This is a genomic window from Thiocapsa roseopersicina, from assembly GCF_900106925.1.
Taxonomy (GTDB): Bacteria; Pseudomonadota; Gammaproteobacteria; order Chromatiales; family Chromatiaceae; genus Thiocapsa; species Thiocapsa roseopersicina.
In genome coordinates this window covers 227338-284010 of sequence record NZ_FNNZ01000002.1, presented here as the reverse complement: position 1 = coordinate 284010, position 56673 = coordinate 227338, and the positions used below count along the sequence as shown (strand labels likewise).

Sequence of the window (56673 nt, the reverse complement as noted above, 5' to 3'; positions counted from 1 at the left end):
TCCGCCCGGGTGCGCACATGCTCCAGGAGACCTTCCCCGAGCTGCCCGAAGAGGGCCTGACTCTCACCTTCGATCGGGCCACCGCGCTCTCGCACGAGCACTGGGATTTCATGACCCGCGAGCACCCGATGGTGCGTGCGGCGATGGAGCTTCTGAGCGCCTCGGACCTCGGTACCTCGGCTCTGACGATCGTCCGCGACGCACGCTTCAAACGCGCGAGCCTGCTGCTGGAAGCACTCTATGTCGCCGAGTGTCAGGCACCAGCCCATCTGGAGGCGGGCCGGTTCCTGCCGCCGACCTTGCTGCGGCTCTTGATCGACGAGTCCGGCGCGGATCTGGCCGAGACCATCCCGCATGAGGACCTGCAGGGCCATTGCCTGAACCACAACCACAAGCTCGCTCGCACCCTGTTGGAGTCACGGGGCGAACGGCTGGTGTCCATGATCGAGACCGGCGAGCGCTTGGCGCGCGCAGCCGTGGGCGACCTGCGGCAGGATGCGACCGCGCGGATGCAGCGCCTCCTCGGCGAGGAGCTGGATCGTCTGCGCGCATTGGCGCTGATCAATCCGAACGTGCGCGAGGACGAGATCGGCGCGCTCGAGGGCCGACGCGACCAGCTCGGCCAGGCGCTGGCGAAGACACACCTGAGACTGGACGCGCTACGTCTCGTCGTGACCGGTTGAACCGCGTCCGGTGCGATATGGAATTTCGGCACAGGTCGACGGAGGTGTCGGGCTCTCGCAAACGTCGGAGTCGACGCGGTTCAAGAATTTAAAGACTATTTTTGTTCAACTTTTCTGAATCGCGTCCAGCGAGGATCTCTCGGGCACACGACGGCCGTCGCTACACGACAAACCGCTATTGACCGCTCGTGACGCGATTCAGAAGCCTAGGCCGATGCCCCCGCCGATGCCCCCGAAGCCTCCGCTGCCGAACCCGATTCCGAGGTAGGGCATCAGGCGGGGCGTCCATCCGCCTTGATCTTCCGGGACCTCGTCGGGCCAGAGGCGTACCACGGCGTCGTCCAGGACCGGAAAACGGTAGCTGGCCTCGCCGACCTGACCGTCGCGCACGTCTGCGATGCGGCCGGTGACCGTGATGCGACGGCCCGCGCGATAGTCCGATGGCTCGAGGAAGCCCGATTGGCGGACAATGAACCGACCGATGGGTTGCCCGCTCGTCGTCGGTTTTCCGCAGCGATCGAGCCGGTAGCCGATCGTCTCGATCTCGGTCTCTCGGGGGAGGTTGCGGGTGGCGGCGATCACGCCTCCCCAGGTGACAGCGGCGCCTTCGCCTTGGCCGAGCGCGCCGACGCTCTCGGGCGTCAGCCCCGAGGCGCCGACCGGTTCAACGCAGCCTTGCCGGCTTGCACAGCCGGTGAGCACTGCGAGCATGAGGAGAAGCCCTGCGAGCATCCATGTCGTCCGCCCGGCGCCGCTTCCGAGCGCGGACAGGCGTCTCCTCGGCCGGGATCGCTTCGGCCAAGCCGGCCTAAATCGTGGGTGTGTGCTCATCTGCGCGTCGCCTCTAAACCCCGCCCAGCGCGGTATGCGATGTTTTTTGTATGGGAGCGGCTCCGGCAGACGTGACGATCGTTGGAGCCGGCGCGTTTGAAAATATTAAGAAATATAGATCTTAAACCGCGTCCCCACTAAGGGTTGTGGATGCACCAAACGTCGAATGCACTCGAAAATGAGCATCTCGCTCTGGCCGCGGTTTAATACCAGGGGCCGTACCAAGGACCCGACCAAGGCCCGTACCAGGGACCATACCAAGGGCGATACCAGGGATAGTCGTAAGGCGATACAGGGGCGACGGGCGGCGGGTTCGGCCAGAGATACCAGGCATCGGCAGTGATGACCGGATAGGGATAGGGGTAGTCACCGACGTCGCGTGTCTCCATCCGAGCCAGCGGGCCGACGACAGTCAAGCGACGTTGCTTCGGATACTCCGCCGGGTCCTTGAAGCCGGGCAGCTCGACGATGAAGCGACCCAGGCCGCGGGAGGTGTCGTCGGGCTCGCCGCTGCTGTTCAGGGGTTTGGCAAGGATCTCGATCCGAGTCGTCTCCCGGGCGTTGTGCACGTCCAGGATGCTTCCGCCCCAGCGCACGCGCTGCCCGATGAAGGTCTCGGGCCGTTGCTGGACCTCGGTCACGGCGGGCGAGGGCAGCGCCGGGTCGCGGATCGCCTCGGGCACGCGGCTGGTGGCGCATCCGCCGAGCACCAGCAGGGCGATGATCGGGAGCCGGAGCGAACGGAGTCGGTGCATCAGGGCGCCGGTCGAAACGCGGTCCGCCATCCGACCCGGAGCCGCATCAGGTGCTCCGGCGGAGTCGACCGCGCCTCCGGCGTCACGGATGGCTGTGCTTGCCGGAGCGGCGCTCACGGTAGACCTCGAGCTCGTCGGCGGAGAGTGGTCGAGCCTCTTCCTCCAGCATCACCGGGATATCGTCGCGAATCGGATAGGCGAGCTGCGCCGAGATCGAGATCAGCTCTCCACGCGCCTTGTCGAAGATCAGCGGACCCTTGGTGACGGGGCAGACGAGGATGTCGAGCAGTTGTTTGTCCAGCATGGGTGATCTCCGCGAAGCTGTGGTGATGGGTCGCATCCCGGGGTGCCGGTTCGCACGCGGCCGAGGCACGACCCGAGGATGACCTGTGGGTGCGGACCGATCGCACGTCGGTCCGGGCCCGAACGGCCATCCAAAAGTCGGTACCCGATTCTACCGCCCCGGGACGAGACACAACCAGCCGAGGTTGGTCGGGAGGAGCGAAGTCATGGCTTGAAAACCCGACCGCTTCCCTACATCTGCTCCCGGGCAAGACTGGTCGCCGAATTCAGCGCTCCCCCGACCGTCCGCCAGGCCACCTGCGGAACGGATCATGTCGTCCCTCAGCCCGAGATCCGATGCATCCCTCAGACACAACCCCTGTCGGGCTGAAGCGCGCCGGCGTCATCGGTGCGGTGATCGTTCCCGTCATTGTAGCCGTCATTGCGGTCTGCCTGTTGGCGGCCGGACTTCTGAAGCTCGAATCCGCCACCCGAGGGCTGTCGATCGCCCAGGTGCGCGAGGCCGGTGTGCCCATGACCCTGTATCGCCCCGCGGGCGATGCGCCTGCCCCGGTCGTGGTCATCGCGCACGGGTTCGCGGGGTCTCGTCAGATGATGCAGGCGTACGCGGTCACCCTGGCACGCAACGGCTATATCGCCGTCACCTTCGATTTTCCGGGGCACGGGCGAAATTCCACGCCATTTGTTGCCGACCTGGAGGATCAGGCGACCCGGTTGCGCCTCCTGACGGATGCACTCATGCCCGCGGTGGCTCTGGGCTTGCGGCAATCCGGAGCGGACGGCCGACTCGCCCTGCTCGGTCACTCGATGGCGGGCGATGTCCTGCTGCGCTTTGCCGAGTCCGCGCAGATGCCGGTCGCGGCCTCCGTGCTTGTCTCGCCCTATCTCTCGGAGGATACGCACACCGCGTCCTCGCGCAATCTGCTCTTCGTATACGGTGGCTTGGAGCCCGATATGCTCCACGGGCAAGGGCGCGCAGCTATCGCTGAGGCGACGGGAGGCGAGGTCGAGGCGGGGCGGACTTACGGCGACCCGAATGACGGCAGTGCGCGGCGTTTGGTGCTCGCGCCCGGCGTCGAGCACATCGGGGTGCTTTATGCGGAGAGTGCTTTGGCCGAGTCGCTGGCTTGGCTCGACGCGACCTTCGATCGCACCGGCAGCGGTTTTGTCGACCGACGCGGCGCGGGTTTGGGGCTTCTCTTCCTCGGCATCCTCGCCCTCGCTTGGCCCTTGTCCCGACTCCTGCCGCGGGTGGCCGACCGACCCCGCGGTGCGGGTCTGAGCTGGCGGCGGTTGCTGCCGGTCGCCATCGCGCCGGCCGTGCTGACACCGCTCATCCTTTGGCGCGCCCCGAGCGATTTCCTCTCGATCATGCTCGGGGACTACCTGGCGTTGCATTTCGCCGTCTACGGCATCCTGACTGCAATCGGTGTGTGGGTCATGCGCCCCGCGGTAGCGGCTCGGCACGGCCCGGTGAGCCGATCGGCGATGGCGATCGCGATCCTCGCCGCTTCGGTCTATGCGACACTGGCCTTTGCCGTGCCGACGGATCGGTTCGTGACCGCCCTGCTTCCTGGTGTGGAGCGCCTGCACCTGGTGCTTGCGATCCTTGCCGGAACACTCGTCTATTGTCTCGCCGACGAGTGGGCGACCCGTGGGCCAGGGGCTGCGCGGGGCGGATATTGGTTGACCAAGGCCCTCTTTTTATTCTCGTTGCTCGCCGCGGTGGCGCTGAACCTGGACGAGCTATTCTTTCTGGTCATCATCGTGCCGGCGATACTGGTGCTGTTCTTGATCTACGGTCTCATGAGCGGTTGGGTTTACCGCAGCACCCGTCACCCGGCCGTCGCTGCCGTTGCGAATGCGATTGCATTCGCTTGCGCCGTCGCCGTGACCTTTCCGATCGTCTCGGTTTGATGGCCCCAATAACCCTATTTATGCCGAGGATTCGGGCCATGTCGACGGGTCGTTGCCCGATGTTTTTTGATCCTGCGCAGGCTACTCTTGGATTGTGCTTTCGCGTAAACTACCAGAAGCGCTGGGGTTTACTGGAGCTGCGACATCGACCGCAGCCTGTGCCTTAAGTCACCACAAGAAACCCGGCCGCCCGGCCGAATTGCCTTGAACCACCAAGTCTATTACCTATCGACCGGAGGAGCCTTACCATGGTCGCATTCGCCGAATTACACGCGCAGAACCACAAAATTACGGAGCTCTCGAACGTGTTTCTCTATTTGGTTCGAGATCGCGCCATGTGCGATACGGATGTCACCTGCGACGTCTTCTTCGATCTGACCAATCGAGTCAAGGAGCACATGGAGCTTGTGGATCGGGAGATCTGCAGTCAGCTCATTTCCAATCCGGATCAAAAGGTCAAGAATACCGCGAATCGTTTTCTCTCCGGCTCGACCGAGATCAAACGCATCTTCAATTCCTATGTGAAGCAGTGGTGCTCGCAGAAGCGTCGTTCCCTGACCATTGACGATCATCCGTCGTTTTTGCAGGATACCGAGCAGATGTTTGCGCTGGTGATGGACCGGATTCAGCGTGAGACGGAGCATCTCTATCCGCTGATTCGTAAGCTCGAAGGGACCGATAAGCAGGTGGCGTAGTGCGGGTGATTCGATGGCCTGCGGGCCGCGTCCGGCCTCGCTCGTAGCCGGCGCCGAGCCTGCGGGTTGCCCGAGGCAGGGAGGGGTACAAGGATCGGTCCAACAAGGTCCAACAATGAGCAAAACCGATCCCTCAAAGCATCTTGCCTTGATTTCGTTGTCGTAATCGTCGTCTCTGTCGAGACGATCCGAGGCCCCCAAATTCTCTCGCACGCCTTCGGCGATTTTCAACAGGGACCGAGAGGCGCGAAGCCGTTGGTCTTGCGTGTGGATTCCTCGAGCGCTTGGCGGTTTGGTACGGCTAAGCCGCGTCACGGATCGAAATCCGGTAAACATCGAGTTGCTGATGGGCGAATTGTATTGCTTGTACGACAACGACAACGATTGCGTCAATGGCAATGGCAACGACAACGATTTGAGGAATAATGCCGCTATCGGTTATCTCTGCCGCAACGACGATATCCAATCCTTTTGAGCCTCGCGCCGGCGCCGTTGCTCGAGTGCCGATCGGATCCTCGCCCGAGCCTGCTCGAAGTCTACCGATCTTGCCGGCTCGATGCGCTCGCAGAGCAGCAGATGAAAACCGAGGTCGGACTCCAAGGGTCCGCCGATGTCCCCCGCCTTTAACCCGAACAAGCCTTTGTCCAACGCAGGGAAGAGTTGTCCGGGCGTTACGAGCCCGAGGTTCCCTTCTTCCGTCGCCGTCGGGCATTCGGAATGCCGGCGGGCCATCGCGCCGAATCGCTCGATGTGACCCTTCAAGTCGGCCGCGATCCGGTCGATCCGCGCCAGCGCCGCGTCACGAGCGTTCTCGGGATAGTCGTCGTTCACGGTGATGAGGATGTGGCGTGCGGCGCGGCGCTCCGGGGTCTGGAAACGCTCGCGATGCAGCTCGTAGAAGAGTCGCTCTTCGATCTCCGTAATCGGTTCGGCGTAGGCGCCCACCCGTTGCATGACGGCGTCGAAGGTCAGCTCGCGTTGAAGGGCGCGGCGCATGACGTCCTCGTCCAGACCGTTGCGCGCCATGTCTTCCTCGAAGGCGTCCTTGTCGGGATAACGGCCCTGCAGCTCCTTGAACGCGTCCTCGATCCGCTGCTCCGGCACGACTGCATCGAGTGCCTCGCACGAGGAAAGCACCAGGCTTTCCAGATCGAAGGTTCTGCGTGCCTGGCTCTCGACTTCGACCATCCGGTGGGCATCCAAGCCGACCAGATCGCATTGAAACCGCTCGATCGCTGCGCGCAGCAGGTGATAGCGATATTCGCCGCCCAGCGACTCGGTCGGCGGTTGATGTAGGAATGTCGTCGTCACGGCTCCTCGACCTCCGGTCCCGGCGTGCTCGGGGTATCGCTTGCGATCAACGCGGATTCGGGCACCTGAAGCGTCGGCCGATCCGCGAAATGAACCTCGTAGGCGACACCGGCCGGATGATCGCGCAGCACACGCATCACCTCGCCGAGCTCTCCGGCCTCGACCAAGACCTTGCCCTGAATCCCGAGCGGCACGCGGCTCGCGACCTTCTCGCGCGCCTCGAAGCGGCTCGGCGTCCAGGGTGCCGCGGCGGCCTGGAGCTCTTCTTCGCGGCAGCCCACGACCAGGTCATGCTCTAGGAAATGGACCGAATAGATGATCTGGTCTTGGAGAAAGGTCCCGATGTCGCGGACGAAGCCGGTACTGCCGCGTCGGATCAATAGGGTGCCGGTCGTGCGTCCCGGAAAGGTGCCGTCGTTGCGCACATTGCGCACGACACGCACCTCGTCGCCATACTCAAAGCCGGGCCGCATGGGGCATCTGCTCCGCCAGGTCGCTGAGCGCGACCCGCACGCTCTTGGGCTCGTTCATTCGAAAGACGCGGAAAACCTTCTCGGTCGCGGCATCGGAGACCACGAAATCGCGATAGGCCGACTTGAGGAGCTCCGCATACAAGGCCCGACGGGCAATCCCCGAATCGGGCATCTCGTCGACCTGTTGCAGGTAATCGTGGAAGCGCTGAAGGATATGCAGGCGGTTGACATGGACGACTGACGGATCGAAGTCGATCTCGAAATAGGTCAGAAAGTCTTCGGCGCTGGAGAGTTCCTCGAGGTCGAGGTCGAATTCATCGTCGGTCATGATCGTCTCCTTCATTTCAGTATTGGTGGCATGATTGAGTCGCTTCGATTCCTGAACCGCGTCCGGCACGAACCGTCCGGTTTGCACCGGGCGTCCCAGCAGGCGCGGTATCTCCTGTCGCACGGGACGCGGTTCAACGCTTGAAGAAACGGACATTGCCGCCCGCGCCCTCGAGCGCGGATCGCGTCACCGCGGAACGCGCCATTGCATGCAGCTCGCCCACACCGAGCCGATCGCTGGTGTCGACCTCCGCGATCTTCTCGAACCGCTTCAGTGCGCCCGCTGCATCGCCGAGGCGAAACAACAGATAGCCGGAGCCTTTGAGCGCCAACAGGAGAAAGCGGGTCAGACTCATCGAGATCAGCACGGATTCGCCGAGGTCGGACTCGCGCAGCTCCCTCCAGTCGGCCGGCAGGTCGAGCCTGGCCGCGGTAAGCGCGATCGCGCGATCGGCGGTGATCAGGGCCTCGCGATACCGATGCCGATAGTAGAAATAGCGATAGAGCGCGACCAAGACCGTCAGATGCTCGGGCTGGAGAAAATAGGCTTGCAGCAGGCGATCCTCGGCGGTGTCGTCGCCGTAGCCCTCCGCCGCCTCGTCGAGGAGACGCTCGACCTCCGGGGAGACGGGCTCGTCGAAGTACATGGGCTCGCCGTCGAAATCCAAGAGATCCATAACGCGCGTGTCCTCTTGTGCCTATTGAACCCGGACGGACCGGGGATCACCGATCTCGGCCAGGAAGCGCACCAACTCCGGGGCCTCGGGCGGGCGCTTGCTCTGGGTCGCGAAGCGCCGGACCAAGGGGAGCAGCCGGTCGGCCTCGTCGAGATCCAGATCGCAGCATAAGAGGTCGGCGTAGGCTCGGCGCACAGCGTGTCGGCCGGAATGCTTGCCCAGCACCAGGTGATGACTGCGCCCGACCTCGGCCGGATCGATACCTTGGTAGTTGAGCGGATCCTTCAAAAGACCGTCGACATGGATACCGGATTCATGCGTGAAGGCCCCGCCTCCGACCAGGCTCTTATGCCAGGCGACCGGTTTTCCGGAGGCCCGGGCGACCAGACCCGAGAGCTCGCCGAAGCTCTTCAGATCGATGCCGCTGTCGATCCCGTGGATGTGCCGAAGCCCCATCACAACCTCTTCCAGCGCGGCGTTGCCGGCCCGCTCGCCGAGCCCGTGGACCGTGGTGTTGAGATGGGTCGCCCCCCCGCGCACCGCCGCCAGGCTGTTGGCGGTGGCGAGTCCCAGATCGTCGTGCGCGTGCATCTCGATCTCAAGGTCCAGGATGGCACGCAGGTCGCGCATGCGCTCGCAAACGCCGAAGGGGTCCATCAGGCCGACGGTGTCGGCGAAGCGGAAGCGTCGGGCGCCGGCGGCTTGGGCGGTCTCCGCGGCAAGCCAAAGGAACTCGGGGTCCGCGCGCGAGGCGTCCTCGGCACCGACACAGACCTCGAGCCCCATGTCCAGCGCGTCGGCGACCCGTCGGCGGATCTGCTTCAGCACCCACTCCCGGTCGCGCCCGAGCTTGTGTGCGATCTGCTGATCCGAGACCGGGATGGACAGATCCACCATGTCGACGCCCAGGTCGCGACACTGCGCGATGTCGACTGAGCGCATCCGGGTCCAGACCATCAGGCGTGCTGAGAGCCCGAGCGCGGCGACGGCGCGGATCGACTCGCGCTCATCTTCGCCCATGGCCGGGATGCCGACCTCGAGCTCGGGCACCCCGAGCGCATCGAGACCGCGTGCAATGGCAAGCTTCTCCTCGATCGAGAAGGCGACGCCGGCGGATTGCTCGCCGTCGCGCAGGGTGGTGTCGTTGATCGTGACCTGTTGCGGTTCCATGCCCGGTTCCTCGAAGAGCGTTGACTTTGGTGTAAGCAAACGCCGGGCCATTCAATATTGATGTCTTGGAACAGAGCCTTGGATGCATCCGAGTCGCTGATTGGAGCCTTTGCGACAGCGCCTTGCCGGGGCGCTGTCGCAGACTCAACGGCGATGCCGCAGCCCGAGCCGCGAAAGCCTTTGCGCCTGTCGCACCTTTGCGGTTCCAATAGTCCGAGCGATTTCAACGAGTGGAGCGCGGATGACCGAACGATCGACCCTCGCCGGGGGCGCCGCCCTCGCCATCACCGGTTCCGGCGGCAGCGGGGCGGTCACGGCGGGTCTTATCCTGCTCGCCGCCGTCGGCCGCGCCGGCTACTACGGTCTGCTCGGCCGCTCGGCGGGTCCGCAGATTCGCGGCGGCGAGTCCGCGGCCATGCTGCGCTTCGGGCCGCGACCGATCGAGTGCATGGACGATCGCTTCGACCTGCTCATCGGTCTGGACTGGGAGAACGTCGCCCGCTTCGCCGACGAGCTGCCGCTCGATCGCAGCAGTCTCATCCTGACCGACGCGCAGGCCGGGCCGATCCCCGAGATCCTCGTCCGCTCGGGCGCGCAGGTGCGAAGCCTGCCTTGGAAGGCGCTCGCCGATGCACAGCCCGAAGGCAGGATGAACATGGTCGCGCTCGGCATGGTCGGCGCGATGCTCGGCCTGCCGCTGGATGCGCTCGAAGCAGGCGCCCGGGCGACGCTCGGCGGCAAGGGCGGCCGGGTCTTGACCCCGGCACTTGATTGCATTCGCTCGGGTTATTCGGCGGCCGATACGGCGCATGTGCCTCCTTCGGCGCTCGCCCCGCCTGTCGCGGGTTGGAACATCAGCGGCAACGAGGCCGCCGGACTGGGTGCCGTTCGCGGCGGGGTACGATTCGTCGCCGCTTATCCCATCACCCCGGCCAGCGAGGTGTTGGAATGGCTCGCACCCCGTTTGGAGCTGCTCGGCGGCTCCTTGCTCCAGGCCGAGGACGAGCTGGCCTCGATCAACATGATCATCGGCAGCTCGTTCGGCGGCGTGCCCTCGCTGACCGCGACCTCCGGCCCCGGCCTCAGCCTGATGGTCGAAGGCTTGGGTCTGGCCGTGGCGAGCGAGACCCCGGTCGTCGTGGTCAATGTGCAGCGCGGCGGTCCATCGACGGGCATCCCGACCAAGTCCGAGCAGTCCGATCTCAACATCGCACTCTACGGTCTGCACGGCGACGCCCCGCATCTGGTTCTGGCTGCTCTGGGCATCCGCGATTGCGTCTATACGGTCGAGTGGGCAGTCGGTCTGGCCGAGCATCTGCAAACGGTCGCGATCGTGCTGTCGGATCAGATGCTGGGTCAGTCGCGTGCGATCGTCGACCCGCCTGGCGATTTGCCGTTCGGGGCAGGGCAGCGCACGCCTTTGCAACGCCTGATCGGCAACGACGCGGATACGGATCATCGCCGCTATAGGCCGTCGCCCGACGGGGTCTCGCCGATGGCCTTACCCGGTCTGCCCGGCGGCATGTATACCGCAGAGGGTCTGGAGCACGGTCCGGGCGGTGCGCCCTCGAGCCGCGCGATCGACCACGCCGAGCAGCTCGACAAACGGCTGCACAAGCTGACCGGGTTCGACTACGGCCTCGGTTGGGCCGAGATCCGCGGCGAGGGCGACCATCTGCTCCTGACCTGGGGCTCCTCGGCAGGCCCGGTCTTCGAGGCCGCGCAGCGTCTGCGTGACTCGGGCACTCCGACACGCGCGATCGCCCTGCGCCTGCTCGCGCCACTGCAACGCGATGCGCTGCTCGAGGCCATCGGCTCGGCCGGCTCGATCCTGGTGGTCGAGCAAAACCAGACCGCACAGTGCTTCGCCTATCTCCATTCACAACGCGCGCTCCCGTTGCACGCGCGGTCCTATGCACGACCCGGCCCCTTGCCGTTGCGGCCCGCCGAGATCATGCGCGCGCTGACCGATCGCGACGAGCGCGAGGAGACTTGAGATGGATACCGCCATTGTCACCCCGACCCTTCGAGCCAAGGACTACAAGTCCGAGGTCGCACCCGTCTGGTGTCCCGGCTGCGGAGACTTCGCCGTGCTCTCCGCCGTGACCAAGGCCCTGGCGCATCTGAAGCTTGCCAAGGAGCGTGTCGCCATGATCTCCGGCATCGGCTGCTCTTCCCGATTGCCGGCCTATGTCGACGCCTACGGTTTCCACGGCATTCACGGCCGCGCGTTGCCGCTCGCCTCCGGGCTCAAGGCGGCCCGACCGGACCTGACCGTGATCGTGGCCGGCGGTGACGGCGACGGCTTCTCGATCGGAGGCAACCACTTCCTGCACGCCTGTCGGCGCAACATGGACCTGACCTACATCGTTATGGACAACGAGGTCTACGGCATGACCAAGGGCCAGGCGTCGCCGACCACCCAGCCGGATTGGGCCAAGAGCAAGCTCACGCCGCACGGCACCGGCATGCGGCCCTTCCTGCCCACGGCGATTGCCCTTGCGGCCGGCGCGAGCTTCATCGCCCGCGGTTTCGCGGGTGACCCCAACGGTTTGACCAAGCTGCTGGTGGAGGCGATCGAGCATCCGGGATTCGCCTTTCTTCAGGTCTTGAGTCCCTGCCAGACCTTCCGCCCGGAGCAGAAGGAATGGAAGCACCTGGTCCATCCGGTCGATACCGCACCCACGGACGATCCGGTCGAGGCCGCCCGCTTTATCCAGGCCGACGACGGCATGGCGCTCGGCCTCTTCTATGTCCGGCGGCTCCCGATCTGGCAGCCGCAGAACCAGCCGACCGCGACACCCGCGGATCTGGAACGGGAGTTCGCGCTATGAGCACCCTCGCGAGTCAGCGCATCGAGTCCGTCGCCGAGTTTTTGGTACACGCCCTCGAGCTCGAGCACGAATCGGCCGAGCGTTATCGTCAGCTCGCCGAGACCATGACCCTGCACCACAACCACACGGTCGCCGCCGTCTTTCGACTCCTCGCCGACATGAGCGCAGCACACGCCTCCGAGGTGACCGCCCGCGCCGAGGGCATCCGGCTCCCCGAGATCGCACCCTGGGACTTCAAGTGGGCCTGCCCCGGCAGCCCCGAGGTCGATTGCGACGACATCGATGTCAGCTATCTGATGACGTCGCTCCAAGCCTTCGAGCTGGCCCTTTTCAACGAGATCCGCGGTCGTGACTTCTACGCCTTCGTCGCGACCGATTCACCGCAGCCGCAGGTCCGCGCGCTCGCCGCCGAGATGGCCGCGGAGGAGAACGAGCACGTCGAGCTGGTCAGCGCGTGGGTCGAGCGCGAGCGCCTGGTCGCAACCCGCATCCCCGAGGATCTGGATCCGCCGAATCTGCAGGGGTGAAGCCCGACCCTCGGAACTGCGACGACCCCGTCCTTTGGCCGAGCGCGCCGAGCGCCTCGCTCCGCATTGATCGTCACCCGGCGTGACACCGCGAGGAGGAAGAACGATGGGCATGTTCGATTCGCTCCATATCGAGCTCGATGGCCGGGATCTGGAGATCCAGACCAAGCGCTTCGATTGCATCCTTGGCAACTACCACCCCGGCGACTGGATCGGCGGGGTTCCGTCGGGGATCCGCGTCTACTTCGACGTCCTGAAGCTCGATGCGAGCGGCGCGCTGGTTTACGGCACGCATGCCGAGCACGCGCGGACCCTGACGCTGTTCGTTGTCTTCGCCCAAGGCGTCTTCGTGGAGTATCAGGTTCGTGACGGCGAGCTGGCGCCGGAAGCCATCGAACGCACCCTGCTGGAGTTGCAGGAACGCTGGAGCGACTCGGCCCGTCTGCTCGGGTTTCTGGTCGAGGCCCTGCGTGCGAGGCAGCAGCGGATCAGGGCACTCGGGCATCGGCTCGGTCGCGTCTCGTCGGTCGTCAGGAACGCCCGGCGTTTGCGGGCAGGGGAGACGCTCGGAGGTGTCCGCGGTTTGATTCACGAGGAGGAACGGAAACTGGCCGACGGCGAGGATCCTTTGGAGGTTGTGGCCTGGGTGCTGGACGATGAAACCGGCGGCTGGGGGCTTTGGGGTGACGGCATCAGCCCGGATCCGCTGGACGACTATCGGCTCTAAACCGCGCCAGCTCCGACAGTCTTCGGAGTTGGCGCGGCCAAGCCACCCAACACATGACGCATACCGCACCGGGCGCGGTTTAAGATGGTCGGAGGGCGATCGACAAATCAGAACGAGGTAAGACGCGATGACAGGACAACAAACAGAGCGGGTGCCGACCGCACTCCAGGGCCAGTACGACGCGATCACCGCGTTGACCGACCAATTCTGCGAGGTCCATTTGAAAACCGAGGGAACCTCACTATCTGGAGCGGGCCTTGATGGAGCGGTTCGGGCTCTCGGATGTCACCCACGACCTGCTCGGGCGGATTCAGCGGACGGCGAAGACCCAGCTCGAAAGCTGCATCGCGCGTTACGGCGGAGCTTGCGCGTCGGAGAAGGGATCCAACGGCAAGACGGGGCGTCGGCAGCGCAGCCGATCGGGCGCGGCATCATGACGCTGCCGAAGATCGGCGCTCGGTCCAGCCGCCAGGGGTTCGTCGATCGCGATCGCTGTCATGACTGCGGCAATGCCTGTGCGAGAGCGGAATCGTTGCTTAACCATCTCGACCAAGCCAACCTCTCCAAAGCCTTCCGTGGCGAGCTCGTCCCCCAGGACCCGGACGACGAGCCGGCATCCGTCCTCCTGGAGCGCATCTGCGCCGCGCGCGCCGAGCAGCCCAAGAACACCCGCAAAGGGCGCGGTCAGAGTGCCAACGCGAGAGTCGCCGCCTAGCCGCTCCCCGTCGATGTCGACCAAAACCCAAAGGAGCCATAGGACCGAGCATGAACAAAGGAAAGAAGATCGCAGGGGTGACCTGCCACCGGGTCGGTCAGCTGACGCGCACCCTTTTCTAGATCCTGCTGGGAGCCATAGCGTCACGTTTTGAAATCACGCAATGCGTGATTTCAAGACGTGACCCCGATGCCTCGCGATGCCTCGCGCTTTTGGTCCACTGCTACAACTTTCGACGGGTCTTGAGCATCCTCGGGCTCGACGGATTCCGGGCGGCCTGTGAAGCGCGCCGCCGCTCGGGCGGAAGGCCAACTCGAATCGTCATTTTTCATCGTCTGCAGCTCCTGAGGGCGCCTGCAAAGGCGCCTCGCGCGCCGGTCCGCCTCGCGGCGCCGAGTCGCCACCGCCGCCGCGGCGCCTTTGTGGTACCGCCCGCCGCCCTGGCAAGTGCTTGAGCGGATCGACGGGCGGCCGCGGAATACTTGCCCGGTCTCAGAAGCGATGTCACGCACGTGCTCTCGGAGGGGGTTGTACCTGATGATCAATCTCGCACCGTATGCACGGCACCGTCTGGCTTTCTCATACCAGGCACCAGGCGAACCGGATCCCGGGTCGGAGCCTGGGTTGACGCAGATTCATTGATTGGCGAAACAGTACCCAAAGATGTCCGATGCGTCTTGATTGTCGGTCGTCGAGTTCAGGAATTGAGGTGACCCCATCTCTTGCCAGAACTCCCCCGAAGTCGTCGTCGGAGGGCTTCCGCAATTCGAAGCGCATCGAGTGTGGCTGTTGACACCGTTGAGATAGGGGCCGTTTTGCGCTCCGGCGGGATCGGTCACCGTCGAACCGTCAGTATCGGGGTACTCCGTGGAGGGATGACGCCAACTCAGGAACCAACCGCCGCCGCTGGATCCGCCGGTTAAGTCGCTGCCGATATATTTCGATTTCTGTCCTCCTGGAGTGCGGTCCAACTCGTACCACTCCACAGACACCACTTGCTGGATCGTCTTTCCATCAAAAGGCGCATCACCGGGATATCCAAACTGAACGATCGGCTGAAACGTCGCCCGGTTGTAGGCAACACCCGTCCAGCCAGTTCGATCCCCGATCGGGCCGTTGAATTGATCACCGGTAGTATTCGTGATCAAACAGGCATAATCGTAGTCTTCGTCGTCCGATTGTAAGAATGCGGTGCTGGTCGTGCCGTCACGAACGCCCCAGCATCCGGTCCCGGGCATCGGACCACTTTGACTGTAGCCCGGACAGAAGAGGAAATTCGTTGCCCATGTCCCGCTGCCGTCACTGACACAGTGCCCCGCCGTCGCAATCACGTTACGCCCGATCACGGTCGCCGAGCATTCACTGTCGGAGCCGCCGAGCGAGAAGAATAGCTTGCCGTGCACGGATCTCGGCCAGGTCTCGTAGCGACCCTGCATGGTCCAGCGCTGGAAGGGACCGTAGGGGCCGTCCTTCGGGTTCGTCGGCGCCGATCCGTGCGTTTGCAAGGAAAAGTCCAAGGGGGCGACCTTGAGATTGATCTCGTAGCTTTCACCGGGGACGGGGGGCAGCTCGTCACCTTCGGGCGACCACCCCGGCACGAGAATCGGCGGTCCCAGGGGCAGGTCCGCCTCTTCCGAAGAAGTGCTCGATTGCGCATCGGGGACGACCGGGCGCGACATCCCCCTCGGTCGAGCGCTTTCCATCCGTTCCGGTGTCCAGTAGTCATGGACATTGCCCGATTGCGGCCGTTGCAGCTCCGACGGCATGGGGACGGGCCCCGGGGCTTCTCCTCCGCGATCCTGAGACAGACTGACTTGACTTGCGGTCGTCAGCACGACCGCAACGCTCAATGATCTCAGCATCATAATCTCCTTGTCGACGGGGTTCCGCGTACAGGCTATACGGAGTGGAGACTCGCCTGTCCTTGCAGGGAGAACGAAGCGAATCCGTGTGAACATGCAACTTTTTCCTGAGCGACGAGTGTAGCAGTGTGAGGGTAAGCCTGCGAGCAAGGCAGCCTGTTGACACAAAAAATCCAATGTTGTTTTCACCTTGCGCCGTTTCTTGACAAGAGAGCCGGAGGGTCGCCACAGACGACTGCCCCAAGAAATGGCCGCAGGCATCGGACTCGACAGCGCCGCCCGTCTTGGGCTCCAATTGGCGCGAGGTGCGTTTCGCTTATCCCGGTATCGAACGCACACCGCGTCCGGGCCGGTCTTATCGAGATCCTGCCGCGAGCTGATTCCACGGGAGCACGGGAGCACGGGAGGGGAACATGGGGTCACCATTTAGCTGACCCCGATGCCTGGATCCCTGTGTGCCCTGTCGGAATCTATTCACACCAGTAAGGACATTCGTTTCTCTACAATGGACATTCCGCGGATCTTCAACATCACCGAGAGTGCTCACCGCATTCACAATCCGATCACGCCCGAAAAGCTCGCCACGCTCGGCGCGGCGCTGCGTCTGGAATCGGGGGCCCGAGTGCTCGATCTCGGCAGCGGTTCGGGGGAGATGCTGTGCACCTGGGCGCGCGATTACGGCGTCATCGGCACAGGCATCGACATGAGTCAGTTGTTCACCGAGCAAGCGAAGCGCCGTGCTGAAGAGCTCGGCGTCGCCGATCAAGTGAAGTTCATTCATGGCGATGCTGCCGGCTATGTCTCTGAGGAGAAGGTCAGCGTGGCAGCCTGTGTCGGCGCCACTTGGATCGGCGGGGGAGTCGTCGGCACGATCGAGCTTCTGGGGCGGAGCCTGCGCGCCGGAGGGATCATCCTCATCGGCGAGCCCTACTGGTGGCAGTTACCGCCGACGGAAGAGGTTGCCAAGGGGTGTCTTGCCAACTCAATCTCCGACTTTCGCATGCTTCCAGACCTTCTCGCGTCCTTCGGCCACCTTGGCTACGACGTCGTTGAAATGGTTCTGGCTGACCAAGACGGCTGGGACAGATACGAGGCGGCCAAATGGCTCACCATGCGCCGGTGGCTGGAAGCCAATCCCGGCGACGATCTCGCGAAAGATGTTCGAGCCAAGCTGACCGCGGAACCCGAGCGCTATGCCGCTTACACGCGTGAATACCTGGGCTGGGGTGTGTTCGCGCTGATGCCGCGGTGATGCGGTGGCGCATCCGGCGTATCGTCAACGGCTGTGCCGCGCAACAGCCGGTGGCGCGTCAAGACTTGCCCCCGATGCCTCTCTTTGAAGGATGCCGGGAGGATGTTGCACCCGCTGGGTAATGCCGCTCCGACCGTCAGGGCACGCCCCGCGCGGCGCCTGGACTGCGTTGCAGCCCGTTGCCATAGAACCCCTATGACGCCGGGTTGCGCCTTGCCAGCCACCACGCGGGACGCACCCTGACGGCCGGCCAACTGCTCTTTCTAGGTTCAAGGCCATCATCAAGGCGGAGCGCAACCGCAGGTTCTCGGACTCGCGGGGCGTGTCCTCCAGGGCGTCCCAGACTCTGGTGAAACGGTCGTGGTTTATGGGGTTCGCTCCTGAATGACCGCTGCGCCCCGGCCAATGTTCGCCCCGTCCAGTCAGCTGCGGGAGGAGATCGGTCCGGCTGCGTCGGATCACCATGATCAGCCACCGGGGCCTTTGAAGCCCTGTGCCCGTCTATACTCAACGCGTCTTCGGAAGATTGGGCTGCCGAACGTTCGTCGGGCCGTCTTACGATGCGAAAGGGTCTCTTAGCCCATCGACGGGCAGCGCGGGCGGCGCCACCGACTTCTCCGCAGTCATGGGACGCCCTGATCGACCGCCGCCGGGCCATCAATCCGCGTGGGCCGTTCGGCCGTCGCGCTCGGAGGTCGGGCGACGGGCCGTTGAACGCCACGATCACTCAAGCGGTGCCGAGGAGAGTCCAATGACCGTGACCAACATCCAGTCCGGGACAAACGTGCATGAGGTTGCCGACGGGATCTATCGCATCAATACGCCGGTGGTCATCGAGGGTGCAGGCGGGTTTTCATTCAATCAGTACCTGATCGTCGATGATAAGCCACTGCTCTTTCACACGGGTCCGAGAAGGATGTTTCCCCTGGTGCGCGAAGCGGTGGCGAGTGTTCTGCCTGTCGAGAGCCTGCGTTATATCGCCTTGTCCCACGTGGAAGCCGACGAGTGCGGTTCGTTGAACGAGTGGCTTGGCTCCGCCCCGCAGTCCTCGCCACTGTGCGGCACCGTTGCGGCCATGGTATCCATCGGCGACCTTGCCGATCGGGCACCCCGAGCGCTCGCCGACGGAGAGGCGATCTCGCTGGGCAATCATGTCGTTCGTTGGCTCGACGCTCCCCATTTGCCGCACGCGTGGGAGTGTGGCTTTCTGATGGAAGAGCGAACCTCGACACTCCTCTGCGGCGACCTCTTCACCCAGGGCGGCAGTCAGCTTCCGCCTGTCACCGAGTCCGACATTCTCGGACCGAGCGAAGCCTTCCGCCACGAGATGGATTATTTCTCGCACACGAAGAACGCGCGTCTCCAGCTCGAGAAGCTTGCCTCGACGAATCCGGCAACACTCGCGTGCATGCACGGCAGCGCATGGCGCGGCGACGGGACCGCATTGCTTCGCGCGCTTGCCGATGCGCTTTCGGAATAGAGCGTTCCCGATCGGGTCCGATCGATCCGGGGCTGAGATGTGAAACCCGGCCGTGTGTGTCCTTCGGTGCTAAACCGCGCCCAGCGCGGTATGTGATGTTTTTGGATGGGATCGGCCCCGGCAGACTCGACGATTGTTGGAGTTGGCGCGGTTTAAAATTTTAAAAAATATAAAATTTTAAACCGCGTCTCCAGCACGGGCGGTGAAGTCCCCAAGGCCGAATACAACATGAAAATGACCCATGTCGCTCTGGACGCGGTTTAGTCGACGTGCTCGCGGGCCGACGTCCGGGGTCGGCGGCGTACCAGGCGTCTCAACAGATATCCTCCGGCAATGATCACCACCAGGACTGCGAACAAGGCCAGCGGGCCGAAGGGGCTGAATCCTGCGACCTGGTCGTGTAGCTGCCTCATGGCCAACGCCCAGCCCAGGATGGCGACGTAGGTCCCGGCCAAGACGACCCCCAAGGTGACCCCCATGCTGAGACCCAGCAGGACGCCGATGGCGCAGCCGACGACGGGCCCGGTCATCCAGATCGGTGACCAAACGAAGAGGAAGAGGCCGATGAGCCCGTAACGGCGAATTGTCCCGTGATGGCGTTCCGCGGCCTCCCGAACCGCGCGCAGGTAAGGTCGCAGGGTCTTCACTTCCAACAACCCGCGCCAGCTGAAGACGAACAAAGGATAGAAGATCAAGACCAGGATCGTCTCGATCAGGAGGTTGGCCAGGACCACCGTGAGGTCATCGAGTCCGGTGGCGTATCCGAGCGACATGGCTGTGACGCGCCCGAAGACCAAGTTGGTCGCGATGACCGCTGCGAGCAACTGACCATATCCAGGGGACCACACGGCGGCTACCGCCAGTGCGGCCAACACCGCTAGAGATAGGCAGAGTGCGGCCACCAGGACCAGACCTTCGGACGTCCGCAGGACGGATTTCCACGACGAGCTCATGATGCACACCCCGGGTTCGATCTTTCCTTTTGCCTCCACCGAGCGATGGGCCGGTTCCGAAGTTTGCCGATCGCGAAAGGCAGGCATTCGCGTGGGCGGCATGGCCGACCGCCGGTCCCGCCGTCGATCGGGACCTGGCACGGTGGTATCGTTGGAGCGCCGTGCCGGCCAGGCGATCCGATAACGCTATCAGGGAGAACGTCCGTGTCCGAAGTCAAGTTCTATTCCGGTGAGTCCGTTCCGCTCGAGATGCACAAGGTCCGCATCGTCCAGAAGCTTCATCTCGTCCCGATCGAGCAGCGTCATGCGGCCATCACCGAGGCGGGCAACAACACCTTTCTGCTCAAGAACCGCGACATCTTCCTGGATATGCTGACCGACAGCGGCGTCAATGCCATGAGCGATCGGCAGCAGGCGGCCATGATGGTCGCCGACGACAGCTACGCCGGGTCCGAGACCTTCTATCGCTTGGAGGAGAGGATCCGGGAGATCTTCGGGACGCGCTATTTCCTGCCGGCCCATCAGGGGCGAGCCTGCGAGAATATCCTCTCCCAAGTGCTCGTGCGGCCGGGCACCATCGTGCCGACGAATTACCACTTCACGACGACCAAGGCACACATCACGCTCAACGGCGGCACGGTCGAGGAAATCTTCACGTCCGATGCGCTGGAGGTGACCAGCGAGAAACCCTTCAAGGGCAACATGGACCTCGAGAAGCTCCGGGCCTTGATCGCGGAGCAGGGTGCCGAGCGGATCGCCTTCGTGCGCTGCGAGGCGGGCACCAACCTGATCGGCGGACAGCCCGTGTCGTTGCAGAACATGCGCGACGTCGGCCGGATCTGCCGCGAGCACGGCATCCTCGCCGTGCTCGATGCGAGCCTTCTGGCCGACAACCTCTACTTCAACAAGATCCGCGAGGCCGAGTGTCGCGATATGAGCCTACGCGAGATCACCCGCGCCGTGGCCGACCAGTACGACCTCATCTACTTCTCCGCCCGCAAGCTCGGTTGCGCGCGCGGCGGCGGGATCTGCATGAACAGCGAGGATCTCTACAAGACGATCCGCGAGAAGATCACCCTCTACGAAGGCTTTCTCACCTACGGCGGCATGTCGGTGCGCGAGATCGAGGCCATCACGGTCGGTCTCGAGGAGACGATGGATATGGACATGGTCAGCCAGGGTCCACAGTTCATTCGCTTCATGGTCGAGGAGCTGGCACGCAAGGGTGTCCCGGTGATCACGCCGCCCGGCGGTCTGGGCTGTCACATCGACGCGCGTGCCTTCCTCTCGCATGTCCCTCAAGCCGAGTATCCCGCCGGCGCGCTGGGTTCCGCCCTGTATCTTGTCGGCGGCGTTCGCGGCATGGAGCGCGGCACGCTCTCCGAGCAGCGCAACCCCGACGGAAGCGAGAAGCTCGCCGACATGGAGCTGCTGCGCCTCGCCTTGCCGCGCCGGGTCTTCACCATGTCGCAGGTGAAGTACGCCGTGGATCGCATCGTCTGGCTGTACGAGAACCGCCGAATGGTCGGCGGTCTGCGCTTCGTCGAGGAACCGAGCATCCTGCGCTTCTTCTTCGGACGCCTGGTGCCGACCTCCGACTGGCAGGAGGCGCTGGTGGCCAAATTCCGCGCCGACCTGGGCGACAGCCTGTAGGGGCCCGCGATGTCTTCGCAGAGTGCGACCTCGAATCCCGAGGAGGCGGCGAGTCCCCCGCCGCCGGCCCCCCGCGGGTCTGTCTCCCGGCGACCAAGTTTCGGCAAGGCCGACCGATGGGCGAGGAGCGATCCGCTCCCGATGCCTGTTGACTCATCGCCATCGCAAGGCCGGCGGCTGGCGGCTGGTGGCTGGGGGCACCTCCCGACATGAACGACTGGTCTCCAAGCTCCTGGCAATCGCACAGGGCGCTGCAACAGGCGACCTACCCGGATCCGGCGGCCCTCGAAGCCGCGCTGTCGGAGCTACGCGGCCTGCCTCCGCTGGTCACCTCTTGGGAGGTCCAGTCGCTCAAGCGCCAGTTGGCCGACGCGGCGAACGGCGATGGTTTTCTGCTTCAAGGCGGCGACTGTGCGGAGGGATTCGCCGACTGCCAATCCGACATCATCGCCAACAAGCTCAAGATCCTGCTCCAGATGAGCCTGGTGCTCGTGGAGGGGCTCAAGCAACGGGTGATTCGGGTCGGGCGTATCGCCGGTCAATACACGAAACCGCGTTCCGCGGATTCCGAGACCCGCAACGGCATCACCTTGCCCAGCTATCGCGGCGATCTGATCAATGGTCCCGACTTCACCCCGGAGTCGAGAACCCCCGACCCCGGTCGCCTCTTGCTCGGTCACGGGCGAGCGGCTCTGACACTCAACTTCATCCGCGCCCTGTCCGAGGGTGGGTTTGCCGATCTGCAGCATCCCGAGAACTGGGATCTGGCCTTCATGGCCAATTCACCGCGCGCTCGCGACTACCGCAAGGTGGTCGAGTCGCTCGGGGAATCACTGAGGTTCATGAAGGCGGTGGGCGCCGGCTCGGGCGAGCTGGCGCGGGTGCAATTCTTCACCAGCCACGAGGCCCTGCACCTGCATTACGAGCAGGCCCTGACGCGGCAAGTCAGGCAGTTCCCCGGCTGGTTCGATCTGAGCGCCCACATGCCCTGGATCGGTCTGCGCACCGCCGATCCGGACGGTGCGCACGTGGAGCTCATGCGCGGCATCGCCAATCCGGTCGGGGTCAAGCTCGGCGGCGAGCTCTCGCCCGACTGGCTCGAGGCATTGGTGGAGCGGCTGAATCCGCAACGCGAGCCGGGGCGCTTGGTCCTGATCCATCGCTTCGGCGCCGATCGGATCGAGCACGAGCTGCCCCCGATGATCGAGACCGTCCGACGGACCGGCACTCCGGTCCTCTGGGTCTGCGATCCCATGCACGGCAACACCGAGACCACGGCGAAGGGGTACAAGACGCGACGCTTCGAGAGGATTCTCAAGGAGCTGTGCCTGGCCTTCGACATCCATCGCGAGTCGGGAGGCCGCCTCGGCGGCGTCCATTTCGAGTTGACCGGGGACGATGTGACGGAATGCTTGGGAGGCGCTCGCGGCCTCGACGAGGTCGGCCTGGAGCGCGCCTATGCCACCCAGGTCGACCCCCGTCTGAACTACGAGCAGGCGCTGGAGATGGCGATGGCCGTCGTGCGCAAGCTGCGCAGTTGAACGCCGGCCGAGCGGTTTGTCGCTAAGTCAGCGCGGCATGCAGCTGCGCGGCCTGGAGCGTGTTCTCGAGCAGACTGGCGATGGTCATGGGTCCGACCCCGCCGGGCACGGGCGTGATCCAGGAGGCGCGCTCGGCGCAAGGCGCGAAGTCCAGATCCCCGACGAGTGTGCCTTCCGCGGTGCGGTTGATGCCGACGTCGATCAGGATCGCACCGTCCTTGACCCAGTCGCCCGGGACGAAGCCTGGACGCCCCAGCGCGGCGACAAGGATGTCGGCGCCGCGGGCCTTCTCGGCGAGATTCTTGGTTCGGCTATGGCAGACGGTGATGGTGCAGCGCGCGGCGAGCAGCTCCAGAGCCATGGGTCGGCCGACGATGTTGGATTGACCGATGATGACGGCATCTAGGCCCTCGATGGTCCGGCCCGTGCGCTCTAGCAGCGTCATCACCCCTTTCGGCGTGCAGGGGCGCAGCAGAGGCCGGCGCAGCACCAGGCGGCCGACGTTGTCGGGGTGGAATCCGTCGACGTCTTTCGTCGGTAGGATGCAGTCGGTGACGGCTGCTTCGTCGATCTGCTCGGGCAGCGGGAGCTGGACCAGGATACCGTCGATCTTCGGGTCGGCGTTGAGTCGATCGATCAGGTCGATGAGGTCCCCTTGGTCGACCGTCGACGGCAGCTCATGCATCTCCGAGTAGAAACCGACCTCTGCGCAGGCCTTGCGCTTGTTGCGCACGTAGACCTGAGAGGCGGGATTCTCGCCGACCAGCACGACGGCGAGGCCCGGCGGACGCCCGCCCGCGGCCAGAATAGTGTCGACGCGGTTGCGAATCTCGACGCGGATCTCGGCGGCGACGGCCTTGCCGTCCAGAATTTGTGCGCTCATCATGGCCTCGTCATGCGATTGTTGAGCGGCATCATAGCGAGCACCGGTGCGTATGAAAACGCGAGGGTTGCCGGCGGCGGTTCGATCGCCGTCGGTGGATTGACTCTCCTTTCGGCCCGGCGTATAGTTCCGGCTCTTCGATTTCGGGACGCGTTTTCCGAAACCGGGGTATAGCGCAGTCTGGTAGCGCGCCTGCTTTGGGAGCAGGATGTCGGGGGTTCGAATCCCTCTACCCCGACCAATTGCCCACCAGGTCGCTCACGGTGACGTCGCTTGGGGCGCCGGATGCCGGCTTCGATGCGCACTCGATCGGCGCTCGTAGCTCAGTTGGATAGAGCAACGGCCTTCTAAGCCGTGGGTCGCAGGTTCGAGTCCTGCCGAGCGCGCCAAAATCAGGCTCGACAGGCAGCAGGCAAGGAGAAAGAAGCGCATAGATGCGCGCTGTCCAGGGATCGGTGTTTTGCTATGGTGGACGTAGCTCAGTTGGTAGAGCGCAGGATTGTGATTCCTGTGGTCGTGGGTTCGAGCCCCATCGTCCACCCCACCATTTCAGGCTCTGTGATCGGTCCGTGCCGATTGCATTGACGGACTTCTCGGGTCGTTAGCTCAGTTGGTAGAGCAGTGGACTCTTAATCCATCGGTCGTAGGTTCGAATCCTACACGACCCACCAAATAACGAGAGACAAAACAGCCGGTTACATCTCAAGATGTGCCGGCTTTTTTGCGTCTCCTGACAATTATCCGCCGATCTCCTGACAATCATCGCGTGGGATACCGTACCGGGCGTGGTTTAGGTCATTGTGACTCGGTGGGTCCGGAAGGTGGCCGAGCTCCGAGCCGCGGGCGGGTCGCTACTCCCACCAGGGCGGATCATCGGCGCTCGCATCGCCGACGGGCGCGGCGAAGGCGTCGGCCACAAGGTCGTCGCACCTGCCGGTCAGGGCCTCCAGGAAGGCCACGAGATCGGTTTGCTCCCGGGCACTCAGGTCGAGGCGGCGGATGCTCGGGTCCAGCAGTGGATTCTCGACCCCGCCGCCGTCGTAGAAGGCGACCACCTCGGCGAGGGTGGCGATCGAGCCGTCGTGCATATAGGGGGCGGTGAGTGTCAGGTTGCGTAGACCCGGGGTCTTGTACTTCCAGCGGTCGTCCGGGTCCCGGGTGATCTCGTAGCGGCCGAGGTCGCTCGGAGGGGCCTCCGACACCTTGCCGATCAAGGCGGCCGCGACGTCGAGCGCAACGCCCGGGGCCACCTGAATACGCCGCGTCGTCGGCTCCCGTGCCATGCTCGCCGCGTAGCCGATGCCCGTGTTGTGCAGCCGGCCGTCCGTGAAGAGGGCATGCTCGGGTCCGATCAGATGACAGCCGACACAGCCCCCCTTGCCCATGAAGACGGCGAAGCCGCGCTCGACGGCGTCTCCGATTGCGCTTGGTTCGCCTCCGTAATACCAGCGGTCGAAGGGCGAGTCGCCGCAGTTCAGAGTGCGCTCGTAGCTCGCCAGCGCTTGTCCGATCGTCTCCATGTCCGGTCCGCGACCGAAGGCGTCCTCGAAGAGTCCCCGGTAGTCCGGCAGGCGCCGGACCTTCTCCACGACGCTGGCGATGGATGGGTTGCCCATCTCGTTGGCGGCGAGCAGCGGCTCCCAGACCTGATGCTCGAGTCGCGTCTCGCGCCCGTCGTGGAAGAGCGGGGCCGAGTAGGCCGCGTTGAAGAGGCCGGGTGCATTGCGGCGTACGGTGCGCCCCTCGATGCCCACCGCGGTCTTGAGCTCGTTGCTGGCGAAGCCCTGCTCGGGGATGTGGCACATGGCGCACGAGAAGGTGCCGTTGAGGGACAGGCGCCGGTCGAAGAAGAGTTTTCGCCCGATGGCCACTGTCTTCTGCGTCACGGGCGCGTCGGCGGGCACCGGCACGGGCGGCAGGCCGAGCGGCGGGTCCTGCAGGTTGGCGAGCAAGTCCATCGGCCGTCCACGGCGCACGGCGAGACTGAGCGAGCGGGTCCGGTAGTCGGGGCGCTCGTAGCCGGTCTTGTCGTCCCCCGGACCGGCGGTCGCCGCGTGCGCCGTGTGGGCTGGGGCATGGGCCGGATCCGGCCCTGCTTCGGCAAACAGGGTGCGCACGTCGTTGAGCACCAGGTCCGGATGCAGGAAGGAGGGGCTGTAGATGTTGCGGATGCGCCGCTCGCTGTCGATGAGGAAGACGCGCAGAACATGGGCCAAGTCCCCGGTCTCCTCCCCGTCGGGACCTCGCTCGCGCATCATCGCCTGACCGTAGGCGTCCAGGATCGGCTGGAGCTTCTCCTGGGAGGCGGTGGTGAGGAAGAGCCAGTCGGACCCGCCCTCGACGAAGCGGAAGTTGTGCGCCAGGTGTGCCATGTGCTCCGGCGTGTCCCGATCCGGGTCGAAGCTCAGGCTGATCAGGCGAAGCCGTTCGGCCAGCTCGGGTTCCCGAGCGGTGTCCTGGCGGATGCGGTGCAGAACGGTGGTGGCCAGGGGGCATCCGCTCGTGTCGTGACAGGACTGGTAGATGAAGCTCAGCACCGTCACCCGCCCGTCCAAGAGGGCACCCAGGGACCGGGTCTCGCCCCGGGTGTCCAGCACCTCACCGTCCGCCGCCCGCCCCAATGGCGGGAGCCGATAGCTGCCCGGGGCGGGCAGGGCATATCCCAACTCGCCGTAGCCCGGCGGGAGGGGTTCGTGGGCGGCGCCGAGCGTGGACAACAGGACGACGGCGGCCGCTGCGAAGATGCGCTTCATGAAGGATCGGTCCGCAAGAGGCCGGGGCCTCGGAGCCCCGGCCCGGGCGCTCAGTCTCGCCGTGCGAGCTCGGTCGTCGCGGATGCCGCCGGGGCCTGCCCGTAGAGGGCGTAGGACCCGAAGCGCATGATGTGCGGCCGGCCGAGCTTCTCGGCGATGAAGTCGATGGCGAAGGTCGGCTCCAGCGCCTGACCGTTCCACTCGAAGGCCTTCAGATATTGCTCGTCGTCCTCGCCCTTCTTGTCCCAGTTGGCGAGCAGGGACGAAGTGAAGTACAGGCGCTTGCCGTCCCAGCTCTGAGAGACCATGTTGATCTGCTTGCCGATCTCGCGCTCGTAGATCTGCTTGGGATGGAAGGGATCGGAGACGTCGAAGAGGCGGGTCTTGCCGTCCATGAAGGTGTCGACCCACAGCAGGCGGTCGTCGGCACTGATGGAGATATCCACCGGCAGAGGCACCTGGCTCGGGTCGCCGATCGTTGCCACCTCCTTTGCCTGCCAATCGTCGCGCTCGTCGGCGTAGATCAGCCAGAGCTTGGAGGTCAGCGCGGTGCTGGTGAAGCAGTAGTTGTTCTCCGGGCCCCAGGCGCAGCGGATTTCCAGCGGCGCTCCGGGAACGTCGAATACCTTCTCGGGCTTGCGGCTGTGCAGGTCCCACACCACCACGGTGTTGCCGAAGCGTTTCATGGCCTCCTCGTCCTTCAGCATCTTGCCGAAGTCCATCATATAGTTGGACCAGCCGGTGAAGGAGGAGGTGATCATGAGGTTGCGCCGGGGCAGGACGCGCACGTCGTACCCGTAGCCGTCGGCGTATTGGCCGGTCTTCTCGGCGCCCTGGAGGTTGTCGTCGGTGGGCATCCAATGGGTGGCCACGTACTCGCCTTCGTTGGTGTACTCGACCAGCGCCGTGCGCCCGCCGTGGTCCTTGTTGTTGGACAGCCCGGTGAGCATCATTCGCCCGGGCAAGGCATAGGCGGTGTGGGGGCCGACGACGCCGCCGCTCGCGGCGACGAAGTCCTCGATCACCTTATGCAGCTTGGGCTGTCCGGCATCGCTGTGGACGTCGAAGACATAGATCTTGCTCGTGTCCAGACCCGCGCCCCAGAGCCAGCGGCGGTCGTCGGTGAAGCCCGCGTGGTGGGCCTCGTTGCGACCTCCCACGGAGAGGGTGTGTACGACCTTGCCGTAGTCCGGCGAGCTCGGGTTCACGGCGACGGTGACCAGCTTGTCCTGCTCGTCGCCGACCCCGTCCATGCCCAGAGTCCAGACGTAGACGAAGTCTTCCTGGCCGGAAATCTTCGTCATGTAGGGGGACATGCAGGTCTCGTCCGCGGCCGCGGTTCCCGGCAGTAGGGCCGGCCCTGCGAGGCCGGCCGATAGGATGAAGGCGCTTGCAAGCCTAAGAGTTGTCATGGTGCTCCTCCTCGGTTGTCGTTCACGGCGGTTGGTGCATAACGGCGTCCGGGTGACCTAGCCGGGCCCCGGGGCGTCGCTATCCGCTTCTGTCCGGGCCTTTTGGAATCGCCCCGCAACAAGCAGGGCAGCCCATCCGGCTTTTCCGGAGCTTTTGAACAAACACTAGCATTGTTTTCCGAGCGTTCTATTGGGATATCTACGGCGTCGGGATACGGGTTTATACGGAGGATCCGCTTGCTTGCCGCGGTTCACGGAAGGCAATCCGATAAAGGATCCCCGGGCGGCGGCCGGCAGGAAACGCCGGCGAGTGCAAGGTTTCGCGTGCACCTCTATAAACTTGACGCCTCCCGCCAGCCTGACTAACCTCGCGCGATCGACGGAAATCCCGCAAAATGCATCGGTTGGGCAACGGGCGATCGGGCGGTCCTCCCGTCGGCCGTCGATCCACCATCGCCTTGCCCTTCGGCCCGAGCCCGCGGCCGACACCCCGGTGTAACGCTCGATCGGCCGGGTTCTCCGCGAAGCGCAGCCCGCCGCCATCACCTCATCGAGAGCCAGCGTGTATCCCAAGTATTTCGGGCTCAAAGAGCCCAGCTTCTCCATTGCGCCGGATCCTCATTATCTGTTCCTGAGCGAGCAGCATAAGGAGGCCCTTGCCCATCTTCTCTACGGGGCGGGGGAGAGCGGCGGCTTCGTTCTTCTGACCGGCGAGGTGGGGACGGGCAAGACCACCGTTTGTCGGGCCTTCCTGGAGCAGCTCCCCGAGGGGGTCGAGGTCGCCTTGATCCTCAATCCGGCGGTTACCGCCAACGAGTTGTTGCTCAACCTGTGCGACGAGTTTCGGATTCCGGTTCCCGAGGGCGAGCGTTCGGTCAAGGCATTGGTCGACCGGCTCAACGTCTATCTGCTGGACGCGCACGGCAAGGGTCGTCGACCCGTGCTCATCATCGACGAGGCGCAGAGCCTGCGCCCGAAGGTCTTGGAGCAGGTGCGTTTGCTCACCAATCTGGAGACCAGCAAGCACAAGCTCCTGCAGATTTTTTTGATCGGCCAGCCCGAGCTGCGACGTCTGCTCGAACGCGATGCCCTGCGCCAGATCAACCAGCGCGTGACCGCGCGTTTCCACCTGCGGCCCTTCACGCGAGAGGAGACGGGCGACTATATCCGCCATCGGGTCGCGGTCGCCGGCGTCGACCGTCCCCTGTTTACCGCAGCGGCAATTCGGCGGATCTACAGCTGCTCCGGCGGTGTACCGCGCCTGGTCAACATACTCTGCGATCGCGCGCTGCTCGGCGCCTGCGTGACGCGCAGCTCTCAGGTGACGCCGGCCATCGTCAAGCGTGCGGCGCGCGAGGTGCAGGGCGAGTCGATCGATAAGCCGCCGCGCCCGGCGGTGCGGCCCGGATTCGCCGCCGCTGCCGCCTTTGTTCTCGCGATGATCGCCGGCTGGCTGGGCTATGCCTGGGTGTCCGACGATGCCGCGGCGCTCCTGGTCGATCTGCTCCCGGGCGGTCACACCCTCTCGGCCGGCGGGCCTCTTTCCGAGACGACGCCGAGGCCGGACGGTGTCGGCGAAGGCTTCGGGCAGGACGCCGGCACGCAAACCCCTGATTCACCGCTCGTGGCGTCCGACGGGGCTGCGGTTACGACGCTGCCCGAGTCGGTCGGCGATGCCGCTTCCGGCGAACTGGCTCCCGAAGACGACGCCCCGCTCGACGGCTCAGCGGCAGACGCGCTCCCGCGGATCGACCCCTCGCGCTTCGAGCCGGATGCGCTCGCCGAGACGCTTGCCCGCATCGCCATGCCCGAGTCCGACGCCCTGCGTCTGCTGTTGCTGCGTTGGGGTGTGGAGGTCGAGAGCCTTCCGGCCGGTGATCCCTGCGCGCGTGTCGCCTCGTTTGGACTCAGGTGCGAGCGCGGACAGGGCGACCTCGACGAGCTGCGTCTTTTCGATCGTCCGGCCTTGCTCCGCGTTCGCGACGCGGGCGGCGCTCGACGTTTCCTCCTTCTGAGCTCGCTCGATGGGCCGATGGGCACGCTTGCCCTGCCGGGCGGGGACGAGCTGGCGCCGCTCGGCGGCCTGGAAGCCGTCTGGAGCGGCGATTACATCCTGGTGTGGCAGCCGCCGCCGACCGGGTCGACGCTGATCGGTCCGGGCGCCTCCGGGGAGTCGGTGCGGTGGTTGCGGGATCTGCTGGCAAAGGTGCCTGCCTCGGGGCTTCCGGCCAGCGATTCCAGTTATTACGATGCGGAGCTGACGCGCTCGGTCCGGGCGTTCCAGGCGTCGCGTGGTTTAGTCGCGGACGGGATCGCCGGTCCGCGCACACTCATTCAGCTGCACAACGCCGTCGATCTTCCCGGAGTCCCCAGGCTGGTGCGGACGTCCGACGTGTCCGAGTCGGCGAGTACGGAGCCCACGGAGCCATGAGCTATATCCTGGAGGCGTTGAAGAAGTCTCAGCAGGAGCGCGAGCTCGGGCGCGTCCCGACCCTGGACACCAGCGGTATGTTCACGGAGGACAAAGAGCCTGTGCCGACCAGTCATTGGGGCTTGCTCGCCGTCGGCTTGGCTGCGGTAGCCGTGGTCATCGCGCTCTACGCGGTGTTGCGGACGCCAGCGCCGGTGCCCGTACCCGTGCAGGCCGACGCCGAGCCCGCGGCGGCTCCCATGCCGATGTCGACATCCCCGCCGGGGCTCTCTGCAGCGGACCCGGGGCAAGCGCCGGCGGATGCGGTGCCGATGATCGCATCGACTGGGGCCGATTCGTCTGCGTCTTCGCCCGAGTCGTCGCAGGCGCAGACATCGCTGCGCCGCTCCGGGGTGTCGGACGCCTCGCCGCTTGTGTCCGGCGTCCCCGGTACCGACCCGGAGATGATCCCGGGCGAGGAGCCGGCGTTCGCGCCAGAGCCGGATCCCTGGCTGGAACAGGAGCTTCAGCGTCAGTTGGATGCGGAGCAGGCGGCCTATGCGGAGCCGCCCGAGCCCCGGCGCAGGCCGCAGCGTGCGGCCGTGCCATCCGACCTAGTCGAAGACATCGAAAGCTTCAAGCAGCAGGTGCGTCGCGAGCAAGGCATCCCGCCCCCTGCGGAGCAGCGCCAGCCGGCCGACATCCGCGGCGACCCCACCAAGCTTCGCCTCACACCCATGCAGCAGGCGCAGCTGCCCGCCTATTTCATGACCGTGCATGTCTATGACGAGGATGTCGCCAAGCGCTTTGTGCTCATCAATGCGCTTCGCTATATCGAGGGCGAGGAGACGCGCGACGGGATTCGCATCGAGCGCATCATCCCGGAGGGTGCAGTCTTGAGCTATCTGGGCAATCCCTTCTTCGTGCGGCGCTGATATACCGAGCCCAGCGGCTCGGGGGCCGCCTTGCGCAGCCGCTCGTGACCTCGGGCGTGGGGGCTCCCCGTCCTCGCCTCCGCGTCCTTCGCCGTGCACTCGCAACAGGCCCGCGAATTCCGTAAAGTGCGCAGCTCCCCACACTGCTCAACCCCGACACCGGCGCCGTCTACATGACTCAACCCAAGGCACGCGACACCGACGCCATGCATCGCCACCTGCGCGATGTTGAACGGCTGTTGGCGCGCCTGCGGCTGGTCGACACCCTGGTGCACCGCCAGAGGATGCCGCACCAGGAGCTGGTGGAGAACATCACCCACAGGCAGAACTTGGGTCGACTGCGCCGCAAGCTGGATCGCCTGCATCCGGCGGACATCGCCTGCATCCTGGAAGCCTTGCCCGTCGACGACCGGCTGTTCGTGTGGGATCTGGTCAAGGTCGAGAAGGACGGCGACATCCTGCTCGAGGTCTCGGACGCGGTCCGTGCGACCCTGCTCGGGACCATGGACGCCGACGAGATCAAGGCCGCGGCCGAGACCCTGGACGCCGACGAGTTGGCGGATCTGGCCCCCGATCTGCCGCCCGAGATCATGCAGGATGTCCTGGCATCGCTCGATCAGGAGGAGCAGGAGCAGGTCCGCGCGGCCATGTCCTACCCCGAGGGTACGGTCGGCGCCCTGATGGACTTCGACATGGTGACGGTGCGCGAGGACGTCACCCTCGAGGTGGTCCTGCGGTATCTGCGCCGGTTCGATGCGCTGCCGGATCATACCGACAAGATCTTCGTGATCGACCGCGAGGAGCGTCTGCGCGGCGTTCTGACGCTCGAATCCCTGCTGATCAACGACCCCGAGACCGAGGTTTCGAAGGTCATGCAGGCCAAGTCGATTGTGAGCTTCTCGCCGGACGACAGCGCCGATTCGGCCGCCAACGCTTTCGAACGCTACGACCTGGTCTCGGTCCCCGTGCTGGACAGCGAGAGGTGCGTGATCGGTCGCCTGACCGTCGCCGAGATGGTCGACCACATCCGCGAGGAATCCGAGGCCGAGATCCTGAGCAACGCCGGTCTGCGCGAGGAGGAAGACATCTTCGCGCCCGTGATCCGCTCGGTGAAGAACCGCTGGGCCTGGCTTGCCGTCAACCTGGTGACCGCCTTCATCGCCTCGCGCGTCATCGACCTCTTCGAGGGCTCGATCGAGAAGCTGGTGGCGCTCGCCGCACTTATGCCCATCGTCGCGGGCATCGGCGGCAACGCGGGCAACCAGACCATCACCATGATCGTGCGGGCCATCGCGATGGGACAGGTGCAGCCGTCCGCGCTCTGGCGCCTCCTGCGCAAGGAGCTCGGGGTGGCCTTGATCAACGGCATCGTTTGGGGCGGGGTCGTCGGCGTGGCGGCCTGGCTGCTCTACGGCAATTACGAGCTGGGGCTGGTCATGACCGCGGCCATGACGCTCAACCTGCTCCTCGCGGCGACCGCCGGGGTCGTGATTCCCTTGATCCGCCAGCGGCTTGGTCGGGATCCGGCGCTCGGCAGCTCCGTGTTGATCACCGCCTTGACCGACTCGGGCGGCTTCTTCATCTTTCTCGGCTTGGCGACCTTGTTTCTGTTCTAGCCCGGGCCGGTCGCCGGGCTCGCTCGCCCGGAGGCGAGCAGACCCTTCATCGCGCCGCCGGTCCTTGGCGGCCGAGCCGAGCCCGGCCCGCTCCGCGGTGCCCGAGGCCGACCGGAGAGGATCGATCAGTTGCCGTAGGCATAGGCGTCGCCGCAGCGACCTTGTTTCCAGAGTCCCGGAGGGCAGGAATAGGATGCCCCGCGACCGTCGGAATAGACTGGCCTGTCATAGCCGTCGGTAGCGATCGCCGTGGCGACGGCACCGGCTAGTCCGCTGCCGATAATGGCGGCATTGCGACCGCCGAGCTCGCCGCCGACGAAGGCGCCGAGCGCAGCGCCGAGGCCGCCGCCGACGGCTGCGCGCGTGCTCATTTGGTCCGCCGTCGCCGGGGTTGCCGCCATGAGCAGCGCGAAAGCCGGAGCGATCAACAGTGCAGCTTTGCGATTGGACATACTCGATTCTCCTCGTCGGTCGATTGGGTCGCGAGTATGGTTGCAGATCCAACCTGAACCTTCGCTGAACGTTCCGCGGTCTTTTGTTCTGCACGGCGGATCACCGGGCAGGGATGGCGCTCGGTCCAGTCCACCGCATCAACCGGAGCTCGAGATGACCCTACGCCGAATCGCGTTAGCCTCGCCGATGCTGATTGGGCTCGCACTGATCGCGCTGGGATTCCTACTGCCGGGCGGTGAGCGCTTGATCCGCGAGAACCTGCCCTTGGAGACGCATGTGACGGTCCTCGCCCCCGGCGAGGACGGGACCATCTTGGCCGCCACCCAGGCCGGCGAGATCTGGCGCTTCGACGGCGCCGGCTGGGAGCAGGAGGATGCCGGACTCGCGGGTCGCTTGGTGCTGGCGCTGCGCGGCGAGCCCGGGGACCATGCGATCGGGACGGCGAGCGGTTTTGTGTCCCCGTTGGGTCTCGCGCCGCCGCCCGGCAACCCGCGGGTCAGCGATGTCCTGGAGACCACCGCGGGACTCCTGGCGGCGACACCCGAGGGTCTGTGGGTGCATGCCGAGGACACCTGGCACCGTCCGATCTCGGGCGTGCAGCTGTATCGGCTGGCCGAGCAGCGGCGCGACGGTCGCATCCATCTGCACGCGGGGACGATCGGCGAGGGGGTCTACTCCGCCTCGATCGAAACGCTCTTGTCGCCCTGGACAGCGAACAATCGCGGGCTTCCCGATGGCGTGAAGGCACTCTGTTTCGCCGTGACCGAGAGCGGCATGCTCCTCGTCGGGACGGATCGGGGTCTCTATCGGCAGACCGTACCGGGCGAGATCTGGGAGGCGTTGGCGCAGTTCCCGCGCGAGCGCCGTGTCCTCGCCCTTTATCGTGCATCGCCGGACGTCCGCGGACTGCAACGGTTGTGGATCGGCACGGACGACGGATTGTCCGCGCTCGATCTCGCGGAGACGCGCGAAGGTTTCTCTGTCGCCGGCCCGCTGCGATCCTTCGATGCACTCTGGGAGCCGCCCGAGACGGGCGTGAGCTGGATACTGCCAGTGGTCGGGGATGGCCTGATGGTCAGTGTCGGCGCCGTTTATCGTTTGAGCTCCGTGCGTCATCCGGGTTGGTACCGGTTCGTGCTGGCCGGTATCCTGTTGCTTCTCGTCGGCGGTTGGCTGTGGCTCGGATTCAACCCGGAGCCCGACCGCGACGACGACTAACCGTTGTTCCGGATCGAGGGTCTACTATGGATCGCTTTACGCGAAACGCCGTCATCGGCTCGGGAGTGTTGGTTGTGCTGTTGATCCTGTCGCTGCTGCCTTGGGGCGGCATGGCGTTCGGACCGCGCATCTGGCAGCTCAACGCTGTCTTGGAACGGGACCCCGTCCTCGCGGAGTATCCGTACGACTTCAAGGCGCTGCTTTTCTTGAACGGCATCGTGACCCTGACGCGACCGTACGACGCGGACGTTCCGATGGACGAGGCCCTTGTCGCGATGGATCCGACACTGGCCGGCAAGCCCGCCGACGATCCGGCCTTCGCTGCCGCTCGGGATCGGCTCCAGCGCACGGAGTTTCACGCAATCGGCCTGATGCTGGCAGAGCCCGATGTGCGCTCGATCGTCTGGTCGCTGGACCGGGCTTGGCTCAATGGTCGGCGGATCGCGTTCCCGGCTCCGAACCCCGTGCTCGGCGGGTCGATGTAGGGCGAACAGTCATGCAGCATTTCTATTTTCTGCTCGGACTGGGCGCCCTCGCGGCGGTCGCTTTCCTGTTCAGCCTGTTGCGCCGATTCAGGCATCGCAACCGCTTACCCTACCGTGTCGATGCCTTTCTCCTCTCCCCGTCGCAGCGTGCCTTCGGCGCGGTGCTCGAGCGCGCCGTCGGGCAAGAGTATCGGGTCTACGCCAAGGTCCGGGCGGCGGACATCATCGAGGTCGAGCGCCGGCTCGATCGGCGTGCTCGCGAGCGCGCGGCCGAGCGCCTCGCCGAGCAGGTCTTCGATTTTGTGGTCTGTACTCGGGAGTCGAGCGCCATCGCCTGTGCGGTCAATCTCGCGGCGCGCTCGCGGTTGTCCAGACGTCCGCCGAAGAATCGGCTCGACCGCATCTGCGCCGCAGCCAAGCTCCCCTTCGTGCGCTTTCGCGAGGGCGATGTCTATTCGGTCGTGGAGATCGAAGAGCAGGTGTTCTCGGCCATGCAGACGATCCGAATCCACCCCCGCGCCGAGGAGCCCTCCGCGCAGGATACGCGCGCTGCGCTGCGCGACCTTTCGGACGTCATCGGTGACAAGGTTCCCGAGCGAAGCCGCACCAAGCGCTCGGCCCCGCCGACGCCCCCGACACACTCCACGGAGCGAGCAACGGCGAGCACCCCTATCCCCATCAAGCCAGCTACCCGTACCGAGCCCAGGCTTCACCTCGACGACGACCTCGACATCGGCCCCGAGGTGCGTATGCCCGAGCCCCGAATCGAGGTCGAATTCGACGAGGATCGCCCGAAGCGCGCCAGGATCTAAACCGCGTCCGGAGCGACATGCGTCGTTTTCATGTTGCGTTTGGCTTCGGAGATGTCCTCGATCCCGGTGAGACGCGGTTTAGGATTTTATCTTTTGAATACTTTAAATCGCGCCAGCTCCGACAGTCGTCGGAGCTGGCGCGGCCAAGCCAATCCAACACATGACGCATACCGCACCGGGCGCGGTTTAAACCCTCTTCCCTCAACCTCCTGAACCGCGTCCCGACTAGTTTTCAAATGAGCGGCGACGAAGAAAGTGCCTCGCCGTCACCCAAATCACCCCTGACGCGGTTCAGCTCGGATCAATCCAGATCTGCCCCTCCGCCACGACAAGCCGATAGGTTCGAATCGGCTCGTCCGCCGGCTCGTCCATCGGCGCGCCGGTCTTCAGGCTGAAGCGGCTCCCGTGCAGCGAGCACTTGATCCGATCCCCGTCGAGACAGCCGTAGGAGAGCGGATAGTCCTCGTGGCTGCAGTTATCCTCGACGGCATAGAAGTGCCCGTCGACGTTGGCGACGATGAACGCCTGATTGTCCACGACGACCTTCAGAAACTTGCCGGGCGCGATAGCATCCGTGCCGGCGACGGCGACATAGGGTTTCTCCATCGGCATCTCCTCAACGCACCCGTTTCGCTGCTTTGCCCGAATCCAGCACGTCGCGGATGCGATCCGCGGCGACCTCCAGCGAGCCTTCGCGCCCGAGATGCCAGAGGATCAGTGCGCCCGCGAACACCAGGCTGTCGTAGGTCGGACCTTGCGCGCCTTCCAGGGCGGCGATGCCCGCCTGCGCCGCAGCCTGCGCGGTCGCCAGCACGTCGACCGCCACAGCGATCTCGTCGCCCGGTCGTGTGGTCTGGGGCAGATCCTCGGGCAGGGGGACGGCGCGCACCGACTGGGCGATCCCCAAAGCGGTCGGATCGACCTCGAAGGATTGCTCCTCCGACATCTGCTGATAGTTGAAACAGATGCCCTTTTGACGCAACGAAGGGATGACGCCGCCCTCGACGCCGCGGATCAGGAGCGCCGAGTGAAATCCGGCATGCCGCGCCAACATGGCGTAGATGCGCGGATAAGGCTTGTGGACGTACCCGGTCACCAGGTGCGTGTGCTTGCGCCCGTGGATCGGCCGGGCCAGGACTTCGATCGTCGTGATGGCCTGGCGCTTGACGACGGTGGAACGCAGATCGACCAGGTTGTGCAGCGGGGCGCAGAAGGCGCGTTGGTCGACATAGCTCCAGCCGAGCGCCGGATCGGCCAGTCGCTCGGCCGCCTCGACCGGCGAGAGGTCGACCGGCACCCCGACAGCGTCCAAGATATGCCGGTGGGTCACGCCGAACTTGGGTCCGACCGCATGTGCGCCGTGACTGATCGCCGGGACACCGCATTCGGCGAGCACGGGCATCAGGAAAGGAGACGCCGGCAGGCAGCGGTTGTAGCCGTCGTAGGGATCGGCGATGTCGACCACGTCGTCGACGTTCGCCACCACATGGCCGGTGGCCTCGCGCACCGCGTCCAGGATGCCCTTGAGCTCCTCGTCGGTCTCGCGCTTCATGCGCAAGGCGATCAGAAAAATGCCGGCCTGCACCGGGTCGACCGCATTGTCCAGGATCGCGCCCATCCCGATGCGGGCCTCCTCCGTGGAGATGTCCTTGGAGAGCTCCGGACCGGTTGCGATGCGCTGGATGATCGAGCGCATTTGGGTCCTGACATCGCTCGATGCGCTGGCCTGACTGTTCATGTTTGTCCTCCGGGACCTGGCTGTATTTCGGTGTCGACCGGCAGAGGCCGTGCGCGAACCGAGTCTTATCGCAGTGCCGGCCATTCTGGTGGCTCGGGCGTCGGATCTCAACGCGCGTGAGCCCAACCGGTTGGTGCAAGATACGGCCGTTCACCATTCGGAGTCGACACACATGGCCCTTTGCGTTTGTCTATCTTGGCGTGCCGCGGTCGTCATGCCGGCCCTGCTCGTCCTGCAACTCATCGCCGGCTGCGCGAGCCTGACGGGGCCTTGGACGGCGCCCGAGGTCGCGCTGCTCGGAGCACAGCCGAAGCTCCTCGGGCTCGATCGACAGTCCTTTCTCGTCAATCTGGGGGTGACGAACCCCAACGATCGCGCGCTTCCGATCAAGGGCTTGAGCTACCGGGTCCAGGTGGAAGGCCAAGACCTCGCCGAGGGTTCAAGCGAGCTCGCACGCCTGATCCCGGCGGGCGGGACCGAGCAGGTCGAGGTGGAGGTCAACAGCAACCTACTTGGATTGATGCCGAGCTTGCCCGGACTGCTGCTGACCAAGGACAAGCTCGCCTGGACGGTCAGCGGAATCGCCTACGTGGATGCCGGCGGAGTGCGTCTGCCCGTGCCCTACCGGCACAGCGGCACGATTGCGCCCGCGGCATTGGTCTCGGGTGCGGGGTTTTAGGGGATTCTCGGAAAAGGGGCGACCAGGGTGTGGGGCGACTTCAGTCGCCCAGACCTACTTCAATCGCTTCAAGCTCGCGCGAGCCTGTGCGAGCGCGCCCTCGACCGCAGCGATCCAGGCTGGCGGGAATCGCTCGGCATCGGTCAGCCAACCGAGTGTGCTCGATACCGCTTCGGTCAGTCCGTCGGCCTCGTCCGCGACGGCGCTCACGATCATTTCCGCGGAATTCGGTAGGCGTTCACGCCAAGTGTCGTCGAGTCTCTGCTCGAAAGACCGGGCGATCGTCGCGAGCTGCGCGTCCTCGATCCAGGCCCGACGACGCGCTGCAAGCGTCTCGGCCGCGACGGACAGCTTGTCGGCGTCTTCGGCCCGGATCGTGTCGACGCGGCGAAGCTCCTCGGCCAGAACCACGAGATGACGCTCGAGCAGGATACGCGGAATGCCGCGGCTAGCCAGCACCTCGCCGAGCCAGGCGGTCTGAGCATTTACGCGTCTTGGCGGATGGCGTACCAGGGTCACGAGCCAGGCCGTGTCGCTGTCGGCGAAGCGCCTGCCGCGCTCGCCGAAACGCATGAGCAGGTAGGGGTACTGCGCGAGGACACGTTCGCTCGCACGCAGCGCAGCGGCGATCTCGCGCGGGTCTTCCGGAATCGGGTGCGCCCCCGCCTCCGGATTCAAGCGGGTTGCCCGCAGGTCCGGCGAGGCCGGATCAAAGGGTTCGTCGATCACGCTTGATCTCCGTGATGGCGTGCCGAGCCGTCGGTCTCCGCGATATACCGTCGATTCGAGGGCGACGCTACAATCATGCGTGCGGGCTGTCCGGCTGCGGGATTCCTCGAGTCCGATCGTTGCGCCGCGCCGAATACGCTGTCCGCACCCTCGTCGTCGGCACACTTCGGCGTTTCTGAATCGAATTGACTCAACGGATGGAGACCTCGATCCGAAGATGGCATCAGGATCGGATCACCCCGGGAGGATCAATGTCGCTCCGCGCCCCCATATCAGCGCAATGGTATCACTGAAGATGTCGCCTCTCCCCGATCGTCTGTCCGACGGCAAGGACGTCGGCCGCGCGCCCGTCGGTGCGGACGCGGGCGACGATCTCGAGCGCTATCTGCAGGCCCTGATCGCGGGAGACAGCGCCACTTGCGCGCACTTGGTCGACAAGGCGCTCGCCGCCGACATCCCGGTGCCTCGGATTTACGAGGGCTTGATGAAGCCCGCCTTGTACCGGATCGGCGAGCTGTGGGTCCGCAACCAGGTCTCTATCGCCTGCGAGCACTTGGCGACGACGATCACGGAGGGTCTGCTCAACCGGGTCTATCCGAATATCGTCCATGCGCGGCACTGCGGTCGCAAGGTCGTGCTGGCCACCGTGGAGGACGAGCTGCATCAGGTCGGGCTTAAGATGGTCGCAGATCTCTTCGAGATGCACGGGTGGGACGCACGACTCGTGCGTGCCGGTGTCTCGATCGATCGCCTCCTGGAGACCATCGAGCGCGAGAGACCGGACGCGGTCGGCTTGTCCTTGAGTGTCGATTTCCATGTCGACGGACTCGAACGCACGTTGCGATGCCTGCGCGCAGCGTATCCCCAGCTCCCGATCCTGATCGGAGGCCAGGGCTTGGCGCACGGCGGGCATGAGGGGCTCGATGCCTACCCCGGGGTTACCTGTATCGCGTCGCTCGATGACTTGAGTCGCCTCCTGCGGAGCGGACCACCCTGGACATGCCGATCCGTCGAGCAGGTGCCATGAGCAATCAGCCGCACGAGGGTACGGCCGAGGATGCCTTCAAAGAGCTGTTCGGCGAGCTCTGCGACGGCAGCATCGCCTTGGCGGCAGGGGTGTTCGACAACGCCGGCAACGGCGTCTATCTGAATCGCGGCATGCGTCTGATGCTCGAGGGCATCGATGACGGCACCTCCTGGGGCCACGCCTTCGTCAACCCGACATTTGCCGCACTGCGCGAGCTGACGCACGAGGGTGCGGTCTTCTCGGGGGTCTTGACGCTCGGCGACGGGCTGCGCATCCATCGCAGTATCGCGGCACGCGTGTGGCGGCGCGACGACCGCCTGTTGGTCGCCGGGGAGATGGATGTCCTCGAGCTCGATCGGCTCAATCAGGTCCTGATCTCGGCCAACCGCGAGATCAACACCCTGCAACGCGAATTGTTCAAGCAGAACCGATTGCTTCAGGGCAATGTCTCGGAGCTCGATCGGCAGAAACGCCTGCAACGGGGTTTCGCGGAGATTCATCGCGCGATGCTTCACCAAGCCGACGAGGCCCTCCTGCTGGGAGAGCTCTGCGAGGTCGCCGTGCACTACGCAGAGCTGGTGCTTGCGTGGGTGGGCTTCCCGGACGGCCAAGGCGGTATCGCACCTTTCGCCGCGGCCGGTCGCATCGAGTATCTCGAGGGTGTGAAGATCTCGCTCGACGATCGGGTCGTCGAAGGCCAGGGTCCGACACCGGCGGCGTACCGCACCGGGTTGAGTCAGGTCGTCAATGATTTCCATGCGAGCCGCTCGACCGCGCCTTGGCATGAGCGGGCGCGACAACACGGCTTTGCCGCATCGGCGGCCTTCCCGCTCTGCACCGCGCGCGGGGTCATCGGCGTGCTGAATGTCTATGCCGATCGGGTCGATTTCTTCGGCCCCGACGAGATCCGTCTGCTCGATCGCCTTGCCACCGATCTCGCCTTCGCCATCGAGGCGTCTCGTCAAGCCAAGGCGCTTCAAGAGAGCGAGGCCCGGTTGAGCGCGAGTGAAGAGCGTCTCAAGCTCGCCGTGGATGCCGCGGGCATCGGCGTCTGGGATTTCGCGGTGGCCTCCCGACGCCTGCTTTGGGATGGGCGGATGTCGCGTCTGCACGGGTGCGCTGCGGAGCCGAAGACGACCGATCCGGCGACCTGGGCGGAGCTGATCCATCCGCAAGATCGCTCGACCTTCGAGCGCGCCCTCGCTCGGGTAACCCGGGGGCTCGGCCCCTTGCTGTGCGATCTGCGGGTCCGTCGGCCCGACGGTGACGAACGCCAGCTGCGTGCGCACGGCCGCTTGTTTCGCGGCGACGAGGAGGCGTCGGCCCGCGTGATCGGCATCTGCTACGACGTCACCGATCAGATACGCGCCGATGCCCGGATCCAGGCGCTCGCCTTCTATGATCCGCTGACCCGTCTGGCCAATCGCCGGCTGCTCATGGAGCGCATCGGCCAGGCGCAGGCACGCAGCCACCGCAGCGGCGAGCACGGCGCGCTCATCCTGCTGGACATCGACCACTTCAAACGATTGAACGACACCCTGGGCCACGATCTCGGCGATGCCCTGCTGATCCAGGTCGCGGACCGACTCACCGCCGCGCTGCGCGAGACCGATACGGCCGCACGCCTCGGCGGGGACGAGCTCGTCGTCCTGTGCGAGGCGCTGGACGTCAAGCCCGAGAGCGCTGCACACGAGGCGGCGATGATCGGCGAGAAGATCGGCGCCCTGATTCGCGAGCCCTATCGTTTGAACCCGGGTGATCACGCTTACAGCTGCACGGCCAGCATCGGCATCACCCTCTTTCACGGGCACGAGACGACGGGGTCCGAGCTGCTGAAACAGGCCGACATCGCCATGTACCAGGCCAAGCGGGCCGGTCGCGAGACCCTGCGCCTGTTTCAGCCCGCGATGCAGCAGGCCATCGACGAGACGGCGCGGCGTGAAGTCGCGCTGCGTCGGGCCGTGGCGCACGGCGATCTGCAGTTGGTCTATCAACCTCAAGTCAACCGCGACGGCCTTTGGGTCGGTTGCGAGGCGCTGCTGCGCTGGTCTCTGCTCGACGGCACCGTCCTGAGCCCGGCCCAATTCCTGCCGGAGGCCGAAACCACCGACCTCATGCCCAAGATCGGGGACTGGGTGGTGCGCACGGCCTGTCGCGAGATCGCGAGCCTGCCCAAGCGCGCGCGTGCCGCGAGGGAGCTGGTTCTCGGGATCAACATCAGTGCCCGGCAGCTCGCCGACCCGCGGTTGATCGAGCGGATTCTTGCGATCATCCAGCCGATGCGGTTTCCGCCCGCGCGCCTGAGATTCGAGATCTCCGAGGCGTCGCTGTTCGGCGATTTCGAGCGCAATGCGGCGATTCTCGGACGACTCGATGCGGCCGGTATCGAGATCGAGCTCGATGATTTCGGCAGCGGCTACTCCTCCCTAGTCCATCTGCGACAGTTGCCCCTGGCAGGCGTGAAGATCGACCAGCTGCTCATCGCAGCAGTGGATACCGATGCCGACGCAGCGATGATCGTGCGCGCCGCGATCGGGGTCGCCGATGCCCTGTCGTTGCCGGTCATCGCCGAAGGTGTCGAGCGCGAGACCCAGCGCGACCTGCTGCTCAAGATGGGCTGCAGCCGGTTCCAGGGTTTCCTGTTCGGTCGACCCATGCCGCTCGACACGTTTCGTCGGGCGTTCGAGACCGCATGCACTTGACGGCGGTGCTCGGAGGGTCGGACATCGCGTGGAGCCTGTGCGCGAGCGGCTCAGCCGGCGTCATGGTGCTGGGGGCCTCGGCGACACTGCGGCGATGAGGCAACGAGGCAACGAGGCAACGACGCAACGCCCCGGTTTGACCCCGAGATCGCTCGGGTCTATCCTGCGCCGCGAAACGGTGCCGGTTCCCTCGCGCAGCAAAGCCCGACGGGATTAAAAGGGAACATGGTGTAAAGCCATGGCTGCCCCCGCAACTGTCAGCAGCGAGTCCTCCCCGCAATCAATGCCACTGGTCGCAAGGCGCGACTGGGAAGGCGAGGGGAGGGCGACGACCTGCGAGCCAGGAGACCTGCCGCCATCGCGAGTCCGATCGTTCAACCGGGCGGGGTGTCCCGGTGGCGAGACCGCGTCCCCTCGGCGTCTTGTGCGGCCCCTGGCTCACCACGGGTTCCACCTGGCTCTTGCACCGAAGCGTCTCTCTCCGCCGCGACCCTTCGCATCAGCGAGAGTCACGTATGCACATCATGGAAGGCTTTCTGCCTCCGCTTCATGCCGCCGCCTGGACCGCCGTCTCGGTGCCCTTCCTGGTGATCGGTGCTCGGCGCATCGCCCGGATCAGCCGGGAGCAGCCGCGAGCCAAGTTGCTGCTCGCCAGCGCAGGCGCCTTCGCGTTCGTCCTCTCGGCGCTGAAGATCCCCTCGGTTACCGGCAGCTGCTCGCATCCTACGGGCACCGGGCTCGGGGCCGTCCTGTTCGGACCCTCGGTGATGGCGGTGCTCGGGGCGATCGTGCTCCTGTTTCAGGCCCTATTGCTCGCCCACGGCGGGCTGACGACCCTGGGCGCCAACATCTTCTCGATGGCCATCGTCGGACCCTGGGTCGCCTACGGGTGCTTTCGGCTGGCGCGGCCCTTGGGGCTCGGCGTCGCGGTCTTCTTCGCAGCCATGCTGGGGAATCTGGCGACCTACCTCGTCACTACCGGTCAGCTCGCCTTGGCTTTCCCGGATCCGGTCAGCGGTTTCGCGGGGGCCTTGACCAAGTTCGGCGGGATCTTTGCGCTTACCCAGATCCCGCTTGCCGTGATCGAAGGACTGCTGACCGTCGTGGTGGTCAACCTGCTGGTTCAATACAGCCGCGATGATCTGAATGAGGTCGGCTTCGACCGTCGGTCGGGTCTCGGTCCGGAGCTCGGCTCGGCCGGGAGGGCGTGAGATGACGCGCACCAACCTCATCCTGCTCGGCCTGGTTTTGGTCCTGGCCGTGATGCCGCTGCTCTTGCCCGTGACGGGCGAGCTCGCCGAGCCCTTCTCCGGGACCGACGGCCAGGCGCAGGCGGCGATCTCCGAGGCGCATCCGGACTATCGGCCCTGGTTCGAGCCGCTCTGGGAGCCGCCGAGCGGCGAGATCGAGTCGCTGTTGTTTACCCTGCAAGCGGCCTTGGGTGCCGGGTTGCTCGGCTTCTATCTGGGGCTGCGCCGTGGTCAGTCGCGACCCTCGGAACGGGTGGACGCTCGGAGCTCCGGTGCCCGGCCGTCCCGCACCTCTGCCGATGCTCCCGATTGACCGCTACGCCTGGAGCAACCGCTGGAGTGGCCATCATCCCGGCGAGCGAATCCTGCTCGTCGGGGGGCTGCTCCTCCTCGCGGTGATTCTGCCGCCCCTGTCGACCGCGCCCTTGGTCCTGATCGTCATGACCGCGGCCACGGTGCTCTCGGCCGGTGTTCCCTTGGCGGCCTTCCTGCGCACGCTCGCGATCCCCGCCGGATTCCTGCTGGCGGGGCTGCCCTTTCTGGCCATGTCCCTAGACTTCTCGGCCGGCCCACGCCTGGCTTTCTCCGCGGACGGGGCACGTGTGGCGCTGGATGTCGGGTTGCGCTCGCTTGCGGCGATGTCCTGTCTCGCCGGTCTGGCACTCACCACGCCCGTGTCCGAGCTCATCCCCGGGCTGCGTCGCGTCGGCGTGCCTCAGCCGGTGGTGGAGATCGCGCTGCTTATGTATCGGCTGCTGTTCGTGGTGACGGGGCAGGCGATTGCCGGGCGCCGGGCCCAAGAGGCGCGGCTCGGCTACGGCTCCTTGCGCCGGAGCATTCGTTCGCTCGGTGTGCTGGCGGCGACCTTGTTCGGCCGTTCGCTGGCGCGGGCACGACGGCTCGAGATCGGGCTCGCCGCCCGCGGCTTCGAGGGTGAGCTGAAGGTCTTGACCCCGCCGCGTGTCCTGTCGACAACGCGGATGGCAGCGGCCGGCGCGACCCTGATCCTGGTGGGTGCAACCGGTCTTGCGCTCGGGCGGTTTCTGCCGTGAGCGCGCCGATCCTCGAGGCCGAAGATCTCCGTTACGACTACCCCGGCGGCGCCGCGGCATTGCAGGGCCTGGACCTGCGGGTCGAGCGCGGGCGTCGGCTGGCACTCCTGGGCGCGAACGGCTGCGGCAAGACCACGCTGCTCCTGCATCTGAACGGCACCCTGAGGCCCCGGGCCGGCGCCTTGCGTCTGGACGGTCGGCCCGCCTCATACGACCGCCGGGCGCTGGCCGACTGGCGCGGTCGCGTCGGACTCGTCCTCCAGGAGCCGGATGATCAGCTCTTCTCCGCGACCGTCTATCAGGACGTCTCCTTCGGTCCGCTCAATCAGGGACTGTCCGCGTCCCGGGCCCACGTGCGTGTGATGGAGGCCCTGTCCGCCATGGACATCAGCCATCTGGCCGAGCGCCCGACCCATCTCCTGAGCTTCGGGCAGAAGAAGCGCGCCGCCATCGCCGGGGTGCTCGCGATGGGCCCCGAGCTTCTGATCCTGGACGAGCCCGACGCCGGCTTGGACGGGCAGGGCATTGTGCAACTGCGTCGTGCCCTGGACGCCCTTCAGGTGCAAGGTGCCACACTGGTCTTCGCCACCCACGACGTCGATTTGGCCTACGCCTGGGCGGACGAGGTGGCGATCCTGGTCGACGGCCGGCTGTTGCGTCAGGGCGATCCGGCCGAGATCCTGGGCGACCCCGAGCTGCTTGCCGCCGCCGGGCTCGCGATGCCTGTATTGCTGCGGTTGGCCGGGGCGCTGTGCCGGACCCAATCGTGGCCGGAGGGGCGGGCACCGCGGACGGCGGAGGCATTGATCGTCCTGTTGAGCGATCAGGCGGCCGAGGCCGAACGCCTGCGGATCTGATCGCTCACGACGGTCCGAAATGCCGGAATCCTGCCCGCGGTCGAGCCTTCCGCAACCGTCATCAAATCTTCATTTTGCTCAATATTCGTTTTGGGGTATGTTTTCAGCCGTGACGATTCAACCGACCGATGTATTCGCCGCGCTGGCTCACGAGACGCGCTTGCGTTGCCTGATCCTGCTGATGCGCCACCCCGAGCTCTGTGTCTGCGAGCTGACGCATGCCATCGGGGCGGTTCAGCCGCATGTGTCCAGACATCTCGCGCAGTTGCGTGAAACGGGTCTGGTGACGGATCGACGCGAGGGTTTGTGGATCTTCTATCGCGTCAGTCCGGCGCTTCCGGATTGGGTCGCCGCGGTGCTGCGCGAGACGTTCGACGCGGTGTGCGGCGAGCTGCCATTCGTGGAGGACGATCGGGTGTTGGCGCAGATGGCGAACCGCCCGGGTATGCCCCGCTGCGCCTGACCGGGGGTCTCGCCGTTCGGGCTCCGTCGAGGGCGTGACGCCGTCGTCTCGGCGCCCGTACCGAAGGGGCTCGACCATCCGTCACGGTCAATCACCGGACGCTCGTCCGGCGAGATTTCATCCTACCGAGGACTGACCCATGGTCGAGAGACCCTACAACGTGCTGTTTTTGTGCACCGGCAATTCGGCACGCAGCATCTTCGGCGAGTGCATCGTGAACCGGTTCGGGCGTGGCCAGTTCAACGGCTTCAGCGCCGGGAGTCATCCGAAGGGCGAGGTGCATCCGCTGGCCCTCGAGGTGCTCGGGCGCAACAACTACCTGACCGAAGGGCTGCGCAGCAAGGACTGGGCTGAGTTTGCCGAGCCGGGCGCGCCGGTGATGGATTTTGTCTTCACGGTCTGCGATCGCGCGGCGGCCGAGGTCTGTCCGGTCTGGCCGGGACAGCCGATGACCGCCCATTGGGGCGTGCCTGATCCCGCGGAGGTCGAGGGCAACGAGGTCGCGCGGATGATGGCGTTTCGGCATGCCTTCGCCGCGCTTCAGAATCGGATTCAGATCTTTCTCAGCCTGCCGCTCGCGTCTTTGGATCGGCTCAAGCTGCAACGCGAGCTCGATTCGATCGGGCGTACGCCGCTCCCCACGTCGGAACCGATCGAAACCCTGTTGTCGGAATCGGAGGGACGATGAGCGTCCGCATCGGGATCAACGGCTTCGGCCGCATGGGGCGACTGGGGCTGCGCGCGGCCCGGGGTCGGGACGGGCTGGAGTTCGTCCGGATCAACGAGATCGCAACGGACGCCGCCGGATCGGCGCATCTGCTGAAGTTCGACTCGGTCCACGGCGTTTGGGGCCCCGACTGCGCTGGAGAGGACGACGCGATCCGGATCGACGACCGATCGATCGCCTACAGCCGCAACCCGGCGTTGGCCGACACCGATTGGTCGGACTGCGACATCGTGATCGAGGCGACCGGCAAGCACCACAAGAAGCCCGAGACGCTTCAAGGCTACTTCGATCAAGGGGTCAAGAAGGTCCTGGTTGCGGCGCCTACCGACGGCGCGCTGAACATCGTCTACGGCGTCAATCATCACCTCTATGCCCCGGCCGAGCATCATCTGGTCACGGCGGCCTCCTGCACGACGAACTGTCTCGCGCCTGTGGTGAAGGTCATGCACGAGCGGATCGGGATCCGCCACGGCACCATGACGACCATCCACGACATCACCAACACCCAGCGGATCGTCGATCTCGGGCACAAGGATCTGCGCCGTGCCCGTGCCTGCGGGCAGTCGTTGATCCCGACCAGCACCGGCTCGGCCAAGGCGATCACCAAGATCTTCCCGGAGCTGACGGGCAAGTTGAACGGCCTGGCCGTGCGCGTGCCCCTGCTCAACGCCTCGCTGACCGACTTCGTCTTCGAGGCCGCGCGGGCGGTGACGGTCGAGGAGGTCAACGCTCACTTCAAGGCTGCGGCGGAAGGCGAGCTGGCCGGGATCCTCGGTTACGAGGAGCGTCCGCTGGTCTCGGTCGACTACAAGGACGATCCGCGCTCGTCGATCGTCGACGCGCTCTCCACCATGGTGATCGACGAGACGCAGGTGAAGGTGTTGGCTTGGTACGACAACGAATGGGGTTATGTGAATCGGATGATGGATATTGCGCAGATATTGGGGGAGGGGCTTTAGGGTGCGCCCTCGGAGCGGGGAGGATGGGTTTCGCTGCGCTCTACCCATTCTACGGTCCTCGGTTCTTGGGGTATCCGGTTGATATTTTCGTAGACATTACGTCACCGAGACCCGATGGACACCAATACGCGCAACTACCTGACCGTTACCGCCGGCTATTGGGCCTTTACCGTCACCGACGGGGCGATCCGGATGCTGGTGGTGCTCTATTTCCATCTGCTCGGCTACTCGCCGTTCGAGGTGGCGATGCTGTTCCTCTTCTACGAGGTCTTCGGCATCGTCACCAATCTGGTCGGGGGCTGGCTGGGTGCGCGCATCGGGCTGAATCTCACCATGCACATCGGCATGGGGTTGCAGGTGGTGGCGCTGTCGATGCTGACGGTGCCGGATGCTTGGTTGACGGTCGCCTATGTGATGCTGGCGCAGGCGTTGTCCGGGATCGCCAAGGATCTGAACAAGATGTCGGCCAAGGCGACGGTGAAGACCCTGGTCGGGGCGGGCGGCGAGTCGCGGCTGTTCAAATATGTCGCCGTGCTGACCGGCTCGAAGAACGCGCTCAAGGGTGCCGGCTTTTTCATCGGCGCGGCGCTGCTTGAGCTGATCGGGTTTCGCGGGGCCTTGGCAGTGCTCGCCGGGATGCTCGCGGTCGTGCTGATCGTGACCGCGATCCTGCTGCCCTCGGGCGTCGGCCGCATGGCGTCCAAGCCCAAGTTCACGCAGGTCTTCTCCAATACGCCGGCGATCAATTGGCTCTCGGCGGCGCGCTTCTTTCTCTTCGGCGCTCGTGATGTCTGGTTCGTGGTCGGTCTTCCGGTGTTTCTCTATTCTGTGCTGGGCTGGAGCTTTACCCAGGTCGGTACCTTCATGGCGGCGTGGGTGATCGGGTACGGGATGGTGCAGGCCGCAGCGCCGCGGTTGCTGCATCTCGGGCGGTCAGACAATGCGGTTCGGCGCCATCCGGGCGGGCGCACGGCCCGACGTTGGGCCTTGTTGCTGGCGATCGTGCCGGCGGGCATCGCCTTCGCGCTCCACCAGGGCTGGCCGCCGGGCGAGGTGTTGATCGTCGGCCTCATCCTGTTCGGCGTCTTATTCGCCATCAACTCGGCGGTGCACTCCTATCTGATCCTGGCCTACTCGGACGTCGAGAAGGTCTCGATGAGTGTGGGCTTCTATTACATGGCCAATGCCGGCGGTCGGCTCGCCGGGACGGTGCTCTCGGGTCTGGTCTATCAGACGCAGGGGATCGAAGGGTGTCTGTGGTGGTCGGCCGGGTTCGTGCTCGCCGCTTTCCTGCTTTCGCTGCGCTTGCCCGAGGTCTCCGAGCCCAAATCGGCAGCGGCTGCCGCCTGATGTCTCCAATGAGACGAGTTGCATGACATCCGCATCGGGCGTCGGCCGGGTGTTGGTTCTGGCCTGCGGGAACCCCTCGCGCGGGGACGACGCCCTCGGGCCGCTTCTGATCGAGCGGCTGAGCCTGGATCCCGATCTCGCGCGCTGCGGAGTGGAGACCTTGACCGATTTCCAGCTTCAGATCGAGCATGTCCTCGACCTGCAGGGGCGCGAGCGCGTCATCTTCGTCGACGCGGCCGTCAGCGGACCCGAGCCCTTCACCTTCCTTCCCGTGCGCCCGAGCCCCGATGCGTCGTTCAGCACGCACGCACTCGCTCCGAGCGCCTTGCTGGCCCTGTTTCAACAGGTCAACGGACAGGCGCCCCCGCCGGCCCGGCTGCTCGCGATTCGCGGCTACGGGTTTGAGCTCGGTGCACCCTTGACCGAGCACGCTTCGGCCAATCTCGACCGGGCTCAGCACCTGCTGACCCGGATCCTGCGTCTCGATCGGCTCCCCGTCGGTCCGGGTTAGTCGGACGAGCGGGTGCTCCAAGGTCGACCGAGCATCAGGTAAAGCGCCCCGAAGCCGCCGTCGGCATAGCCGTATCCAAGGTAGATCGGCCCGATGAAGGTGTCGGCGCCCAGGAAGAGGCTGCTGCCGAAGCGCAGATTGTCGCCATTGATCTCCGAGCGCTGTTCCCACACGTTGCCGGCCTCCAGCGAGCCCCCGGCATAGGTGTTGACGAGTCCGGTGGTGAGATTGCGCATGTAGATGATGCGGGCGAGTCCCACGTTGCCCCCCGAGAGCTCGTCCTGATTAAATCCGGAGAGGTTCAGGAAACCGCCCAGTCGGTAGAACGCCTGATCCGGCTCTTGCCCGCCGAAGCTGCCGGCCATTCTGACGCCCGTCAGGAGCGTGTTCCTCCCCCAGCTTTGCGCCTTCAGCAGATTGAACCCGGCTTGATCATAGTTCTCGGATGCGCCGATCTCGGTGCGCGAGGTCAGCGCGAAGGCGTTGCCGATCCAGCCTTGGCGAGGGAAATTGGCGCTGTCCAGGGTGTCGAGATAGAAGGAAAGACCGAGCGAGCCTTCGTCGAAACCGTAGCCGCGCATGCCGGGATCGCCGTAACGAAGATCGGCCTCGCCGGCATAGCGTGCGTACTTGAGGCCGAGCCGTCCCCAGTCGCCGAAATTGCGGCCGCCCTCGAGCGATCCGCCGATGCGCGAGATCAGATACTTCGCCGACGGGTCATCGGACTTCTCGGGCTTGAACAGGGTCAGACTCTCGGTGAAGTAACCGGCCGTGGCCTCGACATACCAACGCTCCAGGGGGTCGAGCGGCTGATAGAGCTCGGTGACGAGGCCGGGCTCCTCGCCGGCCTGCAGAAAGGTGCGCCACTCCGCGTTCAACGGGTTGACGGGCGCCATGGTGTAGGCCGCGCCGACGTTGAATCGCGAGTCCCCGCCGGAAGCGGAGGACAGCTCCATACCGAACTGCAGCGAGCTGGTACCCCATGACTTTTCGGTGGCGCTGATCACCAGCTCCGTCTCGTCGTCGGGGGTCTCTTCCACGCGGTATTGGACGGATTCGAAGTTGTCCTGATCGAAGACGCGGTCGATCTGCGCTTCCAAGACATCCGGATCCAGCGGCTCGCCGAGCGGCACATCCAGGCGCTCGGTGATGACCGCGTCGGCCAGTCGCGAGCGATTTTCCACGCGCACGCGATCGATGACCGGCATCGGCTTGCCCGTAAGACGTTGCCTTTCTAGATAGGCGGCATAACGGGCGGCGGGGATCTCGAGCGCAGCCAGCGCGACCTCCTGCTCCTGCGCACCGCGCTCGCCGATGGCGATCGCCTCCAGCATCCTGTTGAAGTCCGCAGCTGTCACCTCGCGTCCCAGCGGCGGGGTAATGAGGACGTCGCGTCCGCGCAGTTTGTCGATCTGCTCTTGCGTGTTGCGCCAGGTGACCAGACCCATCACCTGGTCGAGCATCTGGAGCACGTTGTTGATCTCTTCGCGATCACGAAGGGGTCCGCCGACATCCACCGCGATGATGATGTCCGCGCCCATGTCGCGGACCACGCTGACCGGCAGATTCATCGCCAGGCCGCCGTCGATGAGGAGTTGATCGTCGATCTCGACCGGTGCGAAGGCTGCGGGCACCGCCATGCTGGCGCGGATCGAGGTCGCGAGATCGCCGCCGCCGAGGATCACCGCCTCCCCGGTCACCGCGTCCGTGGCGACGGCGCGGAAGGGGATCTTCAGGTCGTCGAAATCATGGATCGCGCGTGCCGGAAGCGTGTAGCGCCGCAAGGCGAGGTCGAGTCGATGGCCCTGGATCAGGGCCGGGACGAGATTCACCTCGCGCTTTTCCTCGTTCACGCCGGGCCGGGCGCTCATCAGATAGTCGTTGTCGTCGAGCTTGCGGTGGATACGTCGGTCCTGGCGCGGAGGCTCGTCCTGAAAGATCGCGGTCCAATCGATCTCCTCGATGGTCGCCTCGATCTCGTCCGGGGACATGCCCATCGCATAGAGCCCGCCGATGACGGCGCCCATCGAGGTGCCGGCGACATAGTCCACCGGGATCCCCATCTTCTCGAGCATCTTCAGGACCCCGACGTGAGCCGCGCCGCGTGCCCCGCCGCCGGAGAGCGCCAAGCCGATCGTGGGTCGCTCCGCGGCCGCCGACGGCGCGCTCGGGAACACCAGGCAGAGCAGAGGGACCAGCAGCAGCGCCAGCTGCAGTGGATGCTTGGGAGCACTCACAGGCACGATGTCGTTCCTCGTCGAATAAAAGTGCTACGGTAGCATGCCCACGACACACCGCGTCCGCGCGAAGCGCTGCAACGATCGGCCGTCGGCGAGCCTTTTCGGCTAGACTTCGGCCGTCGAACTCTTCATCGAGGATGCCTGACGATGTCCTGCAGTGTGCGTGTCTCGGAGCCTGATTCGGATGGCCTGTTCGAAACCCCGCGCTTCCCGCGTCGACTCGGGAGTCTGGTCTGCTCCCTTCTCGTCGGTGCCTTGACGTTGTCGGGCTGCGGGAAACCCGATGCCCCCGCGCCGGAGATGCCGCCGCCCTCGGTGGTCGTGGTTCCCGCCCAGTCCCGCGTCGTCGACGAGGAGGCATCCTTCGTCGGACGGGTGCTCGCGGTCAACCGGGTCGATCTGCGTGCCCGGGTCGAGGGTTTCCTAGAGGAGCGCCGTTTCACCGAAGGCCAAGAGGTGAAGGTCGGCGATGTCCTCTTCGTGATCGAGCCCGGTCAGTACGCGGCTGCGGTGGAGCAGCGCCAGGCCGATCTGGAAAAGGCGCGGGCCGATCAACTCAACACCGCCGCCCAATTGGCGCGCGGACTGGAGTTGGTGAAGGCCAAGAACATCTCGCAATCCTCGGTCGACGAGCTGCAGGCGGCGGATTCGATCGCGAAGGCCGGCATCACGCTTGCGCAGGCCGCTCTGACGCGGGCCATGCTCGATCTGAGCTATACGACGATCACGGCGCCGGTGCCCGGCCGCATCGGGCTTGCGAGCTACACGGTGGGCAATCTGGTCGGTCCCGCCTCGGGTACCTTGGCGACCATCGTGAGTCGCGATCCCGTCTACGTGCAGTTCCCGGTGACCCAACGTGATCTGCTCGGTGCGCGCCAGGCCATCGAGGACAAGGGCGGCAACGCGCGGGATGTGAAGGTCCGTGTGCGTCTGCCGGACGGCACAATCTACGAGCACGCGGGGCGTTTGGATTTCGTCGACGTGACGACGGATCCGGGAACGGACTCGGTCACCCTGCGCGCCGAGCTGCCGAACCCGGACGGCATCCTTGTCGATCGCCAGTATGTCGGCGTCCTGCTCGAAGCGGGTGCACCCGAATCGGCGATCCTGATCCCGCAATCGGCCCTTCAGGTCGATCAGCAAGGCGTCTACGTCTTGATCCTCGATGCCGAGGACAAGGCCCAAACGCGTCGGATCGAGACGGGGCAGTCCAAGGGAGCGGATATCGTCGTCAAGATGGGCCTGGACGAAGGAGATCTGGTGATTACGCAAGGGATCCAGCAGGTGCGGCCCGGTCAGGCCGTGCGCGCCGCGCCTGCGACGAGCGCTGCCGGGGAGCTCGAGCAATGATCTCCGATGTCTTTATCGACCGGCCGCGGCTCTCGATCGTCATCTCGGTCGTCATCACGCTGGCCGGATTGATCGCCATCACCCGTATCCCGGTCGCTCAGTTTCCCGACATCGTCCCGCCGCAGGTCTCGGTCAGCGCGGCCTATCCGGGCGCGAGCGCGTCGGTCGTGGAGTCCACCGTCGCTCAGCCGATCGAGTCGCAGGTCAACGGTGTGGACAACATGCTCTACATGCAGTCCACCAGCGGCAACGACGGCAGCTATTCGCTCACCGTCACCTTCGCGCTCGGCTCAAACCCGGACATCAACACGGTCAACGTGCAGAATCGGGCCAATCTGGCGATGGCCCAGCTGCCGGAGGAGGTCAAGCGGCAGGGTCTCACGGTCCAGAAGCAATCCAACGCCATGTTGCAGGTGGTGGCCCTGAGCTCGCCGAAGGGGTCTTACGACGGGCTGTTCCTGAGCAATTACGCGACCATCAACGTCGTCGACACCCTGGCGCGTGTGCCCGGCGTGGGACAGGCGTCGCTGTTCGGGCCGCTCGACTACAGCATGCGGATCTGGCTCGACGCGGATCGCCTCACCGCGCTCTCCCTCACGCCCGCGGACGTGATCGCGGCGATCCAGAGCCAGAACATCCAGGCCGCGGTCGGGCGGATCGGCGCGCAGCCGATGACGGCCGACCAACAGTTCCAGATCACGCTCCAGACCCGCGGGCGATTGAGCGATGCGGCCGAGTTCGAACGCATCGTGGTGCGCGCTAACCCGGACGGCTCTACCGTTTTGGTCTCGGATATCGGGCGCGTCGAGCTCGGCGCGCGCCAGTCGGACTCCTTCAGCCGATTGGACGGGCAGGACGCGGCCGCCATCGGGATCTATCTCGCGCCCGGTGCCAATGCGGTGTCCGTGGCCGACGGTATCGAGGCAGCCATGGAAAGGCTCGCCGAGCGGTTCCCGGACGATCTCGGCTATACCCTGGTGTACGACACGACGGATTTCGTGAACGCGAGTCTCGAGAAGGTCGTCCATACCCTGCTCGAGGCGTTCGTCCTGGTGATCCTGGTCGTGTTTCTCTTTCTCGGGAGCTGGCGTGCCACCCTGATTCCCTTGATCGCGGTGCCCGTGGCCTTGATCGGGACCTTCGCCTTCCTGCTCATGATCGGCTTTTCGGCCAACACCATCTCGCTGTTGGCGGTCGTGCTGGCGATCGGGATCGTCGTCGACGACGCCATCGTGGTGGTGGAGAACGTCGAGCGCATTATGGAGGAGGAGGGCCTGCCGCCGCGCGAGGCCGCCAAGAAGGCGATGGGCCAGATCACCGGGCCCATCATCGCCATCACCCTGGTATTGCTGTCGGTCTTCGTCCCGGTTGCCTTCATCCCCGGGATCACCGGACAGCTCTTCCAGCAGTTTGCGGCCGTCGTCGCCTTCGCGATGCTCATCTCGGCCATCAATGCCCTGACCCTCTCGCCGGCGCTGTGCGCCGTCCTGCTCAAGCCGGGCGGTCATCGACGCGGGCCGATGCGCTACGTGATGGGCGGGATCGACCGGGTCCGCGACGGCTATGCCGCGATCGTCGCGCGGCTGGTGCGCTTCTCCCTGCTGGTGTTGGTGCTGATCCTCGGCATCGGGCTCGCGACCGGCTGGCTGTTCAAGGTCACGCCGACCGGATTCCTCCCGGAAGAAGATCAAGGGGCCTTTATGGCCCATGTGCAGCTGCCGCAAGGTGCCTCGGTGAGCCGCACATTCGACGTGGTGAAGGAGCTCGAGACGCTCGTGAAGGCGGATCCCGCGGTCGCGCACGTGCTGACGATCACCGGCTTCAGCATCCTCGACGGTGCGGTGCTCTCCAATTCAGCAGCCGTCATCGGGCGCTTGAAGCCGTTCGAGGAGCGTACCACGGCGGATCTGAAGGTCGATGCCGTCATCGATCGGATCGCGGCCCAAACGATCGGCATCCCGAGCGCGCGGGTCATTCCCTTCAATCTTCCGCCGATCGTCGGTCTCGGAACCGGCGGAGGCTTTCAGTATCAGCTCGAAGACCTTCAGGGTCGCACACCCGAGGCGCTCGCCGGGGTAATGCGTGGACTCATCCTCGCCGCCAATCAGGATCCGGCTCTCACGCGCGTGTTCTCGACCTGGGCGACCGACAACCCGCAGGTGTTCCTCGACATCGACCGTGAAAAGGTCCAAACCCTGGGTGTGCGCATCAGCGACGTCTTCAACGCGCTGCAGGCGACCTTGGGCGGCTACTACGTCAATGACTTCAATCGGTTCGGGCGGGTTTGGCAGGTCCAGGTGGAAGGCCGCGAGGCCGATCGTCGGGGCGTCGAAGACATCTACCGGATCCATGTCCGCAACGACCAGGGCGAGATGGTACCGCTGCGCGCACTGCTGACCCCCGAGCTGATCCTGGGGCCGCAGCTGCTGCAGCGTTACAACAACTACCGTAGTGTGACGATTCAGGGCGAGCCGACGGCCGGCTTCAGCTCGGGCGACGCCCTGACGGCGATGGAGCGGATCTCCGCCGCGACCTTGCCGGCGGGCTACGGCTTCGAGTGGACGGGCACCGCTTTTCAGGAACGCGAGGCCGGCGGGCAAACGCCGATCGTGTTGGCGCTGGCGGTCTTGTTTGCCTATCTCTTCTTGGTCGGGCTCTACGAGAGCTGGTCGATGCCGGCGGTCGTGCTCCTGAGCGTCACGGTCGGGGTGCTCGGCGCGCTCTGCGCACTCTGGGTCGCGGGTCTCTCCAACGACCTCTATGCCCAGGTCGGCATCGTGGTGCTGATCGGGCTGGCAAGTAAGAATGCGATCCTCATCGTCGAGTTCGCCATCGAGCAGCGCGCCTCCGGGGCCTCGATCCTGGATGCGGCCACCCGGGCGGCGCGTCTGCGGATCCGTGCCGTCCTCATGACCAGCTTCGCCTTTATCCTCGGCCTGGTCCCCTTGGTCATCGCCAGCGGTGCCGGCGAGGCGAGTCAGCGCGGCGTCGGCACGGCGGTCTTTGGCGGCATGCTCGCCGCCTCGCTGGTCGGGATCTTCCTGATCCCGATGCTCTACGTGGTCTTCCAGCGGTTTCGGGAGAAGGTCCACGGGGGCGTCAAGGTTCGGGATCCGGGTTCGGAGCACGAGGCTCCGGTCTCGTGACGTCCGATGGGCCGGATGGCCCTCAACGAAGCTCGGGGCAGATGCAGGCACTGCGTCCGCCATCCGACTAAACCGCGTCCAGAGCGACATGCGTCATTTTCATTTTGCATTTGGCTTTGGAGATGTCCTCGATCTCGGTGAGACGCGGTTTAAAATTTAATATTTTTTAAGACTTTAAACCGCGCCAGCTCCGACAGTCGTCGGAGCTGGCGCGGCCCAGCCACTCCAAC

At 65.3% G+C, this 56673-nt stretch carries 51 protein-coding genes, 4 tRNA genes and 1 riboswitch (1 of these 56 only partly in view); of the genes, 37 read left to right on the top strand and 18 right to left on the bottom strand.

Annotation, left to right across the window (positions count from 1 at the left end):
* Positions 1–683: the end of an RNA polymerase-associated protein RapA gene (gene rapA / locus BLV04_RS03865; RefSeq protein WP_093028303.1), read on the top strand. It extends 2098 nt beyond the left edge of the window; the window shows 683 of its 2781 coding nt (coding positions 2099–2781); the start codon falls outside the window, past its left edge; the stop codon is at positions 681–683.
* 198 nt (positions 684–881) lie between these two features.
* On the opposite strand, the gene BLV04_RS03860 is transcribed toward rapA, so the two are convergent.
* From BLV04_RS03860 to BLV04_RS03850, 3 genes are all read right to left on the bottom strand, one after another.
* Positions 882–1415 (bottom strand): Slp family lipoprotein, encoded by a 534-nt coding sequence (locus tag BLV04_RS03860; protein WP_175534487.1) that lies wholly within the window; start codon positions 1413–1415, stop codon positions 882–884.
* A 302-nt stretch (positions 1416–1717) separates the two neighbouring features.
* On the bottom strand, positions 1718–2269 hold the full coding sequence (locus BLV04_RS03855) for a Slp family lipoprotein (RefSeq protein ID WP_245731698.1): 552 nt from the start codon (positions 2267–2269) through the stop codon (positions 1718–1720).
* Positions 2270–2351: 82 nt separating this feature from the next.
* Entirely contained in the window at positions 2352–2570 is a 219-nt protein-coding gene (locus tag BLV04_RS03850) for a Trm112 family protein (RefSeq protein ID WP_093028450.1), read from the bottom strand.
* A gap of 338 nt (positions 2571–2908) precedes the next feature.
* Between BLV04_RS03850 and BLV04_RS03845 the strand changes: the two genes are divergently transcribed.
* Entirely contained in the window at positions 2909–4489 is a 1581-nt protein-coding gene (locus BLV04_RS03845; protein WP_093028299.1) for an alpha/beta hydrolase, read from the top strand.
* A gap of 248 nt (positions 4490–4737) precedes the next feature.
* Positions 4738–5184 (top strand): hypothetical protein, encoded by a 447-nt coding sequence (locus BLV04_RS03840; protein ID WP_093028297.1) that lies wholly within the window; start codon positions 4738–4740, stop codon positions 5182–5184.
* 438 nt (positions 5185–5622) lie between these two features.
* Here the strand turns inward: BLV04_RS03840 and nifM are convergent, their stop codons facing one another.
* The 5 genes from nifM to nifV form a co-directional block, all read right to left on the bottom strand.
* Positions 5623–6495 carry a nitrogen fixation protein NifM gene (gene nifM / locus BLV04_RS03835; RefSeq protein WP_093028295.1) on the bottom strand — a complete coding sequence of 291 codons (873 nt, stop codon included), beginning with the start codon at positions 6493–6495 and terminating at the stop codon, positions 5623–5625.
* Positions 6492–6968, bottom strand: a complete 477-nt coding sequence (locus BLV04_RS03830) for a nitrogen fixation protein NifZ (RefSeq protein WP_093028293.1) — start codon at positions 6966–6968, stop codon at positions 6492–6494. The genes nifM and BLV04_RS03830 overlap by 4 nt, the downstream gene beginning before the upstream one ends.
* The gene (gene nifW, locus BLV04_RS03825) at positions 6952–7296 is read right to left on the bottom strand and encodes a nitrogenase-stabilizing/protective protein NifW (RefSeq protein ID WP_093028448.1); all 345 of its coding nucleotides are present in this window, start codon (positions 7294–7296) and stop codon (positions 6952–6954) included. Before nifW ends, BLV04_RS03830 begins: the two co-directional genes overlap by 17 nt.
* A gap of 133 nt (positions 7297–7429) precedes the next feature.
* Positions 7430–7972, bottom strand: a complete 543-nt coding sequence (locus tag BLV04_RS03820; RefSeq protein ID WP_093028291.1) for a hypothetical protein — start codon at positions 7970–7972, stop codon at positions 7430–7432.
* A gap of 21 nt (positions 7973–7993) precedes the next feature.
* Positions 7994–9142 (bottom strand): homocitrate synthase, encoded by a 1149-nt coding sequence (gene nifV / locus BLV04_RS03815; protein WP_093028289.1) that lies wholly within the window; start codon positions 9140–9142, stop codon positions 7994–7996.
* 241 nt (positions 9143–9383) lie between these two features.
* Here nifV and BLV04_RS03810 point away from each other — a divergent pair, with 241 nt between their 5' ends.
* The 6 genes from BLV04_RS03810 (at position 9384) to BLV04_RS03785 (ending at position 13945) form a co-directional block, all read left to right on the top strand.
* Complete coding sequence (locus BLV04_RS03810; protein WP_093028287.1) at positions 9384–11138, top strand: 2-oxoacid:acceptor oxidoreductase subunit alpha; 1755 nt, start codon at positions 9384–9386, stop codon at positions 11136–11138.
* A 1-nt stretch (position 11139) separates the two neighbouring features.
* Positions 11140–11976 (top strand): 2-oxoacid:ferredoxin oxidoreductase subunit beta, encoded by an 837-nt coding sequence (locus BLV04_RS03805; protein WP_093028285.1) that lies wholly within the window; start codon positions 11140–11142, stop codon positions 11974–11976.
* On the top strand, positions 11973–12503 hold the full coding sequence (locus BLV04_RS03800; protein WP_093028283.1) for a ferritin-like domain-containing protein: 531 nt from the start codon (positions 11973–11975) through the stop codon (positions 12501–12503). Before BLV04_RS03805 ends, BLV04_RS03800 begins: the two co-directional genes overlap by 4 nt.
* Positions 12504–12609: 106 nt before the next feature.
* Positions 12610–13230, top strand: a complete 621-nt coding sequence (locus BLV04_RS03795; protein ID WP_093028281.1) for a hypothetical protein — start codon at positions 12610–12612, stop codon at positions 13228–13230.
* Between the two features lie 257 nt (positions 13231–13487).
* Positions 13488–13667, top strand: a complete 180-nt coding sequence (locus BLV04_RS24800; protein ID WP_175534486.1) for a hypothetical protein — start codon at positions 13488–13490, stop codon at positions 13665–13667.
* The gene (locus BLV04_RS03785) at positions 13664–13945 is read left to right on the top strand and encodes a hypothetical protein (RefSeq protein WP_245731697.1); all 282 of its coding nucleotides are present in this window, start codon (positions 13664–13666) and stop codon (positions 13943–13945) included. The genes BLV04_RS24800 and BLV04_RS03785 overlap by 4 nt, the downstream gene beginning before the upstream one ends.
* A gap of 635 nt (positions 13946–14580) precedes the next feature.
* On the opposite strand, the gene BLV04_RS03780 is transcribed toward BLV04_RS03785, so the two are convergent.
* Positions 14581–15711 carry a trypsin-like serine peptidase gene (locus BLV04_RS03780; protein WP_245731696.1) on the bottom strand — a complete coding sequence of 377 codons (1131 nt, stop codon included), beginning with the start codon at positions 15709–15711 and terminating at the stop codon, positions 14581–14583.
* Between the two features lie 601 nt (positions 15712–16312).
* On the opposite strand from BLV04_RS03780, the gene BLV04_RS03775 reads away from it, so the two are divergent.
* Both BLV04_RS03775 and BLV04_RS03765 read left to right on the top strand, forming a co-directional pair.
* Positions 16313–17059, top strand: coding sequence for an SAM-dependent methyltransferase (locus tag BLV04_RS03775; protein WP_093028279.1), 747 nt, complete (start codon positions 16313–16315; stop codon positions 17057–17059).
* 751 nt (positions 17060–17810) lie between these two features.
* Positions 17811–18539: an oxygen-binding di-iron domain-containing protein gene (locus tag BLV04_RS03765; RefSeq protein WP_093028277.1), complete on the top strand. Its 729-nt coding sequence runs from the start codon at positions 17811–17813 to the stop codon at positions 18537–18539.
* Positions 18540–18799: 260 nt separating this feature from the next.
* Here BLV04_RS03765 and BLV04_RS03760 read toward each other — a convergent pair whose 3' ends face one another.
* The gene (locus BLV04_RS03760; RefSeq protein ID WP_175534485.1) at positions 18800–19492 is read right to left on the bottom strand and encodes a small multi-drug export protein; all 693 of its coding nucleotides are present in this window, start codon (positions 19490–19492) and stop codon (positions 18800–18802) included.
* A gap of 204 nt (positions 19493–19696) precedes the next feature.
* On the opposite strand from BLV04_RS03760, the gene BLV04_RS03755 reads away from it, so the two are divergent.
* Both BLV04_RS03755 and BLV04_RS03750 read left to right on the top strand, forming a co-directional pair.
* Positions 19697–21145, top strand: a complete 1449-nt coding sequence (locus tag BLV04_RS03755) for a tryptophanase (RefSeq protein ID WP_175534484.1) — start codon at positions 19697–19699, stop codon at positions 21143–21145.
* A 209-nt stretch (positions 21146–21354) separates the two neighbouring features.
* On the top strand, positions 21355–22686 hold the full coding sequence (locus BLV04_RS03750; protein WP_093028273.1) for a class II 3-deoxy-7-phosphoheptulonate synthase: 1332 nt from the start codon (positions 21355–21357) through the stop codon (positions 22684–22686).
* A gap of 22 nt (positions 22687–22708) precedes the next feature.
* Here BLV04_RS03750 and folD read toward each other — a convergent pair whose 3' ends face one another.
* Positions 22709–23569 (bottom strand): bifunctional methylenetetrahydrofolate dehydrogenase/methenyltetrahydrofolate cyclohydrolase FolD, encoded by an 861-nt coding sequence (folD, locus tag BLV04_RS03745; RefSeq protein ID WP_175534483.1) that lies wholly within the window; start codon positions 23567–23569, stop codon positions 22709–22711.
* 164 nt (positions 23570–23733) lie between these two features.
* On the opposite strand from folD, the gene BLV04_RS03740 reads away from it, so the two are divergent.
* The 4 genes from BLV04_RS03740 to BLV04_RS03725 all read left to right on the top strand — a co-directional run bounded on the left by BLV04_RS03740 (position 23734) and on the right by BLV04_RS03725 (position 24240).
* A tRNA-Pro gene (locus tag BLV04_RS03740) sits at positions 23734–23810 on the top strand.
* Between the two features lie 71 nt (positions 23811–23881).
* Positions 23882–23958: transfer RNA gene (locus BLV04_RS03735), tRNA-Arg, on the top strand.
* Between the two features lie 79 nt (positions 23959–24037).
* Positions 24038–24113: transfer RNA gene (locus BLV04_RS03730), tRNA-His, on the top strand.
* A 51-nt stretch (positions 24114–24164) separates the two neighbouring features.
* Positions 24165–24240 (top strand) — tRNA-Lys (locus BLV04_RS03725).
* 180 nt (positions 24241–24420) lie between these two features.
* On the opposite strand, the gene BLV04_RS03720 is transcribed toward BLV04_RS03725, so the two are convergent.
* Together BLV04_RS03720 and mtoX are read right to left on the bottom strand one after the other, a co-directional pair.
* Positions 24421–26322 (bottom strand): cytochrome c peroxidase, encoded by a 1902-nt coding sequence (locus BLV04_RS03720; RefSeq protein WP_093028269.1) that lies wholly within the window; start codon positions 26320–26322, stop codon positions 24421–24423.
* Between the two features lie 50 nt (positions 26323–26372).
* Entirely contained in the window at positions 26373–27734 is a 1362-nt protein-coding gene (mtoX, locus tag BLV04_RS03715; protein WP_093028267.1) for a methanethiol oxidase, read from the bottom strand.
* A gap of 562 nt (positions 27735–28296) precedes the next feature.
* On the opposite strand from mtoX, the gene BLV04_RS03710 reads away from it, so the two are divergent.
* The 3 genes from BLV04_RS03710 to mgtE all read left to right on the top strand — a co-directional run bounded on the left by BLV04_RS03710 (position 28297) and on the right by mgtE (position 32695).
* Entirely contained in the window at positions 28297–30165 is a 1869-nt protein-coding gene (locus tag BLV04_RS03710) for an ExeA family protein (RefSeq protein ID WP_093028265.1), read from the top strand.
* Positions 30162–31079 (top strand): general secretion pathway protein GspB, encoded by a 918-nt coding sequence (locus tag BLV04_RS03705; RefSeq protein ID WP_093028263.1) that lies wholly within the window; start codon positions 30162–30164, stop codon positions 31077–31079. Before BLV04_RS03710 ends, BLV04_RS03705 begins: the two co-directional genes overlap by 4 nt.
* Positions 31080–31252: 173 nt before the next feature.
* Positions 31253–32695, top strand: coding sequence for a magnesium transporter (gene mgtE / locus BLV04_RS03700; RefSeq protein WP_093028261.1), 1443 nt, complete (start codon positions 31253–31255; stop codon positions 32693–32695).
* A 125-nt stretch (positions 32696–32820) separates the two neighbouring features.
* Here the strand turns inward: mgtE and BLV04_RS03695 are convergent, their stop codons facing one another.
* The gene (locus BLV04_RS03695; protein WP_093028259.1) at positions 32821–33147 is read right to left on the bottom strand and encodes a YMGG-like glycine zipper-containing protein; all 327 of its coding nucleotides are present in this window, start codon (positions 33145–33147) and stop codon (positions 32821–32823) included.
* A 154-nt stretch (positions 33148–33301) separates the two neighbouring features.
* Here BLV04_RS03695 and BLV04_RS03690 point away from each other — a divergent pair, with 154 nt between their 5' ends.
* The 3 genes from BLV04_RS03690 to BLV04_RS03680 are packed head-to-tail and all read left to right on the top strand — an operon-like array spanning position 33302 to position 35663.
* Positions 33302–34366, top strand: coding sequence for a ligand-binding sensor domain-containing protein (locus tag BLV04_RS03690; protein WP_139191855.1), 1065 nt, complete (start codon positions 33302–33304; stop codon positions 34364–34366).
* 26 nt (positions 34367–34392) lie between these two features.
* On the top strand, positions 34393–34851 hold the full coding sequence (locus BLV04_RS03685; protein WP_093028255.1) for a hypothetical protein: 459 nt from the start codon (positions 34393–34395) through the stop codon (positions 34849–34851).
* Positions 34852–34862: 11 nt separating this feature from the next.
* On the top strand, positions 34863–35663 hold the full coding sequence (locus BLV04_RS03680) for a DUF2726 domain-containing protein (RefSeq protein WP_093028253.1): 801 nt from the start codon (positions 34863–34865) through the stop codon (positions 35661–35663).
* A gap of 291 nt (positions 35664–35954) precedes the next feature.
* Here BLV04_RS03680 and BLV04_RS03675 read toward each other — a convergent pair whose 3' ends face one another.
* On the bottom strand, positions 35955–36269 hold the full coding sequence (locus BLV04_RS03675) for a non-heme iron oxygenase ferredoxin subunit (RefSeq protein ID WP_093028251.1): 315 nt from the start codon (positions 36267–36269) through the stop codon (positions 35955–35957).
* 10 nt (positions 36270–36279) lie between these two features.
* A complete protein-coding gene (locus BLV04_RS03670; RefSeq protein WP_093028249.1) occupies positions 36280–37401 on the bottom strand; it encodes an anthranilate phosphoribosyltransferase in 1122 nt (373 codons plus the stop codon).
* Positions 37402–37573: 172 nt separating this feature from the next.
* Between BLV04_RS03670 and BLV04_RS03665 the strand changes: the two genes are divergently transcribed.
* Entirely contained in the window at positions 37574–38080 is a 507-nt protein-coding gene (locus tag BLV04_RS03665; RefSeq protein ID WP_093028442.1) for an LEA/WHy family protein, read from the top strand.
* A 54-nt stretch (positions 38081–38134) separates the two neighbouring features.
* On the opposite strand, the gene BLV04_RS03660 is transcribed toward BLV04_RS03665, so the two are convergent.
* A complete protein-coding gene (locus tag BLV04_RS03660; RefSeq protein ID WP_093028247.1) occupies positions 38135–38809 on the bottom strand; it encodes a hypothetical protein in 675 nt (224 codons plus the stop codon).
* A 295-nt stretch (positions 38810–39104) separates the two neighbouring features.
* On the opposite strand from BLV04_RS03660, the gene BLV04_RS03655 reads away from it, so the two are divergent.
* The 11 genes from BLV04_RS03655 to BLV04_RS03605 all read left to right on the top strand — a co-directional run bounded on the left by BLV04_RS03655 (position 39105) and on the right by BLV04_RS03605 (position 49707).
* Positions 39105–39836 carry a cobalamin B12-binding domain-containing protein gene (locus BLV04_RS03655; RefSeq protein ID WP_175534482.1) on the top strand — a complete coding sequence of 244 codons (732 nt, stop codon included), beginning with the start codon at positions 39105–39107 and terminating at the stop codon, positions 39834–39836.
* The gene (locus tag BLV04_RS03650) at positions 39833–42538 is read left to right on the top strand and encodes a putative bifunctional diguanylate cyclase/phosphodiesterase (RefSeq protein WP_175534481.1); all 2706 of its coding nucleotides are present in this window, start codon (positions 39833–39835) and stop codon (positions 42536–42538) included. Before BLV04_RS03655 ends, BLV04_RS03650 begins: the two co-directional genes overlap by 4 nt.
* Before the next feature lie 165 nt (positions 42539–42703).
* Positions 42704–42909, top strand: a riboswitch (cobalamin riboswitch).
* A gap of 144 nt (positions 42910–43053) precedes the next feature.
* On the top strand, positions 43054–43749 hold the full coding sequence (locus BLV04_RS03645) for an energy-coupling factor ABC transporter permease (protein ID WP_093028241.1): 696 nt from the start codon (positions 43054–43056) through the stop codon (positions 43747–43749).
* 1 nt (position 43750) lies between these two features.
* Positions 43751–44101, top strand: a complete 351-nt coding sequence (locus BLV04_RS03640; protein WP_093028239.1) for an energy-coupling factor ABC transporter substrate-binding protein — start codon at positions 43751–43753, stop codon at positions 44099–44101.
* Positions 44088–44840, top strand: a complete 753-nt coding sequence (cbiQ, locus tag BLV04_RS03635; RefSeq protein WP_093028237.1) for a cobalt ECF transporter T component CbiQ — start codon at positions 44088–44090, stop codon at positions 44838–44840. Before BLV04_RS03640 ends, cbiQ begins: the two co-directional genes overlap by 14 nt.
* A complete protein-coding gene (locus tag BLV04_RS03630) occupies positions 44837–45697 on the top strand; it encodes an energy-coupling factor ABC transporter ATP-binding protein (protein ID WP_093028235.1) in 861 nt (286 codons plus the stop codon). The genes cbiQ and BLV04_RS03630 overlap by 4 nt, the downstream gene beginning before the upstream one ends.
* 97 nt (positions 45698–45794) lie before the next feature.
* Positions 45795–46160, top strand: coding sequence for a metalloregulator ArsR/SmtB family transcription factor (locus tag BLV04_RS03625; RefSeq protein ID WP_093028233.1), 366 nt, complete (start codon positions 45795–45797; stop codon positions 46158–46160).
* A gap of 139 nt (positions 46161–46299) precedes the next feature.
* Complete coding sequence (locus BLV04_RS03620; RefSeq protein WP_093028231.1) at positions 46300–46848, top strand: arsenate reductase ArsC; 549 nt, start codon at positions 46300–46302, stop codon at positions 46846–46848.
* A complete protein-coding gene (locus BLV04_RS03615; protein WP_093028230.1) occupies positions 46845–47846 on the top strand; it encodes an ArsJ-associated glyceraldehyde-3-phosphate dehydrogenase in 1002 nt (333 codons plus the stop codon). Before BLV04_RS03620 ends, BLV04_RS03615 begins: the two co-directional genes overlap by 4 nt.
* 114 nt (positions 47847–47960) lie before the next feature.
* Positions 47961–49196, top strand: a complete 1236-nt coding sequence (arsJ, locus tag BLV04_RS03610) for an organoarsenical effux MFS transporter ArsJ (protein WP_093028229.1) — start codon at positions 47961–47963, stop codon at positions 49194–49196.
* 22 nt (positions 49197–49218) lie between these two features.
* Positions 49219–49707: a hydrogenase maturation protease gene (locus BLV04_RS03605; protein ID WP_245731695.1), complete on the top strand. Its 489-nt coding sequence runs from the start codon at positions 49219–49221 to the stop codon at positions 49705–49707.
* On the opposite strand, the gene BLV04_RS03600 is transcribed toward BLV04_RS03605, so the two are convergent.
* A complete protein-coding gene (locus BLV04_RS03600; RefSeq protein WP_245731694.1) occupies positions 49704–51944 on the bottom strand; it encodes a patatin-like phospholipase family protein in 2241 nt (746 codons plus the stop codon). The genes BLV04_RS03605 and BLV04_RS03600 overlap by 4 nt on opposite strands.
* Before the next feature lie 150 nt (positions 51945–52094).
* Between BLV04_RS03600 and BLV04_RS03595 the strand changes: the two genes are divergently transcribed.
* Both BLV04_RS03595 and BLV04_RS03590 read left to right on the top strand, forming a co-directional pair.
* Positions 52095–53297 carry an efflux RND transporter periplasmic adaptor subunit gene (locus BLV04_RS03595; protein WP_245731693.1) on the top strand — a complete coding sequence of 401 codons (1203 nt, stop codon included), beginning with the start codon at positions 52095–52097 and terminating at the stop codon, positions 53295–53297.
* Positions 53294–56443 (top strand): efflux RND transporter permease subunit, encoded by a 3150-nt coding sequence (locus BLV04_RS03590; protein ID WP_093028225.1) that lies wholly within the window; start codon positions 53294–53296, stop codon positions 56441–56443. The genes BLV04_RS03595 and BLV04_RS03590 overlap by 4 nt, the downstream gene beginning before the upstream one ends.
* Positions 56444–56673 lie beyond the last annotated feature (230 nt).

Coding starts and splice junctions, on each gene's coding strand:
- BLV04_RS03615 (WP_093028230.1), top strand. CDS start 46,845: ATGAGCGTCCGCATCGGGATCAACGGCTTCGGCCGCATGGGGCGACTG.
- BLV04_RS03750 (WP_093028273.1), top strand. CDS start 21,355: ATGAACGACTGGTCTCCAAGCTCCTGGCAATCGCACAGGGCGCTGCAA.
- BLV04_RS03595 (WP_245731693.1), top strand. CDS start 52,095: ATGTCCTGCAGTGTGCGTGTCTCGGAGCCTGATTCGGATGGCCTGTTC.
- BLV04_RS03845 (WP_093028299.1), top strand. CDS start 2,909: ATGCATCCCTCAGACACAACCCCTGTCGGGCTGAAGCGCGCCGGCGTC.
- BLV04_RS03650 (WP_175534481.1), top strand. CDS start 39,833: ATGAGCAATCAGCCGCACGAGGGTACGGCCGAGGATGCCTTCAAAGAG.
- BLV04_RS03690 (WP_139191855.1), top strand. CDS start 33,302: ATGACCCTACGCCGAATCGCGTTAGCCTCGCCGATGCTGATTGGGCTC.
- BLV04_RS03640 (WP_093028239.1), top strand. CDS start 43,751: ATGACGCGCACCAACCTCATCCTGCTCGGCCTGGTTTTGGTCCTGGCC.
- BLV04_RS03605 (WP_245731695.1), top strand. CDS start 49,219: ATGACATCCGCATCGGGCGTCGGCCGGGTGTTGGTTCTGGCCTGCGGG.
- BLV04_RS03780 (WP_245731696.1), bottom strand. CDS start 15,711: ATGCCGTCGGAGCTGCAACGGCCGCAATCGGGCAATGTCCATGACTAC.
- BLV04_RS03685 (WP_093028255.1), top strand. CDS start 34,393: ATGGATCGCTTTACGCGAAACGCCGTCATCGGCTCGGGAGTGTTGGTT.
- BLV04_RS03705 (WP_093028263.1), top strand. CDS start 30,162: ATGAGCTATATCCTGGAGGCGTTGAAGAAGTCTCAGCAGGAGCGCGAG.
- BLV04_RS03695 (WP_093028259.1), bottom strand. CDS start 33,147: ATGTCCAATCGCAAAGCTGCACTGTTGATCGCTCCGGCTTTCGCGCTG.
- BLV04_RS03810 (WP_093028287.1), top strand. CDS start 9,384: ATGACCGAACGATCGACCCTCGCCGGGGGCGCCGCCCTCGCCATCACC.
- BLV04_RS03675 (WP_093028251.1), bottom strand. CDS start 36,269: ATGGAGAAACCCTATGTCGCCGTCGCCGGCACGGATGCTATCGCGCCC.
- BLV04_RS03670 (WP_093028249.1), bottom strand. CDS start 37,401: ATGAACAGTCAGGCCAGCGCATCGAGCGATGTCAGGACCCAAATGCGC.
- BLV04_RS03800 (WP_093028283.1), top strand. CDS start 11,973: ATGAGCACCCTCGCGAGTCAGCGCATCGAGTCCGTCGCCGAGTTTTTG.
- BLV04_RS03860 (WP_175534487.1), bottom strand. CDS start 1,415: ATGCTCGCAGGGCTTCTCCTCATGCTCGCAGTGCTCACCGGCTGTGCA.
- BLV04_RS03840 (WP_093028297.1), top strand. CDS start 4,738: ATGGTCGCATTCGCCGAATTACACGCGCAGAACCACAAAATTACGGAG.
- arsJ (WP_093028229.1), top strand. CDS start 47,961: ATGGACACCAATACGCGCAACTACCTGACCGTTACCGCCGGCTATTGG.
- BLV04_RS03760 (WP_175534485.1), bottom strand. CDS start 19,492: ATGAGCTCGTCGTGGAAATCCGTCCTGCGGACGTCCGAAGGTCTGGTC.
- BLV04_RS03680 (WP_093028253.1), top strand. CDS start 34,863: ATGCAGCATTTCTATTTTCTGCTCGGACTGGGCGCCCTCGCGGCGGTC.
- BLV04_RS03820 (WP_093028291.1), bottom strand. CDS start 7,972: ATGGATCTCTTGGATTTCGACGGCGAGCCCATGTACTTCGACGAGCCC.
- BLV04_RS03645 (WP_093028241.1), top strand. CDS start 43,054: ATGCACATCATGGAAGGCTTTCTGCCTCCGCTTCATGCCGCCGCCTGG.
- BLV04_RS03655 (WP_175534482.1), top strand. CDS start 39,105: ATGTCGCCTCTCCCCGATCGTCTGTCCGACGGCAAGGACGTCGGCCGC.
- cbiQ (WP_093028237.1), top strand. CDS start 44,088: ATGCTCCCGATTGACCGCTACGCCTGGAGCAACCGCTGGAGTGGCCAT.
- BLV04_RS03805 (WP_093028285.1), top strand. CDS start 11,140: ATGGATACCGCCATTGTCACCCCGACCCTTCGAGCCAAGGACTACAAG.
- BLV04_RS03765 (WP_093028277.1), top strand. CDS start 17,811: ATGACCGTGACCAACATCCAGTCCGGGACAAACGTGCATGAGGTTGCC.
- BLV04_RS03785 (WP_245731697.1), top strand. CDS start 13,664: ATGACGCTGCCGAAGATCGGCGCTCGGTCCAGCCGCCAGGGGTTCGTC.
- BLV04_RS03665 (WP_093028442.1), top strand. CDS start 37,574: ATGGCCCTTTGCGTTTGTCTATCTTGGCGTGCCGCGGTCGTCATGCCG.
- BLV04_RS03775 (WP_093028279.1), top strand. CDS start 16,313: ATGGACATTCCGCGGATCTTCAACATCACCGAGAGTGCTCACCGCATT.
- nifV (WP_093028289.1), bottom strand. CDS start 9,142: ATGGAACCGCAACAGGTCACGATCAACGACACCACCCTGCGCGACGGC.
- BLV04_RS03720 (WP_093028269.1), bottom strand. CDS start 26,322: ATGAAGCGCATCTTCGCAGCGGCCGCCGTCGTCCTGTTGTCCACGCTC.
- BLV04_RS03590 (WP_093028225.1), top strand. CDS start 53,294: ATGATCTCCGATGTCTTTATCGACCGGCCGCGGCTCTCGATCGTCATC.
- mgtE (WP_093028261.1), top strand. CDS start 31,253: ATGACTCAACCCAAGGCACGCGACACCGACGCCATGCATCGCCACCTG.
- BLV04_RS03830 (WP_093028293.1), bottom strand. CDS start 6,968: ATGCGGCCCGGCTTTGAGTATGGCGACGAGGTGCGTGTCGTGCGCAAT.
- BLV04_RS03855 (WP_245731698.1), bottom strand. CDS start 2,269: ATGCACCGACTCCGTTCGCTCCGGCTCCCGATCATCGCCCTGCTGGTG.
- BLV04_RS03625 (WP_093028233.1), top strand. CDS start 45,795: ATGTTTTCAGCCGTGACGATTCAACCGACCGATGTATTCGCCGCGCTG.
- nifW (WP_093028448.1), bottom strand. CDS start 7,296: ATGACCGACGATGAATTCGACCTCGACCTCGAGGAACTCTCCAGCGCC.
- folD (WP_175534483.1), bottom strand. CDS start 23,569: ATGAGCGCACAAATTCTGGACGGCAAGGCCGTCGCCGCCGAGATCCGC.
- BLV04_RS03620 (WP_093028231.1), top strand. CDS start 46,300: ATGGTCGAGAGACCCTACAACGTGCTGTTTTTGTGCACCGGCAATTCG.
- BLV04_RS03795 (WP_093028281.1), top strand. CDS start 12,610: ATGGGCATGTTCGATTCGCTCCATATCGAGCTCGATGGCCGGGATCTG.
- mtoX (WP_093028267.1), bottom strand. CDS start 27,734: ATGACAACTCTTAGGCTTGCAAGCGCCTTCATCCTATCGGCCGGCCTC.